45 protein-coding genes and 1 tRNA gene are annotated in these 43,915 nt (G+C 48.1%); 22 read left to right on the top strand and 24 right to left on the bottom strand.

The window, feature by feature from the left end; genetic code table 11:
* The 7 genes from secY to rplQ form a co-directional block, all read left to right on the top strand.
* Positions 1 to 900, top strand: a 900-nt coding sequence (gene secY / locus VK958_RS12115; RefSeq protein WP_325241678.1) for a preprotein translocase subunit SecY, incomplete at its 5' end; no start/stop codon positions are given.
* Positions 901 to 1,008: 108 nt separating this feature from the next.
* Positions 1,009 to 1,122 (top strand): 50S ribosomal protein L36, encoded by a 114-nt coding sequence (gene rpmJ / locus VK958_RS12110; protein WP_325241676.1) that lies wholly within the window; start codon positions 1,009 to 1,011, stop codon positions 1,120 to 1,122.
* A gap of 110 nt (positions 1,123 to 1,232) precedes the next feature.
* Positions 1,233 to 1,595, top strand: coding sequence for a 30S ribosomal protein S13 (rpsM, locus tag VK958_RS12105; protein ID WP_055872193.1), 363 nt, complete (start codon positions 1,233 to 1,235; stop codon positions 1,593 to 1,595).
* Positions 1,596 to 1,634: 39 nt separating this feature from the next.
* Positions 1,635 to 2,024 carry a 30S ribosomal protein S11 gene (gene rpsK, locus VK958_RS12100; protein ID WP_018986256.1) on the top strand — a complete coding sequence of 130 codons (390 nt, stop codon included), beginning with the start codon at positions 1,635 to 1,637 and terminating at the stop codon, positions 2,022 to 2,024.
* A 48-nt stretch (positions 2,025 to 2,072) separates the two neighbouring features.
* A complete protein-coding gene (rpsD, locus tag VK958_RS12095; protein ID WP_325241671.1) occupies positions 2,073 to 2,702 on the top strand; it encodes a 30S ribosomal protein S4 in 630 nt (209 codons plus the stop codon).
* A 56-nt stretch (positions 2,703 to 2,758) separates the two neighbouring features.
* Complete coding sequence (locus tag VK958_RS12090) at positions 2,759 to 3,745, top strand: DNA-directed RNA polymerase subunit alpha (RefSeq protein WP_055827085.1); 987 nt, start codon at positions 2,759 to 2,761, stop codon at positions 3,743 to 3,745.
* A 32-nt stretch (positions 3,746 to 3,777) separates the two neighbouring features.
* Positions 3,778 to 4,167 (top strand): 50S ribosomal protein L17, encoded by a 390-nt coding sequence (gene rplQ / locus VK958_RS12085; RefSeq protein ID WP_325241668.1) that lies wholly within the window; start codon positions 3,778 to 3,780, stop codon positions 4,165 to 4,167.
* 115 nt (positions 4,168 to 4,282) lie between these two features.
* Here the strand turns inward: rplQ and VK958_RS12080 are convergent, their stop codons facing one another.
* On the bottom strand, positions 4,283 to 4,516 hold the full coding sequence (locus tag VK958_RS12080; protein WP_325241666.1) for a glutaredoxin family protein: 234 nt from the start codon (positions 4,514 to 4,516) through the stop codon (positions 4,283 to 4,285).
* Between the two features lie 78 nt (positions 4,517 to 4,594).
* On the opposite strand from VK958_RS12080, the gene mgtE reads away from it, so the two are divergent.
* Together mgtE and VK958_RS12070 are read left to right on the top strand one after the other, a co-directional pair.
* On the top strand, positions 4,595 to 6,052 hold the full coding sequence (gene mgtE / locus VK958_RS12075; RefSeq protein ID WP_325241664.1) for a magnesium transporter: 1,458 nt from the start codon (positions 4,595 to 4,597) through the stop codon (positions 6,050 to 6,052).
* Between the two features lie 8 nt (positions 6,053 to 6,060).
* Positions 6,061 to 7,362: a mechanosensitive ion channel family protein gene (locus tag VK958_RS12070; RefSeq protein ID WP_325241662.1), complete on the top strand. Its 1,302-nt coding sequence runs from the start codon at positions 6,061 to 6,063 to the stop codon at positions 7,360 to 7,362.
* Positions 7,363 to 7,443: 81 nt separating this feature from the next.
* On the opposite strand, the gene rpmG is transcribed toward VK958_RS12070, so the two are convergent.
* From rpmG to coaBC, 5 genes are all read right to left on the bottom strand, one after another.
* Positions 7,444 to 7,599 (bottom strand): 50S ribosomal protein L33, encoded by a 156-nt coding sequence (gene rpmG, locus VK958_RS12065; protein WP_013441158.1) that lies wholly within the window; start codon positions 7,597 to 7,599, stop codon positions 7,444 to 7,446.
* Between the two features lie 32 nt (positions 7,600 to 7,631).
* Positions 7,632 to 7,868: a 50S ribosomal protein L28 gene (gene rpmB / locus VK958_RS12060; protein WP_055827066.1), complete on the bottom strand. Its 237-nt coding sequence runs from the start codon at positions 7,866 to 7,868 to the stop codon at positions 7,632 to 7,634.
* A gap of 94 nt (positions 7,869 to 7,962) precedes the next feature.
* Positions 7,963 to 8,415, bottom strand: a complete 453-nt coding sequence (gene dut / locus VK958_RS12055) for a dUTP diphosphatase (protein WP_325241654.1) — start codon at positions 8,413 to 8,415, stop codon at positions 7,963 to 7,965.
* A gap of 119 nt (positions 8,416 to 8,534) precedes the next feature.
* Entirely contained in the window at positions 8,535 to 10,700 is a 2,166-nt protein-coding gene (locus VK958_RS12050) for a TonB-dependent receptor family protein (RefSeq protein WP_325241652.1), read from the bottom strand.
* Between the two features lie 110 nt (positions 10,701 to 10,810).
* Complete coding sequence (gene coaBC, locus VK958_RS12045) at positions 10,811 to 12,001, bottom strand: bifunctional phosphopantothenoylcysteine decarboxylase/phosphopantothenate--cysteine ligase CoaBC (protein ID WP_325241650.1); 1,191 nt, start codon at positions 11,999 to 12,001, stop codon at positions 10,811 to 10,813.
* A 96-nt stretch (positions 12,002 to 12,097) separates the two neighbouring features.
* Between coaBC and VK958_RS12040 the strand changes: the two genes are divergently transcribed.
* The gene (locus VK958_RS12040) at positions 12,098 to 12,865 is read left to right on the top strand and encodes a hypothetical protein (RefSeq protein WP_325241648.1); all 768 of its coding nucleotides are present in this window, start codon (positions 12,098 to 12,100) and stop codon (positions 12,863 to 12,865) included.
* Between the two features lie 20 nt (positions 12,866 to 12,885).
* On the top strand, positions 12,886 to 13,560 hold the full coding sequence (gene radC / locus VK958_RS12035; RefSeq protein WP_325241646.1) for a RadC family protein: 675 nt from the start codon (positions 12,886 to 12,888) through the stop codon (positions 13,558 to 13,560).
* Positions 13,561 to 13,588: 28 nt separating this feature from the next.
* Here the strand turns inward: radC and VK958_RS12030 are convergent.
* Together VK958_RS12030 and VK958_RS12025 are read right to left on the bottom strand one after the other, a co-directional pair.
* Positions 13,589 to 13,664: transfer RNA gene (locus tag VK958_RS12030), tRNA-Val, on the bottom strand.
* A 163-nt stretch (positions 13,665 to 13,827) separates the two neighbouring features.
* On the bottom strand, positions 13,828 to 14,061 hold the full coding sequence (locus VK958_RS12025; RefSeq protein ID WP_325241644.1) for an ANTAR domain-containing protein: 234 nt from the start codon (positions 14,059 to 14,061) through the stop codon (positions 13,828 to 13,830).
* A gap of 252 nt (positions 14,062 to 14,313) precedes the next feature.
* Between VK958_RS12025 and VK958_RS12020 the strand changes: the two genes are divergently transcribed.
* From VK958_RS12020 to VK958_RS12000, 5 genes are all read left to right on the top strand, one after another.
* Positions 14,314 to 16,377: a carbon starvation CstA family protein gene (locus VK958_RS12020; protein ID WP_325241642.1), complete on the top strand. Its 2,064-nt coding sequence runs from the start codon at positions 14,314 to 14,316 to the stop codon at positions 16,375 to 16,377.
* A gap of 18 nt (positions 16,378 to 16,395) precedes the next feature.
* Positions 16,396 to 16,584, top strand: a complete 189-nt coding sequence (locus VK958_RS12015; RefSeq protein WP_325241640.1) for a YbdD/YjiX family protein — start codon at positions 16,396 to 16,398, stop codon at positions 16,582 to 16,584.
* Positions 16,585 to 16,843: 259 nt separating this feature from the next.
* A complete protein-coding gene (ilvD, locus tag VK958_RS12010) occupies positions 16,844 to 18,703 on the top strand; it encodes a dihydroxy-acid dehydratase (protein ID WP_325241638.1) in 1,860 nt (619 codons plus the stop codon).
* Complete coding sequence (locus VK958_RS12005) at positions 18,700 to 19,635, top strand: D-hexose-6-phosphate mutarotase (protein ID WP_325241636.1); 936 nt, start codon at positions 18,700 to 18,702, stop codon at positions 19,633 to 19,635. The genes ilvD and VK958_RS12005 overlap by 4 nt, the downstream gene beginning before the upstream one ends.
* Before the next feature lie 206 nt (positions 19,636 to 19,841).
* Positions 19,842 to 20,165, top strand: coding sequence for a c-type cytochrome (locus VK958_RS12000; protein ID WP_325241682.1), 324 nt, complete (start codon positions 19,842 to 19,844; stop codon positions 20,163 to 20,165).
* A gap of 138 nt (positions 20,166 to 20,303) precedes the next feature.
* Here VK958_RS12000 and VK958_RS11995 read toward each other — a convergent pair whose 3' ends face one another.
* The 8 genes from VK958_RS11995 to VK958_RS11960 all read right to left on the bottom strand — a co-directional run bounded on the left by VK958_RS11995 (position 20,304) and on the right by VK958_RS11960 (position 29,129).
* Positions 20,304 to 21,704, bottom strand: coding sequence for an amino acid permease (locus tag VK958_RS11995; protein ID WP_325241634.1), 1,401 nt, complete (start codon positions 21,702 to 21,704; stop codon positions 20,304 to 20,306).
* Positions 21,705 to 21,866: 162 nt separating this feature from the next.
* Complete coding sequence (locus VK958_RS11990; RefSeq protein WP_325241633.1) at positions 21,867 to 23,171, bottom strand: M18 family aminopeptidase; 1,305 nt, start codon at positions 23,169 to 23,171, stop codon at positions 21,867 to 21,869.
* A gap of 2 nt (positions 23,172 to 23,173) precedes the next feature.
* Positions 23,174 to 24,088, bottom strand: coding sequence for an oxygen-dependent coproporphyrinogen oxidase (hemF, locus tag VK958_RS11985; protein WP_325241631.1), 915 nt, complete (start codon positions 24,086 to 24,088; stop codon positions 23,174 to 23,176).
* 2 nt (positions 24,089 to 24,090) lie between these two features.
* The gene (gene purD / locus VK958_RS11980; RefSeq protein WP_325241629.1) at positions 24,091 to 25,362 is read right to left on the bottom strand and encodes a phosphoribosylamine--glycine ligase; all 1,272 of its coding nucleotides are present in this window, start codon (positions 25,360 to 25,362) and stop codon (positions 24,091 to 24,093) included.
* A gap of 113 nt (positions 25,363 to 25,475) precedes the next feature.
* Positions 25,476 to 27,080, bottom strand: a complete 1,605-nt coding sequence (purH, locus tag VK958_RS11975) for a bifunctional phosphoribosylaminoimidazolecarboxamide formyltransferase/IMP cyclohydrolase (protein WP_325241627.1) — start codon at positions 27,078 to 27,080, stop codon at positions 25,476 to 25,478.
* Positions 27,081 to 27,151: 71 nt separating this feature from the next.
* Complete coding sequence (locus tag VK958_RS11970; RefSeq protein WP_325241625.1) at positions 27,152 to 27,388, bottom strand: helix-turn-helix domain-containing protein; 237 nt, start codon at positions 27,386 to 27,388, stop codon at positions 27,152 to 27,154.
* Positions 27,388 to 28,419, bottom strand: a complete 1,032-nt coding sequence (gene dusB / locus VK958_RS11965) for a tRNA dihydrouridine synthase DusB (RefSeq protein WP_325241623.1) — start codon at positions 28,417 to 28,419, stop codon at positions 27,388 to 27,390. The genes VK958_RS11970 and dusB overlap by 1 nt, the downstream gene beginning before the upstream one ends.
* An 89-nt stretch (positions 28,420 to 28,508) precedes the next feature.
* Positions 28,509 to 29,129, bottom strand: coding sequence for a TetR family transcriptional regulator (locus tag VK958_RS11960; RefSeq protein ID WP_325241621.1), 621 nt, complete (start codon positions 29,127 to 29,129; stop codon positions 28,509 to 28,511).
* Between the two features lie 168 nt (positions 29,130 to 29,297).
* Here VK958_RS11960 and VK958_RS11955 point away from each other — a divergent pair, with 168 nt between their 5' ends.
* The 3 genes from VK958_RS11955 to VK958_RS11945 all read left to right on the top strand — a co-directional run bounded on the left by VK958_RS11955 (position 29,298) and on the right by VK958_RS11945 (position 35,173).
* Complete coding sequence (locus VK958_RS11955) at positions 29,298 to 30,485, top strand: efflux RND transporter periplasmic adaptor subunit (RefSeq protein WP_325241619.1); 1,188 nt, start codon at positions 29,298 to 29,300, stop codon at positions 30,483 to 30,485.
* 93 nt (positions 30,486 to 30,578) lie between these two features.
* Positions 30,579 to 33,713 (top strand): efflux RND transporter permease subunit, encoded by a 3,135-nt coding sequence (locus VK958_RS11950; RefSeq protein ID WP_325241617.1) that lies wholly within the window; start codon positions 30,579 to 30,581, stop codon positions 33,711 to 33,713.
* Positions 33,710 to 35,173, top strand: a complete 1,464-nt coding sequence (locus VK958_RS11945; protein WP_325241615.1) for an efflux transporter outer membrane subunit — start codon at positions 33,710 to 33,712, stop codon at positions 35,171 to 35,173. The genes VK958_RS11950 and VK958_RS11945 overlap by 4 nt, the downstream gene beginning before the upstream one ends.
* 114 nt (positions 35,174 to 35,287) lie before the next feature.
* Here the strand turns inward: VK958_RS11945 and VK958_RS11940 are convergent, their stop codons facing one another.
* The 3 genes from VK958_RS11940 to VK958_RS11930 are packed head-to-tail and all read right to left on the bottom strand — an operon-like array spanning position 35,288 to position 36,859.
* Positions 35,288 to 35,440, bottom strand: coding sequence for a hypothetical protein (locus VK958_RS11940; protein WP_325241613.1), 153 nt, complete (start codon positions 35,438 to 35,440; stop codon positions 35,288 to 35,290).
* Positions 35,440 to 35,709, bottom strand: a complete 270-nt coding sequence (locus tag VK958_RS11935; protein ID WP_325241611.1) for a hypothetical protein — start codon at positions 35,707 to 35,709, stop codon at positions 35,440 to 35,442. Before VK958_RS11935 ends, VK958_RS11940 begins: the two co-directional genes overlap by 1 nt.
* Complete coding sequence (locus VK958_RS11930; protein WP_325241609.1) at positions 35,696 to 36,859, bottom strand: JmjC domain-containing protein; 1,164 nt, start codon at positions 36,857 to 36,859, stop codon at positions 35,696 to 35,698. Before VK958_RS11930 ends, VK958_RS11935 begins: the two co-directional genes overlap by 14 nt.
* Before the next feature lie 232 nt (positions 36,860 to 37,091).
* Between VK958_RS11930 and VK958_RS11925 the strand changes: the two genes are divergently transcribed.
* Together VK958_RS11925 and lgt are read left to right on the top strand one after the other, a co-directional pair.
* Entirely contained in the window at positions 37,092 to 38,369 is a 1,278-nt protein-coding gene (locus VK958_RS11925) for an MFS transporter (protein ID WP_325241607.1), read from the top strand.
* 52 nt (positions 38,370 to 38,421) lie between these two features.
* Positions 38,422 to 39,213 (top strand): prolipoprotein diacylglyceryl transferase, encoded by a 792-nt coding sequence (gene lgt / locus VK958_RS11920; protein ID WP_325241605.1) that lies wholly within the window; start codon positions 38,422 to 38,424, stop codon positions 39,211 to 39,213.
* A gap of 10 nt (positions 39,214 to 39,223) precedes the next feature.
* Here the strand turns inward: lgt and VK958_RS11915 are convergent, their stop codons facing one another.
* The gene (locus VK958_RS11915; protein ID WP_325241680.1) at positions 39,224 to 39,493 is read right to left on the bottom strand and encodes a YkgJ family cysteine cluster protein; all 270 of its coding nucleotides are present in this window, start codon (positions 39,491 to 39,493) and stop codon (positions 39,224 to 39,226) included.
* Between the two features lie 7 nt (positions 39,494 to 39,500).
* Complete coding sequence (locus tag VK958_RS11910) at positions 39,501 to 40,244, bottom strand: competence/damage-inducible protein A (protein WP_325241603.1); 744 nt, start codon at positions 40,242 to 40,244, stop codon at positions 39,501 to 39,503.
* A gap of 25 nt (positions 40,245 to 40,269) precedes the next feature.
* On the opposite strand from VK958_RS11910, the gene VK958_RS11905 reads away from it, so the two are divergent.
* On the top strand, positions 40,270 to 40,404 hold the full coding sequence (locus tag VK958_RS11905) for a hypothetical protein (RefSeq protein ID WP_325241601.1): 135 nt from the start codon (positions 40,270 to 40,272) through the stop codon (positions 40,402 to 40,404).
* Between the two features lie 17 nt (positions 40,405 to 40,421).
* Here the strand turns inward: VK958_RS11905 and VK958_RS11900 are convergent, their stop codons facing one another.
* The 3 genes from VK958_RS11900 to polA all read right to left on the bottom strand — a co-directional run bounded on the left by VK958_RS11900 (position 40,422) and on the right by polA (position 43,884).
* Positions 40,422 to 40,661 (bottom strand): GlsB/YeaQ/YmgE family stress response membrane protein, encoded by a 240-nt coding sequence (locus tag VK958_RS11900; RefSeq protein WP_055826995.1) that lies wholly within the window; start codon positions 40,659 to 40,661, stop codon positions 40,422 to 40,424.
* A 187-nt stretch (positions 40,662 to 40,848) separates the two neighbouring features.
* Positions 40,849 to 41,067: a hypothetical protein gene (locus VK958_RS11895; RefSeq protein ID WP_325241598.1), complete on the bottom strand. Its 219-nt coding sequence runs from the start codon at positions 41,065 to 41,067 to the stop codon at positions 40,849 to 40,851.
* Positions 41,068 to 41,124: 57 nt separating this feature from the next.
* Positions 41,125 to 43,884 (bottom strand): DNA polymerase I, encoded by a 2,760-nt coding sequence (polA, locus tag VK958_RS11890; protein WP_325241596.1) that lies wholly within the window; start codon positions 43,882 to 43,884, stop codon positions 41,125 to 41,127.
* Positions 43,885 to 43,915 lie beyond the last annotated feature (31 nt).

Raw genomic sequence — 43,915 nt, 5'->3', positions numbered from 1 at the left:
CAGGCTGGTTTGGTGCTTGATCCAGGTTTAGGTTTCCGTATCACTGCGGTGACAACCCTGGTTGCAGGTACTATGTTTTTAATGTGGTTGGGTGAGCAGATCACTGAACGCGGTATTGGTAATGGTATTTCAATTATCATTTTCGCTGGTATCGTAGCTGGTTTGCCGCACGCCATTGGCAGTACCCTGGATTTGGCAAAAACTGGTGCATTCTCTATTCCATTAGTGATGTTCCTGTTCGTTGCAGTGATTTTAGTGACCGCTTTAGTAGTGTTTGTTGAACGTGGACAACGCAAGATTACTGTGAATTATGCCAAGCGTCAGGTAGGTAACCGCATTTATGGTGGTCAATCAACCCACCTGCCTTTGAAGTTGAATATGGCGGGTGTGATCCCACCAATTTTTGCTTCAAGTATTATTTTATTCCCTGCTACCTTGGCTGGTTGGTTCGGAAGTAGTGAGCATATGTATTGGTTGAAAGATGTCAGTGCGAAACTGTCACCAGGTCAGCCACTGTATATTTTATTGTTTGCAGCAGCGATATTATTCTTTGCGTTCTTCTATACCGCTTTAGTGTTCAACCCTAAAGAGACGGCGGATAACCTTAAGAAGAGTGGTGCGTTTGTCCCTGGTATTCGCCCTGGCGATCAAACAGCAAAGTATATTGACAGGATCATGGGGCGTTTAACATTGATCGGCGCGTTGTATATCACGCTGGTTTGTTTGCTGCCAGAGTTTTTGGTCTTGAAGTTTAATACACCGTTCTATTTTGGTGGTACGTCTTTGTTGATTATCGTTGTTGTGACAATGGATTTCATGACACAAGTGCAATCACACCTGATGTCTCAACAATACGAAGGTTTGCTGAAGAAGGCAAATTTCAAAGGATCAGGTCGCTAAATTTGTACTCTGGCAGGTGGATTATCTGCTAAAGAGATGAACTTATGATTTAACCCGTGCGCGAATGACATTCCGCACAAAGTAAGTGAATTAACTAAAGGAAATAAGATGAGAGTTCGCGCATCAGTTAAAGCATTATGCCGTAACTGTAAAGTGGTAAGACGTCGCGGTGTTGTTCGTGTAATTTGTACAGACCCACGTCATAAACAACGTCAAGGTTAATTGGTATAACAATTTCTTGTGAGGGTCTGGATTGGCTGATATAATATGCGGCTTTTCTTTTCTACGCACAAGTTTAATCGTGATGAACGATTGATTATTGGAGTTTAAGTATGGCTCGTATTGCCGGGGTAAATATCCCAAACCACAAACATGCAGAAATCGCTTTGACATCAATTTACGGGATCGGCCGTAACACTGCACAAAAAATCTGTGCAGCAGCAGGTGTACAAACGACATCTAAAGTGAAAGATCTGAGCGATTCAGAAGTGGAAAAGCTGCGTGACGAAGTTGCCAAGTTCACTGTTGAAGGTGACTTGCGTCGTGAAGTGACTATGAACATCAAGCGTTTGATGGATCTGGGTTGTTACCGCGGTATCCGTCATCGTCGTGGCCTGCCTGTGCGTGGACAGCGTACCAAGACCAATGCGCGTACGCGCAAAGGTCCTGTAAAGGCTATCAAACAAGCTAAATAATCTTTTTGAACATTAGTTAGATATTAAGGACAGTACAACATGGCAAAAGCTAATGTACGCGTTAGAAAAAAAGTTAAAAAGAACATTGCCGAGGGTATCGCTCACGTGCACGCTTCTTTTAACAACACGATTATTACGATTACTGATCGTCAAGGTAATGCTTTGTCATGGGCGACTTCAGGTGGTCAAGGCTTTAAAGGCTCACGTAAGAGTACCCCTTTTGCAGCTCAGGTAGCTTCAGAAGTGGCTGGTAAAGCGGCGCAAGAGTCTGGCGTTAAAAATCTGGAAGTGCGCATCAAGGGCCCAGGTCCAGGTCGCGAATCTGCTGTACGTGCATTGAATGCTGCTGGTTTTAAAATTACTAGCATTACTGATGTTACACCAGTGCCGCACAACGGTTGCCGCCCACCAAAGAAACGCAGAATTTAATTCAATTCACTGATTTTAGTATCAGAGAATTAATTAACGGAGAATATTTTGGCTAGAAATCTAGACCCTAAATGCCGCCAATGCCGTCGAGAAGGTGAGAAGTTGTTTCTGAAGGCTGAAAAATGCTTTACAGATAAATGCGCAATTGAAAAGCGTAACTTCGCACCTGGTCAGCATGGCCAGCGTCGCGTAGCCCGTATGTCTGACTATGGCGTGCAGTTGCGTGAGAAACAAAAAGTGCGTCGTATTTACGGAGTATTGGAAGGCCAATTCCGTGCTTATTACGCTAAAGCAGATGGTCAAAAAGGCATTACCGGCGAAAGTTTATTGCAATTGCTGGAATCACGTTTAGACAATGTCGCTTATCGTATGGGGCTGGCAGGTTCGCGTTCTGAAGCTCGCCAGGTTGTACGTCATAACAGCATTCTGGTAAATGGCAAACGTGTGAACATCCCTTCTTACCAGGTTAAAGCAGGTGATTTGATCAGTGTTTCAGAAAAAGCTAAATCGCAATTGCGTATTAAAGCTGCAGTTGAAGCGGCTGGGCAACGCGGCTTTCCTGAGTGGTTGGACGTCAACATCAAGGCATTGAGTGGTATGTACAAGGCTAAGCCTCAGCGTGATGCGTTGCCAGTTACTATCAATGAGTCATTGATCGTTGAGTTGTATTCTAAGTAATCACTTAGTTCAGACTAAGGTTTATTTGTTTATACCCAATTACTCCAAGGAAATATATGCAAAATAGCCCTACAGAATATTTGAAGCCACGTGTTGTTGACGTTGAGGTGATTAATCCTCTGCGCGCCCGTGTGACTTTAGAACCAATGGAGCGCGGTTTCGGCTATACATTGGGTAACGCTTTAAGAAGAGTTTTATTATCTTCTATCCCAGGGTTTGCCATTACAGAAGTAAAAATCGATGGTGTAGTACATGAGTACTCCACAATTGAAGGTGTTCAAGAAGACGTAGTTGATATCTTGTTAAACCTTAAAGGTGTTGCATTAAAACTGCACAACAAAACTGAAACTATCCTTGTGCTAAGCAAGTCTGGTGAAGGAATTGTAACTGCTGGCGACTTCGAAGTTGGTCATGACGCTGAAATTGTGAATCCAAATCACGTGATTGCGCATATCACTAAAGGTGGTAAGTTGAATCTGGAAGTGAAGATTGAAATGGGTCGCGGTTATCAACCTGTGCCAGCTCGTCAGAAAGCCAACGATGAAGATCGCGTATTAGGCTTCATGATGGTGGATGCTTCTTTCAGCCCGATCAACAAGGTGAGCTACCATGTTGAAAGTGCCCGTGTTGAGCAGCGTACTGATCTGGACAAATTGATTATGGACGTTGAAACCAACGGTATCATCGAGCCAGAGCAAGCAATTCGCGACGCAGCACGTATCCTGATTGGCCAGTTGTCAGTATTTGCAAATCTGGAAGGTGCTTCTGCCGATGTCGAAGTGAAAGCTGCCCCACAAGTTGATCCTATCTTGTTACGTCCAGTGGATGATCTGGAATTGACAGTACGTTCTGCAAACTGCCTCAAAGCAGAAAACATTTTTTACATTGGTGATTTGATTCAACGTACAGAAAACGAGCTATTGAAAGCTCCAAACCTGGGCAGAAAATCACTGAATGAAATTAAAGATGTGTTGGCCTCCAAAGGCTTAACACTTGGAATGAAGCTGGAAAACTGGCCACCTGTTGGCTTGGAAAAAGCTTAATTTCTAATAAGATAAATACTTAAGGAATTACTATGCGTCACGGTAATAGCAATCGTAAATTGAACAGAACAAGTAGCCACCGCGCTGCTATGTTCCGCAACATGGTGACCTCTTTGCTGCGTCACGAAGTCATCAAGACTACTTTGCCAAAAGCAAAAGAACTGCGTAAATATGCAGAGCCTTTGATCACTTTAGGGAAAACACCGACTTTGGCAAATCGTCGCCTGGCATTCAGCCGTTTGCGTGACCGTGATATCGTAGGCAAACTGTTCGGCGAACTGGGCCCACGTTACAACGCACGTAATGGCGGTTACCTGCGAATTCTTAAATGTGGTTTCCGTAACGGTGACAATGCGCCTATGGCGTTTGTTGAGTTGGTTGACCGTCCAGAAGTCGCTGAAGCACCAGCAACTGCAGAATAATCCTGTTGTTGTGTGTTTCAAGCAAAAAAGCCAGCATTGCTGGCTTTTTTGCTTTTGTTGTTAGCAAATAATACTGGTTCTCTCAGAAAAACTGTTTGGTTTATCTTTGCTAAAATCATCTCTGCAGTTTAAGCCAAGTGATCACTTGAGTTTTGCTAAATGGCCAATATAAGTATGCTTGCCCGGCGCCTTCTAATACCGGAATACTAGTCGCAAACTTCTCCAGGAGCCTATTGTCCTCAATAATATCGATTGTTTTATACGGAAGCGCCAGCGACTGCAAAACACGTTCTGCGTCTTCACATAAATGGCAGCCTAATGTGCCGTATAAAATCAATTGCTTCTGCATAAATCGCTAGGTAGTGTCATCAACGCTTTGTACAATATTACCTGTAAAAAATAAACCCTGCTCAACATTGGAAGAAGCATGACTGATATTCGCGAACATGATGAGAAGGTGATTGAAAGCAAGGAGAGCCTTGGCGAAACATTGCAGCAGGTGATTAACCTGTTGGGCAAGCACAAGCTGGTAGAGCATGTAGTGCACAAGCAGGATATGCCCAAACATGATCTGGTTGAATCCCTGGTCCACAAGCAAAACCTGAATATTCTGCAACATAAGCTGGATCAGTTACATCCAGCCGATGTGGCCTACATTCTGGAATCATTGCCGCTAGATGACCGTCTCATGGTGTGGGATCTGGTCAAAGCAGAGCGTGATGGTGAAATTCTGCTTGAAGCTTCAGATGCGGTTCGCCAGACGCTGATCGCAGACATGGACAGCGAGGAGCTTCTTGCCGCTGCCGAACAGCTGAATACCGATGAGTTGGCGGATTTGGCGCCTGACCTGCCAAAAGACGTATTGCAGGACTTGATGTACAGCCTGGATACGCAAAACCGCGAACGTTTGCAATCTGCGCTTTCGTATCCTGAAGACACCGTGGGTGCGATTATGGATTTTGATATTGTCACCATTCGCGACGATATCACTTTGGAGGTTGTTCTACGCTACTTGCGCCGCCTGCCAAAATTTCCGGACCATACCGATAAGTTGTTCGTGATTAATCGCGACGACATCCTGCAAGGCGTGCTGCCGTTAAAACGTATTATCCTGAATGATCCAGAAACGGAGGTGGGCGACATCATGTCTACCGATGCGGTGGTGTTTCACCCCGAAGATATGTCTGACCAGGCGGCGATGGCATTTGAGCGTTATGACCTGGTGACGGCACCGGTAGTGGATAATAACCGCAAGCTGGTAGGGCGTATTACGGTCGACACGGTGATGGATATTATCCGGGAAGAAGCGGAAGCTGACATGTTGTCCTGGGCTGGCTTGCGTGAAGAAGAAGACTTTTTTGCCTCGATCTGGAAGTCGGTGCAAAACCGTTGGGCCTGGCTGGCGATTAACCTGGTCACCGCACTGGTCGCATCACGTGTAATTGGTTTGTTTGAGGACAGTATCGAGAAAATCGTTGCACTGGCAGCGCTGATGCCTATTGTGGCTGGCATTGGTGGTAACTCAGGTAATCAAACATCCACCATGATTGTGCGTGGTTTGGCACTCGGGCAAATATCCAGCTATCACATGAAATCCCTGCTACAAAAAGAGCTGGGTGTCGCATTGCTTAACGGTCTGATCTGGGGCGGTGTGTTGGGGCTGGTTGCCGATATGTTATATGGCAGTTATGCCTTAGGCCTGGTGATGATGGCGGCTATGACGCTTAACTTGCTATTAGCTGCAGTTAATGGCGTGATGATCCCGTTAGTCATGAACAAGTTGGGCCGCGATCCGGCTGTGGGTACTAGTGTCCTGATTACTGCGATTACCGATAGCGGTGGTTTTCTTATATTTCTCGGATTGGCAACAATCATCTTGTTGTAGATAAAATAATGGATAACGATATCAATTTTCTCTGGAAAGAAATTGTTCAAGATTTGAACACAGTGGCTGCCCTGTGGCAGTTTCTGGTCATCGGTGCGGTTTTGGCTATCAGCGGTTTGCTTAACCTGCATCTGCGCAAACAAATTGTTGCCGGCAAAGTGAATACTGTTTACAAGTTGTTGCTAGGTGGCATTCAACGCCTGTTCTTCCCGTTTGTCGCTTTCCTGCTATTGGTTATCGCACGTTATTCACTGCAACACTGGATGCATGTCGGTTTGTTGCGCTTGGCCGCCCGCATGTTGCTGGCCATGATCATCATCCGGAGTGTCGTCTATATATTACGCTATGTTTTTTCACCCAGTGCCTGGCTGCATTCTTTTGAGCGCGTGATTTCCTGGAGTGTTTGGGTGCTGGTCGCATTGCATATCGGTGGATTTCTTGATCCGCTATTGCAAATACTGGAAGATGTGCAGTTCAAGGTCGGCAAGCAAAAACTCAACCTCCTCTTGTTAATGCAAGGCGCACTGACCATCGTCGTCACCATGCTGGTGGCATTGTGGCTAAGCCGCATGATAGAGCTGCGCTTGATGGCTTCCAGCAATATCAACAGCAACTGGCGTGTCATTATGGTCAAGCTGGTGCGCATGGTAGCGATTGTGATTGCTTTGCTGATGTCGATGGCGGCCGTTGGTATTGATGTCACCATGTTGTCGGTATTTGGCGGCGCATTAGGGGTCGGCCTAGGTTTTGGTTTGCAGAAAATTGCCAGCAATTATGTTAGCGGCTTTATTATATTGATGGATAAATCACTGCATCTGGGGGATATCATCACCATCAGTAGTCACTACGGTATAGTCAAAGAGTTACGCTCCCGTTACATGGTCTTGCGCAAACAGGATGGCACTGAAATTATTGTGCCTAATGAAATGATGATTACTGATGTAGTCATTAATCATACTACTGCTGCGCATAAGGCAAAGGTGCCTGTCCAAGTCCAGATTTCGTATCAAAGCGATCTCGACCTGGCCATGCAATTATTAAAAGAGGTTGGTAAGACGCATGAGAGGACTATCCTGGATGATAATGCGGTAGATGTGACCATCAAATCATTTGGTCAATACGGCATTGATTTGTTGTTGGCTGTATGGGTGCTGAATCCTGAAGAGGCGACTGCAAGGTTACAAAGCGACATTTACTATGAGATCTGGCAGCGCTTTAAAGCGAATAATATCCACATTCCATACCCTCAGCAGGAGGTGCGCATTATTTCAGACCAGGCTGCGTTAAATACGCCTCAAGCTAATGCGTAAACAAATTATTAAACAGGGTATTTCAGCTAATAAAAAAGCCTGCATATGCAGGCTTTTTTATTTAAAGCGGTAAGAAATAAATTATTTCAATTTAGTTTCTTTGTACATTACATGCTTGCGAGCAACTGGATCAAATTTTTTGATTTCCATTTTCTCTGGCATGGTACGTTTGTTTTTAGTAGTGGTATAGAAATGACCTGTACCAGCACTGGATTCCAATTTGATTTTTTCACGCATGATAATATCCTTTGCAGACTAAATGTCGCGAGTTAGATTTTTTCGCCAGCTGCACGCAAATCAGCCAACACAGCGTCGATACCATTTTTGTCGATAGTACGCAAAGCAGCGTTGGTAATACGCATTTTTACCCAGCGATTTTCGCTCTCAACCCAAAACTTACGGTTTTGCAAGTTAGGCAAGAAGCGGCGTTTTGTTTTGTTTTGTGCGTGAGAAACATTGTTACCCACCATAGGCTTTTTGCCTGTTACCTGACATACACGTGCCATGGTTATCTCCAAATACTTTATCTTTTTCAGAAAGAGCGAGATTATAGAATGAAAAGCAATTCTAAATCAAGCAAATGTTATGATTTTTAACTGATTAATGCTTACCGGTACTGCCAAAGCCGCCTTCACCGCGTTCACTGGTTGTGAATTCATCCACAATATGAAAATCCGCCTGCACCACTGGCACAATCACCATCTGTGCAATGCGTTCCATCGGGTTCAAAATAAATGCCTCTTTACCCCGATTCCAGCATGAGACTAACAGCTGGCCTTGGTAGTCGGAATCAATCAGTCCAACCAGGTTGCCGAGCACGATCCCATGCTTATGGCCTAAGCCGGAGCGAGGAAGAATCAGCGCCGCATAGTAGGTATTATCAATATGAATCGCCATGCCGGTCGGAATCATCATGGTTTCACCAGGCTGTATGGTTTGCGTATGCTCGATACAGGCGCGTAAATCCAGGCCGGCAGAGCCAGGTGTCGCATACGCTGGCATCATGTGGTGCAAGCGTGGATCAAGGATTTTGAGGTCTACAGTAATTGACATGCCGTGCTCCAAAAATATTGCGCTATTAAAGCATGAAACGCGATGCAAAATCACTTAACGTGATAACTAGCCAATAATAAAAAAGCCAGCAAATGCTGGCTATGATTAATTTTGATAATTTAAAATTTGTACTGTGCGCTAACGCCAACCAAGTAGTTACGACCAATTGCGGGTTCAAAAAATAGACTATTACCATCATTGACACGTACTGAACCGATATATTCTTTATCAGTAATATTTTCCAGACGGATAAATTCTTTAAATCTCCAGTTAGTCAGGTTCTGTTCTAGCCCCGTCCGTATATTAAAAACTGTATATGAAGGCGCTTTATCGCTATTGATGTCATTAACGTAAACATCTCCATTATAACGACCTTCTAAAGCGCTAAAAAAGCCTAGAGGTTGATATTGCCAAGCCAGTTCTGCATACAGCTGACTTTTGTATGTGCCGGGAATACGATTACCAGAAGCGATAAGGTTACCATTGGTAGTTGTATAGCTAGAGTCAAACTTTGCATCTAAATAAGTATAGGAAACAAATGTACTCACACCGTTATTGAATTTACTATCAAGTGACATCTCGACACCATAACGTTTAGTGTCATTTGCATTCGTAAAACTTGATCTGCCTGATAAAGTTTGATTTGTGACAATCTCATCTTTAGTCTTGATGTTGAAGAAAGTGAGGTTGAAGCGCGTGTTATCAGTTAAAAATGATTTCAGACCAATTTCGGTGTTATTGCTTTCCGCTGCTTTAAGTCCAAGATTCGGTCTGCTTGCCACGCCACCGGCAACATTATCAAAAGCGGCTTCGATAAATGTAGGAGTCTCAAAACCTTTGCCAAAGTTTGCATAGAAGTTGAGTGCTTCCGTAGCTTTCCACACTGCACCAATCACTGGAGTTGTTTTTTGATATTCCACAGAGCCGCTGTTGTCACCTTGACCTGGTGCACCCGGAGTGATGAAGTTATCTTTGACTTCCAGTTTAACCTTCGTATGTCTGGCGCCTGCATGAACATCTAATGTAGGCGTTAAGCTTAATTTGCCTTGTATATATTGATCAAAATTGGTGGAGATGTTTTTCTCATCCCTGTTCAAGCCGTTTGCAGCTAATCCGTTCAGAAGTGTATTTCTGTCTAATCTGTTATCTGAAGACTTTCCATAGGTGATACCTATACTTATGTTGTAAGGCATCGCCCCTAAATTGCCTTTGTTATCCCAACGCGTATCCGCACCATAAAACTCTCGATTTATTTCACTCAATCTTGCACAGGTGCCAGGAGGAGGATTGCCTGCGAAACAAGATCCAACAAGCCCAGTGGCAAGGGCAGTAGTTGTAAGGATCTGGGCATTGTTACGAGTGCCCACGTATGGGATGAAGCTTATTTTATTGTTTTCATTGAGTGCATGTTCAATATTAAAACCAACTTGGGTATGGTCACGCTTGACACTGGTGTTAGCAAATAATGCGGAAGGGACAACTTTATCCCTGTTTGAACTGGAGAAAGCTCTTCTTCTATCTAATCCAAGAGGATCTTGTGCCTCTTGGTCGAACCAGTTTACCAGCGCAGTGACTTTGGTATCTTCATTCAAATTGAATCTGAATTTTGCAGTCGCCATTTGTTTATTGCTGGCACTGTTAGTACGATACCCATCCGACTCAAAGTTGGAGACATTAAGCATATATTCCATGCCCTCCAATTGCCCGGCAGCCTCCAGTACATTTCGCTTTGTATCATAGCTGCCAAACATGGTTGTAGCACCAATTGTTGGGGTGGCTGGAGCATCTGCGGTGAACATCTGAATCACGCCGCCAGAAGAATTGCCATAGAGTGAGGAGAATGGCCCTCGCATGACTTCAATGCTTTTAATCGATGAGAGGTCAATCACGCCAGGTTGGCCTTGACCGTCGGGCATGGTTAAGGGAATGCCATCTACATATACACGGATACCTCTAACCCCAAAAGCCGAGCGCGAACCAAAGCCACGACTTGAAATTTGCGGGTCTTGCGCTTGCTGTGTGCGACTTTGCGCGGTGATACCGGGTACCCGAATCAGGCTTTCGGATAATTGCATTTGCAATTGACCGTCTTTAATGTCTTTTTCATTCACCACATCAATCGCTACCGGCAGGTCAAAACTGTTTTGTGCCTGGCGGGTTGCAGTGACTACCACAGGCGAAAGAATCAACGTTTTTTCTTCTTCGGCTTCAGCCAATGATATACCGCCAAAAGCGGAGGAGATTGCCATACAAACTGGCGTTAAACGGAATACAAAAGCGCGCATAAATTACTCAATACTTAAGGGAATCAAATGGCGCGATTGTAAGCTGTTTGTAAGGATGCACTCCTCAGTATTTTCATGAATATTCCGAGGGCCGGTATATTTTCAGAGGATTAGTTCAGTTGATGTTTAAGGTGCGTTAGAATTTTTACCGCAATCGTGTTTTTATCGGCTGTATCAAGTGGGTATTCACCATTCGTATCAATGATTGTGACACTGTTATTGTCATTGCCTAAAGCCAGGTTGGCCTGGTTTGCCACAATCAGTGGGATTTTTTTGTCCTGCCGTTTTTGTCTGGCATGCTCAAGCACATGTTCGGTTTCAGCTGCGAAGCCGACACAGTAGGGTGGGTTTGGTAATGAAGCAACATCAGCGAGAATATCCTTATTTCTTTTGAGCTGAATGGTAAGTGTATCCTCACTCTTTTTGATTTTCTGCTCGGCTGAAACCAGTGGACTGTAATCAGCCACAGCGGCTACACCGATAAAGACATCTTGAGTCGCGATATGCTGCATGACGCTTTTGTACATATCATTGGCCGTGCCGGCAAAAGTTGTGTGACTGACCTGGGGTCGCTGCGCAGTCGCATGACCATGGATTAATGTCACTTCTGCGCCCATTTGCATGGCGACTCTGGCTAATGCAAAGCCCATTTTTCCACTGCTGATGTTGGTGATGCCACGCACCGGATCCAGCATTTCCATGGTTGCGCCAGCGGTGATCAGTATTTTTTTGCCCGCCAGCAGCTTGGGTGTAAAGTGCGTTTGCACGCCTTCAAGCAGCATGTCAGGTTCCAGCATCCTGCCCTGGCCAACTTCGCCGCAGGCTTGTTCGCCGCTGCCTGGCCCTAGTATCGTGATGCGGTCTTGTATTAACTGCTCAATATTACGTTGCGTGCTAGAGTTCTCCCACATTTGCCTGTTCATGGCGGGCGCAATCATGAGTGGGCACTCACGTGCAAGGCAAAGTGTAGAGAGCAGGTCGTTCGCAAACCCATGCGCCAGTTTGGCGATAAAGTCGGCGCTGGCGGGTGCAATCAGAATGGCATCTGCTGGTCGACTCAGTTCTATATGTGGCATCCCGTTTGCAATGCGGGCATCCCAGCTATCAACAAATACCGGATTGCCTGAGAGTGCCTGCAAGGTTGTCGGGGTGATGAAATGCGTCGCTGCTTCTGTCATGACCACTTGTACCGTATGGCCTTGCTTGATCAGCAGGCGAATAAGCTCGGCACTTTTATAGGCTGCGATGCCGCCGGTGACACCTAAAAGTAAGTGGTGTGACTGTGAGTGAGTGCTATCCATTCCCTTATTTTAACTGTAAAGCGCGTACATTTGGAGTCGAGCTGATTAGTGAAATCTTTAAACATGTTAAGATATGGCAATCATAAGGTTGAATAGATGCTGAGAACAGTAAGAATTTTTTTCTGGATAGCGGTAGTATTCACCGCGCTAATGCAGGTGTGGGATGAGTATCAGGGTCTGCAATGGCGTAAGCCTTTGCATGTAGCGCTGTATCGGGTGAGTGCAGACGCCTCTATGGACGTTGACGCTTACATGGCGACCTTGAATGAAAAAGATTTCGAAGTCATTGGGCAATATTTTTCCCGCGAGGCACTCAGGTATCACTTGCCACTGCACCGGCCCATTGTTTTTCATCTTGGCCCCACCATCAAAGAGATACCGCCCGCACCGCCTGCTCTCAACGCCAATCGTTTAGATATTATTTTGTGGAGCCTTAAATTCCGCTGGTATGCGTGGCAGCATCAGCCATCCTTAGGTGTGCCTATCGATATCAAACTGTATCTGTTGTATCACGATGTGAAAACCAATACCCGTTTATTACATTCGACAGCACTACAAAAAGGGCGGATTGGCCGTGTGAATCTGTTTGCAGCGCCTGCCCAGCATGCCGGGAATACGGTGGTAATCGCCCATGAATTACTACATACCTTGAGTGCGACCGATAAATATGATTTGAATACCAATGCGCCTTTGCTTCCGCAAGGCTATGCAGAGCCTTATATGCGACCGTTGTATCCGCAAAAGAAAGCAGAAATTATGGCGGGGAAGATTCCGCTCTCCGCCAACCGCGCGCGTATGGCAAGAAATCTAGACGAGACCATCATTGGCCGTCCAACGTCCAGAGAAATCGGTTGGGCCAGATAACCGTATGCGAGGAATAAGTCATGGCAATTACTGACTGGCCGGAGCAGGAACGTCCACGCGAAAAGTTATTGCGCGCAGGAGCCATGACGCTTTCTGACGCAGAGCTATTAGCCATCTTTTTACGGGTAGGGGTGGTTGGTAAATCAGCCGTCGATTTGGCGCGAGACTTACTGCAACACTTTCATAGCCTGAATGGTATTTTCTCAGCCAGCATGGCCCAGATGCAGCAAGTACATGGCATGGGCGAAAGTAAATATTGCCAGTTACAGGCGGTGCTGGAAATGAGTAAGCGTGCGCTTGCTGAAACATTACAGCAGGTGGATAGCTTTAACTCTCCCGCACAGGTGAAGGCATATTTACAATTACAGTTATCACATTTGGTGCGCGAAGTATTCGGCATTCTGTTTCTGGATGCGCAAAACCGTTTGATAGCTTACGAAACTTTGTTTGAAGGCAGCCTCATGCAAACCAGTGTGTATCCGCGAGAGGTAGTCAAACGTGCGTTGGAGCTCAATGCGGCCGCTGTTATCCTTAGTCATAACCACCCGGGTGGTTCCACTATGCCCAGTCGGGCCGATGAACAGCTGACCCATACTTTGAAAGAATCGTTAAGCCTCGTGGACGTGAAAGTGCTGGATCACATTATTGTGGCCGGTCAGGACACATTTTCATTCAGCGAGCGGGGATTGATTTGAGTATTGATGTGGATCGAAGGCCGGGGAGTGGTGGGTGCTAACGGGGTCGAACCGCTGACATTCGCCTTGTAAGGGCGACGCTCTACCAACTGAGCTAAGCACCCGTGCCTTGTAACGAAGGCCGCATTATACCTAACCCTTTTGTTCTTGCAAGAGGGCCTGCGCGTTTTTTAATCTGGCGAATGACGGCAACATGGAGGTAACTTAAAGTTGCGCGTACAGTAGGTAGATGGCAAAAAAGCTTTGACGCTTATAGTCAGGAGAGATTCAAACAGTTAATCGTTTGGTGATGTTAATTAATTGCAATGAAATATCTGCCATCCCTGTTTTGCGCTTGTCCGCCATTTCAGAAAGTAAAGAATAAGCTTCTTCTTCATTTAAGGCGCGCTGACGCATGAGAATATCACGGGCAGAATCCACTACTTTTTGGTCTTCCAGACTCAACAGGGCGTGTTGGGATAAAGCAGCTGATGTTGAAATATTTGGTGTGGTAGGTCTCATTTTTCAAAAGGTAAAATAAATTTAATGCTTACCATGAATTAGCAATCTGTATGCCAGTTAAACCTTTGATTGTAAGTGCATGATTGTTAAGGTATATTGCCGGCATGGCAGCCGTAAGGCATGAAAGTACTGCCGGGTGTTCGCACTGTTGCAGTGCAATTGCACCAGGCTGCTAATCGCGAGCGCTCGTATCGCTGCTGACGTTTTAACACTGCAGGTAAACTATTAAAAATTAGAAAGAAATCAAATACGATGAAGGTTTTATTGGGACGCGTCAGCTGGGCCGGGCTGACATTGCTGGGGGTGTTTGCTGTAGCGCAAGTGGCATTGTCGAGAGGTGAGGCGCTGAATGTTTTATGGCTCATCACCGCAGCTGTGTGCGTCTATGTCATCGCCTATCGTTTTTATGCTGCCTGGATCGCCGCAAGTGTCCTGAGCCTGGATGCGACCCGCGCCACACCTGCCGAGCGCCTGAATAATGGCCGTGATTTTGTGCCGACTAACCGCTGGGTGGTGTTCGGGCATCACTTTGCGGCCATCGCCGGACCTGGGCCACTGGTCGGCCCAACCTTGGCTGCCCAATTCGGCTATTTGCCGGGCACCCTGTGGATCCTGATTGGTGCCGTGTTGGGTGGCGCAGTGCAAGACATGGTAACGCTGTTTCTTTCCACCAGGCGCAATGGCCGCAGCCTAGGACAAATGGCTAGAGACGAAATTGGTGCGGTAGGTGGCATGGCTGCAATGTTCGGCACTTTTATGATCATGATTATCCTCATTGCCGTTTTAGGCCTGGTGGTGGTGAATGCCATGAAACACAGCCCATGGGGAACCTCTACCGTCGCGGCAACCATCCCGATTGCCATGATTGTTGGTGTCTATATGCGCTACCTGAGGCCAGGACGTGTGCTGGAAGCATCGTTACTTGGTGTGGTTTTGTTGCTGGGGTCAGTGGTATTGGGCGGTTGGGTCGATCACCATCCTGTGCTTGCTTCTTTGTTTGATCATGAAGGATTACCGCTGGCGTTTAGTGTTATCGCTTATGGTTTTGCTGCCGCAGTGCTGCCGGTTTGGTTGCTGTTAGCGCCACGGGATTATTTGTCCACCTTTATGAAACTTGGCACGGTATTGATGCTGGCGATTGCCATTTTATGGTTGCGCCCGGATATCCGCATGCCGGCCATCACGCCCTTTATTGATGGCACTGGCCCTATTTTCGGCGGCAAATTATTCCCTTTTGTATTTATCACCATAGCTTGCGGGGCGATCTCAGGTTTCCATGCCTTGATTGCCAGTGGCACCACACCAAAACTGATCACCAGTGAAGGCGATATCCGCATGATAGGTTATGGCGCCATGTTGCTGGAAAGCTTCGTCGCGTTGATGGCGATGATCGCGGCGACCATTCTTGAACCAGGCATATTTTTCGCCATTAACAGCCCGGCCGGGGTGGTTGGCAAAGAAGCTCTCGATGCAGTGAATACCATCAGCAGTTGGGGCTACCAGGTCTCCGTTGAGCAAATGCAACAATTGGCCAGTGCCATGGGCGAAAGCACATTGTTTGCGCGTACTGGCGGTGCGCCTAGCCTGGCTGTAGGCATGGCCAGCATTCTGGGAACGGTGTTTGGCAAGCATTTATTGGCATTGTGGTACCACTTTGCCATTATGTTCGAAGCTATTTTTATCCTGACTACCTTGGATGCCGGCACGCGTGTGGGCCGCTTTATGTTGCAGGATATGCTGGGCAATCTGCATCCTAAACTGGGCGAAACTTCTTACACGCCTTCGGTGATCCTCACCAGTGCGCTGGTGGTGGCCGGTTGGGGGTATTTTCTCTATATAGGCGTCATTGACCCGAATGGCGGGGTGAATATTCTGTGGCCATTGTTTGGTATTGCGAATCAGATGCTGGCCGCGATTGCATTATCAGTAGGCACGGGTATCTTGATTAAGTCTGGTAAAGCCAGCAAAGCCTGGATCACTGGCTTGCCTTTGACATGGTTGTTAATAATTACAACGACAGCGGCATATGAAAAAATATTCAGCAGCGACACTCGGGTAGGTTTTTTTGCCGCCGCAAATGATTTGTCACACAAGTTGGCTAGTGGATTGCTGCCCCCTGAAAAAGCAGCAGTCGCGCCTCAGTTGATCTTTAATCAACAGCTTGATGCCTGGTTGACTTTGTTTTTTGTAACGGTGTTATGGGTGGTATTTGTTGATGTAGTGGTAATGAGCTGGCGTTACTTTGCAGGCAAGCCGGTGTTACCATCGACTGAAACGCCTTATGTGCGAACCACGTATGTATCGGGTAAGTTTTAAGCTGGTGGAGATAATGAATTGAACCTTATAAAGCAGATTTGGCAGTGTATCCGTCAATTATCGGGAGATGACGTTTACGAACGTTATCTTGCACACTATACCGAGCATCATGCTGATGAAGTTGATAGTGCTCCGCCATTATCTCGCGCTGAATTTTTCAGGCAATGGCAGGATCGAAAGTGGCAAGGTATTAAAAGATGTTGTTAAATGCTGCAATTCATGAATCTTCTTAACGATCTTTTAGCAAAAAAACACCGTAATTGTAAGCTGCTCAATGATAGGCCTGCAGTGTAAGTTACATGGATATTTTGTAACTATAATCCCCTGAGATGATTTGTATCACATATCGCCTACTCATTTAAATAACGACAGTCGCTTGTGCGGGAATGTAACAAACCTGTTTCAAGCGCGCATGGCCGTGCGTAATCAGTTAAAATAAGACTTTACCGATTATTCCAGATTTCAAATGCCTAAATACCGCTCACACACGACTACCCAGGGTCGTAACATGGCTGGTGCACGCGCACTTTGGCGTGCCACCGGCATGAAGGACGAAGACTTTTCCAAGCCGATTATTGCAATCTCAAACTCGTTTACCCAGTTTGTGCCGGGGCACGTCCACCTGAAGGACCTTGGGCAGTTGGTCGCACGAGAAATTGAAAAGGCCGGTGGTGTTGCCAAAGAATTCAACACCATTGCGGTGGATGACGGCATTGCCATGGGCCACAGCGGCATGCTGTACAGTTTGCCTAGCCGTGACCTGATTGCAGATAGCGTTGAATATATGGTGAATGCACATTGCGCAGACGCGCTGGTGTGTATCTCAAACTGTGACAAAATCACGCCTGGGATGCTGATGGCCGCTTTGCGCCTCAATATTCCAGTGGTATTTGTCTCCGGTGGCCCGATGGAAGCGGGTAAAGTCAACTGGCAAGGTAACGTACGCAAGCTGGATCTGGTTGATGCCATGGTGGAGGCGGCCGATAGCAGAGTCAGTGATGAAGAAGTGGCTGAAGTCGAGCGTTCTGCCTGCCCGACCTGCGGTTCCTGTTCCGGTATGTTTACCGCGAACTCAATGAATTGCCTGACAGAAGCATTAGGTTTGAGTTTGCCTGGTAATGGTTCAACGCTGGCAACGCATGGCGCGCGTAAACAATTATTCTTGCAGGCGGGTCGCCTGATTGTGGATCTGGCCAAGCGTCATTACGAGCAGGATGACTATTCAGTTTTGCCACGCAACATTGCCAATATGCAGGCATTTGAAAATGCCATGAGCCTGGATGTTGCGATGGGAGGCTCCACTAACACGGTATTGCACCTGTTGGCCGCTGCCCACGAGGCGGGCATTGATTTCACCATGCGCGACATTGACCGCATTTCGCGTCAGGTGCCATGCGTATCCAAAGTTGCGCCGGCAACCAGCAAATATCATATGGAGGATGTCCACAGGGCGGGGGGGGTGATGGGCATTCTGGCGGAACTCAATCGCGCTGGCGTCATCCATACCGATGTACCAACCGTGCATAGTGCAAGCATGGGTGAAGCATTAGCCAAATGGGATATCGTGACCACGCAGGATGAAGAGGTGAAAAAGTTTTACCGCGCAGCACCTGGTGGTATCTCGACAACCATTGCTTTCAGTCAAAGCATGTTGTGGCCTGATCTGGATGATGACCGCGAAAATGGCTGTATCCGCAACAAGGCGCATGCTTACTCACAAGATGGTGGTTTGGCTGTGCTGTACGGCAACATCGCGCTGGATGGTTGTATTGTAAAAACCGCCGGTGTGGATGACAGTATCCTGAAATTTACTGGTCGTGCTCGTGTCTATGAAAGCCAGGATGATGCCGTTGAGAGTATTTTGGCTGACCAGGTAGTCGCCGGTGATGTCGTAGTCATTCGCTACGAAGGTCCACGTGGCGGGCCGGGCATGCAGGAAATGCTGTATCCGACTTCTTACCTGAAGTCAAAGGGCCTGGGTAAAGAATGTGCCTTGCTGACCGATGGGCGTTTCTCAGGAGGCACCTCGGGTTTGAGTATTGGGCATGCTTCGCCAGAAGCCGCTGAAGGTGGCGCAATTGGCTTGGTGGAAGAGGGTGATACGATTGAGATTGATATTCCTAACCGGACTATCCATTTAGCGATCAGTGATGAGGAAATGTCGCACCGCCGTGCCACTATGGAAGCCAAAGGTGACAAAGCCTGGAAGCCGGTCAGCCGCGAGCGAGTGGTTTCGCCAGCATTGCGTGCCTATGCCGCGATGAGTACCAGCGCCGCCAAAGGCGCCGTAAGAGATGTGTCACAAATTGAAAGGGGCAGTAGATGACCGCACATGCAACATTGGAACAGGGTCAACCCGAGATGACTAAGCGTATGAAACTGCATGCGCATGTTAATCAGCTGCAAGACGAAAATGGTTTGCAATATTTGGAGATCGATAACCCGTTAGCGACTGGCAAGATTGCGCTCCAGGGCGCACATGTCATGGAATGGCAGCCTAAGTTTTTATCTGACCCTGTGTTGTGGTTGTCCAGTAATGCACGTTATGTGAAAGGCCGTTCTATTCGTGGCGGCACACCGATCTGCTGGCCATGGTTTGGCGCACACCCGACTGACAGCACTTTATGCCCACATGGCTTTGCCCGCGTGATTCCATGGCGCGTGATGGATATCGATGCGACGCCCACCGGCGCCACACGCATTATCCTTGAAATGCAGCAAACGCCCGAAGCGCAACGTCAATTATCTTATCCATATGAATTAACCCTGACGATTACCATAGGGCGTCGGTTACGTATCGATTTGGCGACCACCAATCTTGCAAAACATCCATTTGTTATCAGCGAAGCTTTCCATACCTATTTCAATGTCAGTGATATATCCAATATCAAAATCACTGGCATGCAAGACTGTGTCTATCTGGACAAATTGCTCGATTACGAGCGTAATGTTGAGCACAATGCGTTAGCTTTTGACGGCAGTGAGTATGACCGTGTATACGTGCATCACAGTTCTGATTGTGCCATCCATGACAGCGGCTTCAATCGTATTGTGCATATCGCCAAATCAGGCAGTGATGCCACTGTAGTATGGAATCCGGGTGCAGAAAAAGCAGGCTCCATGGGTGATATGGGTGTGGGTGAGGAATGGCGCAAAACCATTTGTGTAGAAACCACCAATGCCCTCGATAATATGGTCGTGATCAATCCTGGTCGCAAACATATTTTAAGCGCTGAATACTCCATCGAAACGCTTTAAATCTCCTTGAAAACGCGCGTGTCAACGCATTCATGACACGTGCGTTTTACCTCTGTTGGCAAAATACCAATCCAATTGAAAATATTTGATTAGCCTGAGAAATTGCATAGCTTCATACTTGTGGAATTTTGATGGTGAGGTAAGATGCCACATGCATGAAAATTGCATTGGGGATTTATTATTTTAAAGATATTCAAGGAGTGCGCATGAAAGTTTTATTTTCTGCAATCACAGCCGCCATCTTACTCATGGCTGGTCAGGTTCAAGCTGCGGATGCAGCCGCAGCAAAAGCATTGGCACAAAAAAGCGGCTGTTTAGCTTGCCACAGTGTTGATGCAAAAGTATTGGGTCCAGCATATAAAGATGTTGCGGCAAAATACAAAGGCGACAAAACAGCTGAAGCTAAGCTGATTGAAAAAGTGAAAAAAGGCGGCAGCGGTGTCTGGGGAAATATTCCTATGCCTGCTAACAGTCCGCAAGTGAAAGATGAAGACATCAAGACGATTGTTGGCTGGATTCTGTCACTGTAATCGTTGTTTAGTTCAGACTAAAAAGCCGACTTTAAGTCGGCTTTTTTATTGGTGTTAATGATGAAAATATGGTTGTGACTTTCCTTGTAAGCGACGTTTTTTACGCAATGTATTGTTATTTCGACTTTGATGCCAGATTTACCTAGGTGCCAGCTTGCTATGACGAATCGAATATACGAAATAGAAAATGGCACCCACGACTGCCCAGGTGATAAATCGATGCCAGGTCTCTGCAGGCAAAAATGACATTAATGCGCCACAGGCAATCACACCGGCAATTGGGATCAATGGATTAAATGGATTTTTAAACGGACGCGCAAGTTCAGGGTGCGTCATCCGCAAACGTATTACACCGATACATACCATGATAAAGCTCGCCAAGGTGCCGATATTGACTGTTTCTGCCAGTTCGCCCAATGGAATAAAACCAGCCACGATAGAGACCACAAAGCCGCACATCAGAATGATTTTACTCGGCGTCTGGCGATCTGGATTCACTTCCGAAAAAATCGGGGAAATCAGGCCATCGCGGCTCATGGCAAAGAGAATGCGCGTCAGGCCATATAACAATACCAGTAGAACCGTAATTAAACCGGCGATCACGCCAGTGGCAACCAAGGTTGAGGACCAGTGATATCCCAGCTTGGTTAATGCATAAGCGACAGGTGACGAGGTGTTTAATTCTGCATAAGGCACCACGCCGGTTAATGTACCCGAAACAATGATGTAGATGATGGTGCAAAACAATAGCGAAGCAATCAGGCCGATAGGTAGATCCCGCTGAGGGTTCTTGCATTCTTCGGCGGCCGTAGATACCGCATCAAAACCAAAATAGGCGAAAAAGACCAGGGATGCACCTGCAAACACACCGATATTTTTGCCAGTATCCAGCGTTTCGAACCAGCCGAATGGCATGAAAGGATGCCAATTATCGGTATTGATATGACCGACCGACAGCACGATAAAGGTCACGATGGTGGAAAGCTTGATGATCACCATGATGTTGTTGGCCCGCGCACTCTCTTTGACACCGGTCATTAACAGCAAAGTTAAAATCCAGATAATCGCGAATGCCGGAAGGTTGATAGTGCCGCCGAGCACTGGCGCTTTAGTCAGATGCTCGGGGATATGAAAACCAAGATTGGTGACGGTATTAACGAAATAGCCGGCCCAGCCATTGGCAACGGCTGCTGCGCCGACACCATACTCCAGCAACAGCATCCAGCCCATCATCCAGGCGGCAAATTCTCCAAAGGCGACATAGCTATAACCATAGGCGCTGCCCGAGCCGCCAATTGAGGAAGAAAGTTCAGCATACGCGAGTGCAGCAAAGCCTGCTGCAATTCCGGCAATAATAAATGACAGCACAACCGCGGGCCCGGATTGAGTCGCTGCGGCAATGCCTGTCAGCACGAATATACCAGTGCCTATTGCGCCGCCAATGCCGAGTAATGCCAAGTCAAATGCGGTCAGACATTTTCTGAGGCCCGTATGCGCATGTGGTTGAATTGGTTTTTTACGTAATAGTTGTTTGAACATTGCTGATCCCCTTGAGCTACAAGGGTAAAGCAATCGTTATACCAGCGTCAATGCTGATGAGAAAGGCATGGTGAATTATTCGAAGACAGCAGCCGAAGTGGTTGTTAAAGTCACTTGGCCGCAGCTTGGAAACTGTTTTGCGGATGATGAGTTAACGGATTGTTAGCTGGCGAAATGCTGTTTTAATGTCGCGATCATATAGCCATGATCCAGCACCCCGGCGCTCTCCCGTATGCTGTGCATAGCCCACATCGGATTGCCGACATCAACCGTGGCGATGCCAAGTTGAGCAGCTATGATCGGGCCTATGGTGCTGCCACAACCCAGATCGGTGCGGTGCGCATATTGCTGGTAAGGCACACCAGCCCGTTCGCACAGCTGGATAAAGCGCGCAGCGGTAGCCGCGTTAGTGCTATAACGCTGGTTGGCATTGGTTTTAATCACCGGCCCCTGATTTATCTGTACGTGATGACAAGGTTCATAACTGCCTGCGTGATTCGGGTGAAAGGCATGCGCCATATCAGCACTGATGAAAAAGCTTTGTGAATAACTACGCAGCTTGTCTTCGTGGGTCAGGTCGCGCGAGTGGCAGATTCGCTCCATCACATCCAGTAAAAAGCTGCCACCCGCCCCGGTTGCACTTTCAGAGCCGACCTCTTCATGGTCAAATAATGCACAGATAATGGTCGCCTGCGGTTTTTCGGTGCCAATCATTGCTTCCAGAGCTGCATGGCAGGAGGCCAGGTTATCCAACTGGCTATTGGCGATAAATTCTTGTTCTACACCCCAGAAACTGCCACATTGGGTGTCATAAAACGCCAGATCCCAGCTTAAGATATCAGCGGCGCTTACTTGCAAGCTATTAGCCAACGTGTCAGAAAGTAATTGTTTGGCGGCTTCGCTGTTGGCGGCATGCCCGAAAATCAACGGCAAGCCAGTTTGTTTGTTAAGGGCCAGGCCTTTTTCATTCACCTCGCGGTTCATATGGATCGCAAGATTTGGCAAGCGGGCGATAGGCTGATCCAGTTTAATCAGGTGCGAGGTAAAGCCCCTGACTGTTTTAACAATCACGCGCCCAGCCAGGCTAAGGTCACGGTCAGTAAATGTGGCTAAAATGGGCCCGCCATAGACTTCAACACCGAGCTGCGCGATACCTTCAGCACTATAGGCAGCTTTGGGTTTTAAGCGCAGGCCTGGTGAGTCGGTGTGGGCGCCAACGATGCGGAACCCTTGTTCTGCGATAGGCGCCTGACCCAGCACAAACGCAATAATTGAACCGCCGTCACGCACAACATAATATTTTCCGCCTTGAGTAAACTGCCAGGCATCACTTTCATTCAGCTGGTTAAAACCTTGCGCAATGAGAGCCTGTTCCAACTGGGTGACTGCATGCCAAGGACTCGGGCTGGCATCAATGAAGTCCAGCAGGGCTCGTGCGCGTTGTCTGGCTTCTATTGATACTTGCATACTTAAACCCAGTCTTTCTCAATCAAAAAATCAGTGTAAAGTTTATCTTCCGCACTACCTGTTTCCGGCTTCCAGTCGTAGCGCCATTTGACGATGGGAGGCATTGAAAGCAGGATGGATTCAGTGCGGCCATTGGACTGCAAGCCGAAAATCGTACCGCGGTCAAAAATCAGGTTGAATTCAACATAGCGACCACGACGGTAGGCCTGGAAATCACGTTCCCGCTCGCCATACGTTTGATGTTTACGACGTTGAACGATAGGCAGGTAAGCCTGTAAGAATGCGTCGCCAACCGCACGTTGCAAGGCAAAACTCTTCTCAAAACCCAGCTCACTGAAATCATCAAAGAATACACCACCCACGCCGCGTGGTTCTTTGCGATGCTTGAGGAAAAAGTACTCATCGCAGGCTTGTTTGAACCTGGTGTAATAATCAGCACCAAACGGAGCCAGCGCCTCTTTGTTCACACGATGAAAATGGATGCAGTCTTCTTCGTCGCCATAATAAGGCGTAAGGTCCATGCCGCCGCCAAACCACCAGATATCCTGCTCGCCTTCCTGCTGTGCTTTGGCGACAAAAAAGCGCACATTCATGTGTACGGTCGGGATGTAAGGGTTATGCGGATGGAATACGAGCGAGACACCCATGGCTTCCCAGGGTCTGCCGGCTGCTTCCGGATGTGCAACGCTGGCGGCGGGTGGTAGCTTATTGCCTAACACATGCGAGAAACCAACCCCGGCGCGTTCGAATACATTGCCGTTTTCCAGCAGGCAGGAATTACCGCCGCCACCTTCCGGACGTTGCCAGCTATCCTGCAAAAAGTTTTTGCCATCCACCAACTCAACCGCCTCGACAATGCGTGCCTGCAAACCTTGCAGAAAATCATAAACGGCTTTAGGTTGGATGTGATCTGTCATGTTTAGTCAGCTTTAATGGCGCGGTAGCCAATATCTTTACGATGTTGTGCGCCTTCAAATTGGATGGATTCAAGTATTTTATAGGCTGATTGCTGGGCTGATTTCACTGACTCACCCAATGCTGTGACACACAATACACGGCCACCGCTAGTGAGCACTTTGCCATCTTTTAATGTAGTGCCGGCATGGAACACGTGGCCATCTTTTACATCCACCGGTAAGCCAGTGATTTCATCACCAAGCTTGGGTGTTTCCGGATAGTGGGCACTCGCCATCACCACGCCCAGCGCAAAACGGCTATCCCATTCGGCGCTAGTTTGATCTAACGTGCCATCAGCAGCATGTGCAGCCAGCGCTACCAGGTCAGATTTTAAACGCATCATGATCGGCTGCGTTTCCGGGTCGCCCATGCGGCAATTAAACTCCAGTGTTTTGACTTCACCTTTTGGTGAAATCATCAATCCCGCATACAGGAAACCAGTGTAAGGAATGCCATCTTTCGCCATGCCTTCAACGGTTGGAATAATCACTTCACGCATAGCTCTGGCATGGACTTCAGGTGTCACTACCGGCGCTGGCGAGTAAGCGCCCATGCCACCTGTATTTGGCCCCTGGTCAGCATCCAGCAGACGTTTGTGGTCCTGGCTGGTGGCGAGTGGCAGGATGTTTTTACCATCGACCATCACCATAAAGCTGGCTTCTTCACCTTGCAGGAACTCTTCAATCACGACGCGGGCACCGGCATCGCCCAGTTTGTTGTCGGAGAGCATGGCATCCACTGCTGCGTGTGCTTCTTCCAATGTCATTGCCACCACCACGCCTTTGCCTGCGGCCAGGCCATCGGCTTTAATCACTATAGGAGCGCCGTTAGCATCGATATATTTATGTGCTTCAGTGACATCACTAAAGGTTTGATATTTTGCGGTCGGGATGTTGTGACGGTACATGAACGCTTTGGCAAAGTCTTTTGAGCTTTCCAGTTGCGCCGCGGCTTTGGTCGGTCCAAATATTTTCAGGTTTGCGGCACGGAAGGCATCAACCACGCCTTGTGATAATGGCGCTTCTGGACCTACGATGGTGAGGGCGATTTGTTCATCTTGCGCAAATTTCACCAATTCATCAATCTTGGTAATCGGCACGTTAGTCATCGCTGGATTGGTGGCTGTGCCCGCATTGCCAGGCGCGACAAACACACGGCTGACTTGTTTATTCTGGGAAACTTTCCAGGCCAGGGCGTGTTCACGACCGCCAGAACCAATCACTAAAATTTTCATATTCACTACCCACAAAGTTATAACCACAGGGCACAAGGCACACAGAGAACTTCAAGTTCTAAAGCATCTTTTTGCTTTTCTCTGTGATCCCTGTGTCCTCTGTGGCGAATTGATTAATGTCTAAAATGACGAATGCCAGTGACCACCATCGCCAGGCCACGTTCATCCGCAGCTGCGATCACTTCTTCATCGCGCATGCTGCCACCAGGGTGAATTACGCAGCTGGCGCCAGCATCGGCTAATACATCGACGCCATCACGGAACGGGAAGAAGGCGTCGGAGGCGACGACCGAGTTTTGCAAGCTTAGGCCAGCATTTTGCGCTTTAATCGCTGCAATTTTTGTACTGTCTACGCGGCTCATTTGGCCTGCACCTACGCCCAGGGTCATGCCATTTCCACAAAATACGATGGCATTGGATTTCACGTATTTCGCCACATTCCAGGCAAACAGCAAATCTTGTAATTGCTGTGGTGTAGGCTGCAATTTGGTGACGACTTTGATATCCGGCAGTTGCAGTTCGTGGTTATCTGCTGATTGCAGCAGAATGCCTGAACCAACACGCTTAGAATCCACCGCATTGCGGCCTTGCTCCCAGGCGTTGTTGCCACCTTCAGGTAATGCAATTTTCAACACTCGTACATTGGCTTTGGCGCTAAAAATAGCCAAGGCTTCTGGCGTAAAGTCTGGCGCAATCAACACTTCAACAAACTGTTTAGATACGGCTTCGGCGGCTGCGCCATCCAGAGTGGTATTGAACGCAATAATGCCGCCAAACGCGGAGGTGGGATCAGTTTTTAATGCTTTGCTGTAGGCTTCCAGCGGGTTGATGCCCAATGCCACACCGCACGGGTTAGCGTGCTTCACGATCACACAGGCAGTGGCGCTGAATGATTTCACGGCTTCCCAGGCTGCATCGGCATCAGCGATGTTGTTATAACTTAATTCTTTGCCCTGTAATTGCTGGGCGGTGGCCAAGCTGCCAGGAGCTGGGTAGAGGTCACGGTAGAACGCGGCTTGCTGATGGCTGTTTTCACCATAGCGCAAGTCCTGCACTTTAATGAAATTGCTGTTCATCTGATTCGGGAACTGGCTTAAAACTGGTTTACCGGCAGATTCTGTTTCAACAAAATCAATCGCTGACAGGTAGTTGCTGATTGCAGCATCATATTGTGCGATGCGGTTAAATGCAGCTACCGATAATTTGAAACGTGTGGCTTTAGACACGGCGCCGTTATTGGCTTTCAACTCGGCAGTGACTTCCGCATATTGTGCGGCATCGGTCAGCACCGCCACGTCGTTCCAGTTTTTGGCGGCAGAGCGCACCATGGCCGGGCCACCGATATCGATATTCTCAATTGCATCTTCCAGCGTACAGTCGGCCTTGGCGACCGTTGCTTCAAAGGGATACAGGTTAACTACCAGCAGGTCGATATTCTCGATGCCATATGCTTGCATGGCGGCAACATGTTCCGGCAGGTTGCGACGGCCTAGCAAACCGCCGTGCACTTTCGGATGCAACGTTTTTACGCGGCCATCCAGCATTTCCGGAAAGCCGGTGAAGTCGCTGACCTCTTTGACCGGAATCTGGTGGTCACGGAAAAGTTTGGCGGTTCCGCCCGTTGAAAGTAGTTCTACACCCAGCTGCTGCAGGGATTTTGCCAGTTCGAGCACACCGGTTTTATCGGAGACACTGATAAGCGCGCGTTTAATTGTCATGGTATTTAATGTGAGAAGTTGCTTGATTATAAATTTTGGTTGGCTTAATGGTTAAGCCGGATAAGGAGTTTTCACTCAAGGCCGTAGGTGGCCATTTTTTTTCTTAGGGTATTGCGGTTGATGTCCAGCATATCAGCGGCTTTGCTTTGGTTGCCGCCAACCTTGTTCAATACATATTCCAGCATGGGTTTTTCAACGCAACCCAACACCATGTTATAAATGGCATGTGGCGGTTGGCCATCAAGATGGGTGAAGTATTCATCCAGTGACTCGCGGACGGCGAGACTTAATTTACTATCGGTTTGCATTAGGCTGCCAGCTCCTGGTCGCTTTCTTGTTCGTTATCTTCTGCGTATACCAGTCTGTCGTTTTTGGCTCGTAATTCAGCAAAAAAGTCATTGATGGCATTTAGTTGCAGATCAATGGTTTGCAGGGTGTTCATGTTATGGCGGAAAGCGGCAGAACCGGCCAGGCCCTTGGTATACCAGGAAATATGTTTGCGTGCGACACGCATGCCGGTGAGTTCACCATAAAAGACATACAAATCATGTAAGTGCTCCAGCATGACCTGGTGAATTTCATCCACCGTCGGCGGCAACATATGCTCACCCGTGTTCAGGAAATGCTCGGTCTCACGGAAGATCCATGGGCGGCCTTGTGCGGCACGGCCAATCATCACCGCATCTGCCTTGGTGTAATCGAGGACAAATTTGGCTTTTTCAGGGGTGGTGATATCGCCATTGGCAATCAGGGGGATATTGATGGCCTGCTTGACGGCAGCGATGGTGTCGTATTCCGCATCACCATGGTAAAGGTCGTTACGGGTGCGGCCGTGGATAGTCAGCGCTTGCACTCCAATATCTTCAGCCATTCTGGCGATCATGATGGCGTTTTTATTTTGCCTGTCCCAGCCGGTGCGTATTTTTAAGGTCACTGGCACATCCACGGCATTGACAACGGCTTTAAGGATTTGCGATACCAGCGGTTCGTCTCTGAGCAGGGCAGAACCGGCCATGACGTTACAGATTTTTTTGGCCGGACAGCCCATGTTGATATCGATAATCTGCGCGCCGTTGTCGACATTATGTCTGGCTGCTTCAGCCATCATGGCTGGCTCGGCACCGGCAATCTGTACCGAGATCGGGCTGACTTCGCCTTCATGGTTGGCGCGGCGTTTGGTTTTTTCACTGCCGTATAGCAAAGAATTGGAGGTGACCATTTCAGACACGGCTAGGCCGGCACCCATTTTTTTGCATAACATGCGGAAAGGCCTGTCGGTGACGCCAGCCATGGGCGCGACAACCAGATTATTCTTTAAGTGGTGGGGTCCGATTTGCATGAGAATCAGTAGGTTCTGGTAAGTCAGTGAAAAGACTGACTATTTTAACTGCAAATCGGGAGGTAGGGAATTGTTTACGACAAATTTGCTTATTTTTTACGCAGTTTGATATGTGTGTCTATGAGTTGGAAAGCGTTATCGCGGAATAGTGACCCTTCAGTATCCTTGACCCACATGTGCAGCAGGCCGGAGAAAAACAGGTGGGTATCGAGCGCCAGTTCTGCGGCAGTCAATTGCGTGCCTACCTGGCCTAGTTCTTGTGCTTTAGCGTAGGCTTGTTCTATTTTGTGGATTAATCCACTGCAATTGCTTAAAATGGATTTCAATACGTCAGCGAATTCGTCTACGTATTCACACTTGGTCATCATGACTTCATATGTCTCACGGGCGGTTTGATCCTCATTGAGCATTTGAATGGTGTCTTCCAGGTGTTTGCGGATGCGGCCCAAAGGGTCCTGGTTGCCGTCGCTGCCTAGTAAAGTATCATCCATGCGGTCAATCAGAGGCAAGTAAACCTCTTCACGCATGGCGTGAAATAACTCTGCCTTATTGGCAAAGTGCCAGTAAACGGCACCACGGGTTACGCCAGCGTCAGAAGCAATATGCTCAAGGCTAGTGCGGCTAACTCCTTTTTGCAGGAATACCTCACGCGCCGAATTGATAATGCGCTGCCGGGTTATCGCGGCGTCTTCTTTGGTTTTACGTACCATGCTTAAGCATCACTCCATAATATAAATAATTGCTGTTTGGCTGCAGAATAAGGCATGTGTAAATATGAATTTTTTGCGTCACCCATTTACATACATTCTTGTTTGTATATAATATACATCCAAGAATGTATGTAATCAAGTTTATTTTGAAAATTATTAAGGGATAACATGTTGATTTCACAGAGTATCCAACCTCATCGTGCGTTAGTTTTATTGGCTTTGGGTGTTGTATTAAGTGCTTGCGGAAAGTCTTCTAACGAACAGGGGCCTGCTGCTGGCGCCATGCAGGCTATGCCGGTCACCGTACAGTCAGTGGCGCCTGAAACAGTGCCGATCCAGACGGAAGTGGTGGCGCAGACAGAAGGCGCCAAACAAATTGAAGTGCGTCCGCGCGTTGGCGGTATTGTGCTTAAACGTTTGTATCAGGAAGGTGAGGCAGTGAAGGCTGGCCAGGATATGTTTCTGATCGACCCGATGCCGTTCCAGTTACAAGTGGACCAGGCAAGAGCCATGATTGCGCAGCAAAAAGCCAGGATTGAACAGACATCACGTGAAGCGCAACGGCTGAAAGGCTTGCTGGAAACTAAATCCATCAGCCAGCGTGAATTCGATAACGCGACTTCTGATAATTCAGTCGCCACTGCCACGATGATGCAGTATCAGGCGCAGTTGCGTGAAGCTGAATTGAATCTGTCTTATACCCATGTAAAAGCACCGGAAAGCGGTATTGCCGGTCGCTTTGTACTCTCTGAAGGTGCGCTGGCAAGTGCCAATACCACTTTGCTGAGTACGATTGTGCAAGTGTCCCCGATCTGGGTACGTTTCAGTTTGTCAGAGTCTGACCTGCTAAGCCTCGGTGGTCATTTGCGTCCAGGTAAAGTACAGGATGTACGTTTGATCCTTGGTGACGACACGGAATATCCACTGTCAGGAAAAATTAACTTCTCAGCCAGCCAGATTGACCCGGCACTCGGTACCCAACAGTTGCGTGCAGAATTCCAGAATCCTGACAGCATTTTGTTACCAGGCCAGTTTGTACGTGTGCGTTTGACAACCGGTAAACGGGATGGTGTATTCCTGATCCCGCAGACTGCTGTATTAACCGGTCAGCAAGGCAAGTTTGTGTTTGTGGCTGAAAAGGATAAAGAAGGCAAGACCGCTGCTGCTGCGCGGCCGATTACGGTTGGTGCTTGGTTTGGTGATCGTTGGAGTGTGCTTAGTGGCTTGAAAGCTGGAGATCAGGTGATTCTTGATAATCTGATCAAAGTGCGCCCAGGTGCGCCGGTTGCACCGCATGCACCAGAAGCTGCGCCTGCACCAGGCCAGGAAAAGCCGGCAGTGCCAGAGAAACACTAAGACTTTAGGTATTTACTTACGTTTTTTGTACCAAATACCATGTTATCAACGGCCTGAGTATCAAGTATTCAGGCCGATTTCAGGAAAAACGATATGACCCGATTTTTTATCACACGCCCGATTTTTGCCAGCGTGCTGTCTATCATCATCGTGTTGGCAGGGTTGGCAGCGGCATTTAAATTGCCGATTGCGCAATATCCGCAAATTGCGCCGCCAACCGTGCTGATTACCGCCAGTTATCCTGGCGCAAGTGCCGAGACACTGTCTAAAACAGTAGCGGCACCGATTGAAGAGCAGTTGAGCGGCGTAGAAAACCTGCTTTACTTTAACTCAAGCTCCGATAGCAGCGGTACTTTGACCATCACGGCCACTTTTGATATCGGTACCGATGTCAACCAGGCGACATTTAACGTCAGTAACCGGGTGAATATTGCGTTGCCACGTCTGCCGGAAGATGTGCGGCGTACTGGTGTTGTTGTGCAAAAACGTTCCAACGATATTTTGCTGGTAGTGATGTTGATTTCTAGCAAAAAAGAACATGACCGCTTGTTCTTGAGTAACTACGCCACATTGAACGTATTAGATGAATTCAAGCGCATTAAAGGTGTGGGTGATGTCACTATTTTTGGTGGCCAGGATTACTCCATGCGTATCTGGTTGCGTCCTGACAGGATGGCACAATTGGGTGTTTCTACAAGTGATATTCAAGCCGCGATCAATGCGCAGAATGCGCAGTATGCCGCAGGTAAGATTGGTGCAGAACCAGCGATCCCCAGCCAGCAACTGTCATTTACGGTGACCGCCAAAGGTCGCTTAATCGAGCCGGAAGAGTTCGGTAACATTATTATCCGTGCGCAAGGCCCGAATGGTGTGCTGCGCCTGAAGGATGTGGCACGTATCGAGTTAGGCGCACAAACATACAACGTGGCTTCTGCATTGAATGGGCAACCAGGCGTTGCGCTGCCTATCTTCTTGCAAAGCGGTGCGAATGCGCTGGAAACTGCCGAAGCGATCAAGGCCAAAGTCAATGAGTTGAAAGCCAAGTTCCCTGAGGGCATGGATTACAACATTCCATACGATACCAGCGACTTCGTGAAAGCGACCATTGAAGAAGTATTCCACACCTTTGGTGAGGCGCTGATCCTGGTAGTACTGGTGGTGTTCTTGTTCCTGCAAAGCTGGCGCGCGACGCTGATTCCGATGATTGCAGTGCCTATTTCTATCATCGGTACCTTTGCCGGATTATACCTGTTCGGATTCTCCATCAATCTGTTAACCATGTTTGCCATGATTTTGGCGATCGGTATTGTGGTGGATGATGCGATTGTGGTCCTGGAAAATACCGAGCGGTTGATGAAAGAAGAAAATCTCAATCCGTTGCAGGCAGCAATCAAATCGATCGCACAGGTGCAGGCAGCGGTGGTGGCGATCGTGTTGGTGCTTTGCGCGGTGTTCGTGCCGGTGGCTTTCCAGGGCGGTATCGCTGGCGAGTTATATCGCCAGTTTGCGGTAACGGTAGCGATTTCAGTGGTGATTTCAGGGGTTGTGGCGTTAACGCTGACGCCGGCCCTGTGCGCCATGATCCTGAAAAACAGTCACCATGAAAATGGTTTCTTCAGGGCGTTCAACCGTGGTTTCGGCCGTTTAACTCACTTGTATACCGACACCGTGAACCTGACTCTGCATCACAAGATTATTGGTGCAATTGTGTTTGGCGGTATGGTGATCGTGATGATTTTCCTGTTCCGCGCTGTTCCTGGTGGTTTCGTACCACCAGAAGATCAGGGCTATGTGATCAGTGTTGTGGTGATGCCGGATGGGGCTACCTTGAAGCGTACTTCGCAAACTGTTGAAAACATTCGCGCGGCTGTCGCCAAAGACCCGGCCACTGCGCATGAGTTTGCGGTGAACGGATTTGAAATACTAACCGGCGCGAATAAAACCAATGCCGGTACCATGTTTGTGCGTATGACAGACTGGGACAAACGGACCACCAATGCTGACCAGATGGTTGGCAAGCTGATTGGTATCGGTATGAGCCAGCCTGATGGTATGGGGTTTGCGGTAAACCCGCCTGCGATTCGCGGCCTGGGTTCTGCCGGTGGTTTTGAGGTGTATGTACAAGCGCATGGCGATACTGATGCGATCAAGCTGTCGCAAGTCATGAATAACTTTATGGATGCGATGCGCGCTGATCCGAAATTGACTGGTATCAACAGTTTCTTCCGCCCGACTGTCCCTCAGTTGTTTATTGAGGTGGATGAAGCTAAAGCCCTGTCACAGAATGTGAAGATTGCGGATATTTACGCTACGTTGCAAAGTACCATGGGTTCACTCTACGTTAACGACTTTAACCGTAGTGGCCGTACTTATCGCGTGCAGTTGCAAGCCGAAGCAGAATACCGTATGCAACCTGAAGACTTGGGTAAAGTCTATGTACGCAGCCAGCCGACGGAAGAAAGTCCGAACGGCAATATGGTGCCTATGTCTGCTTTAGCTAAAGTCAGCAATATCGTCGGTGCTGAACAACTTGAGCGTTACAACGGTCTGCTTTCCGCTAAAGTGTTTGGTAGCGGTGCTCCGGGCGTAAGCTCTGGCGATGCCATCAAGCTGGTGGAGAAGATTGCGAGAGAAAACTTGCCGGACGGCTACCAGATCGCCTGGACTGGTCAGGCTTACCAGGAAAACCGTACCGGTTCTGCCGCACTGGTTGCTTTCGGGTTTGCGACCATCATGGTGTTCCTGATTCTGGCTGCGCAGTTTGAAACCTGGGCCTTGCCATTAGCAGTGATTATGGCGATTCCGTTTGCGATGACAGGGGCGTTGATTGCTGTGTTGACACGTGGCATGAATAACGACATTTACTTCCAGATCGGCCTGATTACGCTGATCGGGCTGGCGGCGAAAAACGCGATCCTGATCGTGGAGTTCGCCTCGCAGAAAATGGAAGAAGGTATGCCATTGGCTGAAGCTGCACTGGAAGCTGCACGTTTACGTTTCCGGCCGATCGTGATGACTTCAATGGCGTTTATGTTAGGTATCCTGCCATTGGTGTTTGCGACCGGTGCGGGTGCGGCTGCGCGTCAATCCATGGGTACCGGTGTATTTGGCGGTATGCTGATTGCGACCTTTATTGCTACCATCTTTATCCCGTTGTTCTTTACCTGGTTGACCAATGAGAAAAAAGTGCGTCACCACGGTCATGTTGAAGAAGAGGAATCGGTATGAAACCGACAATGAAATTGACTTTAAAACCGTTGCAGCAGTCGTTGCTGTTAGGATTGGTGACCATGTCATTGGCAGGTTGCCAGGTGATTGGACCATTTTATTCACGGCCAGAGCCGGTAGTGCCTGCGCAATATACCAGTGGTGAAGCTGGCCAATTAACTCAAGAGCAGCAACTGGCCTTGCAACAATGGTGGACATTGTTTAATGACAGCAAGCTGAATCAGTTGGTGGATACTGCGCTGGCAAAAAACAACAACCTGCAATCCGCTGTCGCACGTATCGAAGAAGCAGATGCATTTGCGCGTGAAAGTGGTGCCAGCTTGTTGCCTACCGTGACTGCGACAGGTTCAGGAATCCGTAACCGGGTGACCGAATCCGGGATTTTCCCGGTGTTTGGCGATAACCCTCGTAAAACCTATAAGGTTGGTTTGAACGGTAGTTATGAGCTGGATTTCTGGGGCAAGCTACGCCGGGCGAATGAAGCTGCACGCGCGCAGCTTCTAGCTACGCGCTATGCGAAAGAGGCGGTGACCTGGTCTCTTTCCAGCCTCGTTACCAATAATTACCTCATGATACGCAGTCTGGATGCGCAGTTACGCGTAAACGAACAAAACCTGAAAACGGCACAAGATAGTTTTGATCTGGCAAACCGCCGTGTTGAAGGTGGCGTGGCTACTATCCTGGATGCCCACCAGGCAGAGTTGGTCGTAACTACACTGCGAACGCAAGCACTGGAACTGAAAAGGCAACGTGCTTTAAGCGAGCATCAATTGGGGTTATTAACCACTGATCTTGGCTTGAAGATTCCAGCAGGAGACCTGATGGCCATGCCAAGCCCTGTCACGCCGCCAACCGGTCTGCCTTCGGCATTGATGGAAGCCCGGCCGGATGTGCGCCAGGCAGAGCAAGCCATGATTGCGGCAAATGCGAATATCGGCGTGGCACGTGCAGCGTTCTACCCAAGCATTTCACTGACGGGTACGTACGGTGCTGAAAGTATTGCCCTGAATAATTTGCTGAAATCTCCGGCCCGTGTCTGGTCACTGGGCTTGGATATCAATCTGCCTATCTTCAATGGCGGACGTCTGAAAGCCCGTGAAGAGCAGGCAACGGCACAGCAAAAACAAACGTTGGCAAGTTACCAAAATACCTTGCAGACTGCATTTACTGAAGTAAGCGATGCGCTATCGAATACCAGCCAGTATCGTGAGCAGGAGACGCTCGCTCAGTCTAAAGAAAAAACCACGGCTAACATTCTCACAGTCGCGCAAAATCGTTATCAAGCTGGGTACACCAGCTATCTGGAAGTGCTGGATGCGCAACGTAACCATAACGAAGCCACACAGGCGATGGTACAAAGCCGCCAGAATACACTGATAGCCACAGTAGACTTGTTCAAAGCACTGGGTGGCGGCTGGAAACCTGAGGGTGTGAAACAGGAAGAGTATTACAAAAAGTAATTGTTTATTTCTTGTCTAATAAAAAAGGGAGTGCGTGACATCGCACTCCCTTTTTTATGTTTTAAACGCGATTACATCTTTCAGGACTATGCCTGGTTGAGTAGATTTTTCTTGCTAGTGCAATAAGCCGGATATTGCCATCTGCAAACCTATGCCTATGCCTATTCCAATCGCTATTCCAGTTAAGTATGCTTTCTTAACTTTATCATCGGAAATATCCACCAGCCCTGAGGATTCTGGTGATTCATTTGTTTTTTTAAAAAACATTATTCGTCTCCATCAAGTACATCTTGAATGTAGCTACCTGTAACAGCCGCACTTACTCCAATTAATGCAATAGGAAGTGCTGCTGTCACCGCTACAGTTGTCGTCAGGCCTACTGCTACTCCAATTCCGATTATTGCCATATTTGTTCCAATGGCTGTATCTTGACTAACTGCGCCAGCGGTAATGTTTGTCTCAGTAATAGTTAACTCTCGCATTTTGAATTCCTTATGATTAAAAATACAATAAAAAAGTAAATTACGTGCTAACAAATTCAACTACATCAAACTCACTTAGCTGCTTTAATAACTCCTGCTGCTTGGGAGAGTAAATTTCTTTTTCAGCATTTTTATTAAGATAAAGCCTCTCGTTAAGCTTAGAAATAAAATTAAAGTGAGGTTCATCAAGGTTGAGTTTGAATCCGTTGACGACTAAATGCTGCTGTAAATGCTTTATTGGCAAGAAATTATTCAGGCGTGGAGATTTATTTTGCCTAGTTTCTTGTGCATCAACAGAGTATTTTTTTGCAAGATCAGCGATCGCAAAGCGTGAATGGATTCGTTGCTGTTCTGCATGCGCTTGATAAAAGGCCTGCAGATTATTTCTATCAGCAGCTAATTGATTTACTGTCTTGATTACAGCATCAAGGGATGACTGCACATCACTATAGGCATTGAGTGATTGTCGTCCTTCAATATAATCTGGCAATTGTTTGGCGCAAAGCCAAATCAGGTAATCGATAACTCTGGGTGGATATGTACTGACAGCTATATGAAAGGTTTGTACAGCATCGATTGGTAAAGCTTCATGCCACCAGCCACGCGGAATATAAAGTAAATCACCAGCTTCTAATACATTATCGAGTACCGGGATTTCTGGGCATTCTGCTTTGTGATTAGTACTCTTCTGATGAGCCAATGGCTGCTCAAAAGTTGGTTGGTAGACTTTCCAGTGTTTACGGCCAGACAACTGTAAAATAAATACATCATGAGTGTCCCAATGCTTTCCAAATGAACCATTGCCTCCGAATGCGGCGTAAGCATTTACATTGGCTTTCTCACCGATAAATTGGGCAACGCTCATGCTGTAATCGTGTATGAGCGGACTATGTAGTTGCAACTTGTTCAAGACCAATGTTGCACCATCTTTCAAATATTGATACAACACATCTTTAACTATACGGGTTCGTTTTTCACTAATATCGAAATAAGACTCGGTAAATACATCGAAAGCAACAGGCCCATCTTTGAATAATCGAATTTCAGATTCTTGTGGTTGCCAGCTATAGAGAGCGTCATCCAAATCGGACCAGGTGAAGCTATTAGCTTCGAAAGCGTTTTTTTGTAAAAACCAGTTTTTGTCATAGCATTGCTCGAAGAACTGCTGACGAGTCATTCCGAAATCGATCTGTGAATGCAACATTTGATTTAACTCCAAATTACTTTTCTCCAATTAAATGCACATTAACACATAATTGTTATTTTTAACAAAAAATAACAATTATGTGTTGTACCTAAAAATTTGTAATAAAGCGCTTGTGCGAAACCAATAATGCAAGCTTTGAATGCAAGCTTTGCGGAATGCTTTTACCTAATGTAGTAATGAATTAATTTAAGTTTATTCAATACAATTTGCTTTGCATTATCATGCTGACATGTCTAAACATACTGTCACTCCCTCGCTGACCCGTATCGCCCTCGCCAGCTTTGTAGGCACTGCCATTGAGTTTTACGATTTTTATATTTATGCCATGGCAACCGCGCTTGTGATCGGACAGGTGTTTTTTCCGGCCAGTGATCCTGCAACACAGTCATTGAATGCCTTGCTCACATTTGGATTAGCCTTTATTGCGCGTCCTTTAGGTGCCTTACTATTCGGTCATTTTGGTGACAGGCTGGGCCGCAAGTCGACGCTGGCGGCTTCATTGCTGGTGATGGGCAGTTCCACATTTTTAATAGGGCTGTTGCCTGGGTATGACACTTTAGGCGTTTGGGCGCCAGTGTTGCTTTGCCTGCTGCGATTTGGGCAGGGATTGGGGTTAGGCGGGGAGTGGGCCGGTGCAGCCTTGCTGGCAACCGAATATGCGCCGGAAGGAAAGCGGGGCTGGTATGGTATGTTTCCTCAACTCGGCCCTTCGATTGGTTTTTTACTGGCAACGCTGACTTTCCTTGCCTTGAGTCTGGGGTTATCGGAAACCCAGTTTACCCGCTGGGGCTGGCGGGTGCCTTTTATCATCAGCGCTGTGCTGGTGCTGGTAGGTTTGTATGTACGGTTCAAACTGGCAGAAACACCCGCGTTTACCCAGGCCCGGTCCGAACATCACTTGCACCGCTGGCCATTGAAGACACTGCTGTTGCAACACGCCAGGGCCATTGTGCTTGGGGCCCTGGCCATGGGCGTCTGTTACCACTTGTTTTATACCGCAACAGTGTTCTGCCTGAGCTATGGCACACACGCATTACACATTTCACGCCCTGTCTTTCTTGGCATGTTATGCGTGGCAGTCATCGGCATGGCAATAGCGACTCCATTATCAGCCTGGTGGGCTGATCGTGTCGGCAGGCGCCCGATATTGATCATTGGTCAATTACTGGCACTTTTGCTAGGGTTCGCTTTGGCGCCAATGATAGGCAGCGGGCAATTGCTGTGGATTGCGCTGTTTCTGTTTGTCGCCTTGTTCTTGATGGGGGTGACTTTTGCGCCTATGGGGGCCTTTTTGCCCGAGCAATTTCCTGTAGCCGTTCGGTACAGTGGCGCAGGATTAGCTTATCAACTGGGCGGTATTCTTGGCGCTTCGTTTGCCCCGGCTATTGCGCAGTTTTTAGTGCAACAAGGCGGTTTGTCATGGGTGGGATTGTATATGTCCGCTATGGCAGCGATCAGCGCGCTGGCCGTCTGGCAAATCGGGCCACAGAATACGCCACATGACTGAAGGTTTGTTTCAGCGGGTATAATGCAGCTTTTTTACAGCAAAGCCATTGAGTATGTTCATCCATCCGGGATTTAACCCTATCGCGTTGCAAATCGGCAGTTTTGGCATCCACTGGTATGGCCTCATGTATCTGGTCGGATTCTTCGGTGGGTTATGGCTCGGCCAATACCAGGTGAAGCGTCTGCGCAAAATTGACCCAAACTCCCCCTGGCAGCACAAAGACCCTGACGATATGCTGTTTTATATTGCACTTGGTGTGGTGCTTGGTGGCCGATTAGGCTATGTGTTGTTTTATCAGCCCTTGTATTTCCTGCAGCATCCGCTGGAAATTTTTGCATTATGGCAAGGCGGGATGTCTTTCCATGGTGGTTTTATCGGCGTGATGGTGGCGATGGCACTCTTCGCGCGTAAACGTGGTGTGATCTGGTTACAACTCATGGACTTTGTCGCACCGTTGGTGCCTGTTGGCTTAGGCGCCGGCCGCCTGGGTAACTTTATCAATGGTGAATTGTGGGGAAGGCCCACTGAGTCGAATTGGGGAATGGTGTTCCCGCAAGTGGATATGGTAGCTCGTCACCCTTCGCAATTGTATGAATTTGCGCTTGAAGGCATCGCCCTGTTCTTGATTCTATGGCTATTTGCAGGAAAAAAACGCCCGATAGGCGCGGTATCCGCGGTGTTTTTGCTGGCATATGGCAGTTTCCGTTTCCTGGTCGAATTCACGCGTGAGCCGGATAGCTTCCTGGGGCTGTTATCTTTAGGTCTCAGCATGGGCCAGTGGTTATGTATACCAATGATACTGGTCGGGTTGGCTATGTTGCGCTGGGCTTATCGCAAACCTTAGGATGTAGAGATCAAGCCCCTGGTTGTGTTGCGATTTCCAGCGCATTCAGCCAGGCGATGGCATAAGTGCGGCTTTGTGACGGTTCGCCGCACATTTCCAGGCTGGGTTGCAGCCCTCCGCAAAATGCCGGGCGCTCTGGTTTGCCAAATAATCTGCATTGGTGATCTGCATCCAGCTGAATACATGGCGTGCCTGCCGGTTTGCCATGTGGCATACCAGGAATTGGGCTGGTGATGGAAGGGGCGATGCAACAGGCACCGCATTGCGGACGGCAATTCATGGCTGCTTTATGGCACATCCACCCACGGATATCCCAAGGCGCTGACGCCAACTTTTAGCTCCAGCATGGCCTTTTTGACCATACTGGTTTCGCCTTTCATCCCCACCTCGGTAGTTCGGCGCTGATTGGTGCGTGGCAGGCTGAATAATTTCAGCATAGGGTATTGCGCAAGCATGCTGTTCATCAAATCGATCAGGTCACTTTCACCGGCTTCGGTCACGACAATCGCCTGTTCGACGTAATCCAGAGTATGAAACAGGTGGCTGTAATAGGTATCCAGCACCCATTCAATCATAGGATGCGCCATCTCCGGAAAGCCTGGTACAAAATAATGCTGGTTGATACTGAAACCTGCCACACGATTCACCGGGTTAGGAATCAAATCACAGCCTTTGGGGAAATCCGCCATCAATACCCGTTTTGGGTAAGCCCCATCACCATATTGTGCTTCAATATTCGCCACAGCGCCGGCATGTCGCTCTATGGTTACACCTGCTGCCTCTGCTGCACATTGGCGTGTATGGTCGTCCGGGGTGGCACCTATGCCGCCAAAACTGAACACTACATCGCCACGCGCCATGCTTGCCTTGAAATGGGTGGTTATTTGATCAGGAATATCGGCAATAAAATAAGCCCAGCTCAATTGCAGGCCGCGTGCCGAAAGTAGGGCGATCACTTTGCTGAGGTGCGCGTCCTGGCGTTTACCGGACAAAATTTCGTCGCCAATAATATAAATTCCAAAGGACTGCATGAGAGAAAATTGGTGAATTCTAAAAATGAAGATTATACAGGCGACGGTGCTGGATCATGCATATTGGATACAGGCCAATGTTATCAGGATAGAAAACATAGCCGAAGCCACAAAAGCAAATGGCGATGACTTTTCAGCCATCGCCATTGTTTCTCACTAGTTGCTAACGGATAAACGTTAGGCTTTTCGCAATGCGCGCGATAGGAAAATCAAGAACACCGCACCAATAGTTGCAACGATAATACTGCCGATCAGGCCGCCGCTAGCGCTTAAACCCAATAAACCAAACAGCCAGCTACCCACAACCGCACCCGCAATACCCAGGATCAGATCCCAGATCAGGCCATAGCCGTCGCCCTTCATGATCAGGCCAGCCAACCAGCCTGCAATAATACCTACCACAATAGTCCAAATCATAACCGCTCCCTCATTGTTGTTATCAAACGTTGTCAAGAACTGCCATACTAATATGTGCAGACTTAGGAATCTGTCAGAATTTGTAGGAAAAACCTGTCAGAAAAGACTGATAGCGTTTGGCCTTCTTTCAGATGTTTAAAGCAATTACTGAAATACGTTATTCTAAAAACTGCCGATGTGAACGGGATTATTTTTTTAAACCGACCACGACAATCGCCGCACCGGCAACAATCAGAATGATGCTCAACACTTGTGGAATCTCCACGTCTTTAGTCACATCCGCGCTGGCTTCCAGTGAACCTATCTTGGCTACAGTCTCTTTACTCTCATAGCTAAAGCCTTTATAGAATAAGCCGGCTGTACCCAGCGCAATCAGGATAATGCCGATAACAAGAGATGATTTCATGTGATACGCCCCTATTTTTTAGTTGAATGAAGCATTACCTTAACATATGCATAAAGCCTAATGTGCACTTTCCCAGTTACAACCGACGCCAACCTCTGCCAGCAGTGGTACATCCAGCGTGGCGACACTCTGCATGAGTAACGGTAATTGCTGTTTGACCAGCTCAAGTTCGGCATCCGGCACTTCCAGCACCAGTTCATCGTGTACCTGCATAATCAGCTTGGTTTGCAGTTTTTCTTCCGTAAGCCATTTGTCGACCGCAATCATAGCCAGCTTGATCAAGTCAGCGGCAGTGCCTTGCATAGGCGCATTGATCGCGGCACGTTCAGCACCGGCACGGCGATTGCCATTCGCGCTGTTGATTTCAGGTACCCACAACCTTCTCCCAAAAATGGTTTCGACATACCCTTGCTGTTTCGCCAGTTCACGTGTCTCACTCATGTAATGGCGCACACCGGGGTAGCGGGCAAAGTAGCGTTCGATATAGCTTTGTGCTGCACTGCGTTCGATATTCAGGTTTTGCGCCAGGCCGAATGCACTCATGCCATAAATCAGGCCAAAGTTGATCACTTTGGCATAACGGCGCTGTTCATTATCCACAGCTGTTTTTTCCACCCCGAATATTTCCGCTGCTGTCGCGCGGTGGATATCCTCATTATTGGCAAACGCGGAGAGCATGCCTGCATCCTGTGAGAGATGGGCCATGATGCGTAACTCAATCTGTGAATAGTCAGCCGATACAATATGGCTACCTGGTGGCGCGATAAACGCTTCACGGATGCGACGGCCTTCGGCAGTCCGTACTGGAATATTTTGCAGATTTGGATCGCTACTTGCCAGGCGGCCGGTGATCGCCACTGCCTGGTTGTAATTGGTATGTACGCGCCCGGTCTGAGGATTAATCATTTTGGGCAACTTGTCGGTATATGTGGATTTGAGTTTTGCGAGTCCGCGATATTCCAGAAGCACTTTAGGTAAAGGGTAGTCCAGTGCGAGTTCTTGCAGCACATCTTCATCAGTGGAAGGTACGCCGGAAGGCGTTTTTTTCAATGGCTTGATGCCCAGTTTTCCGAACAGGATTTCCTGTAATTGTTTGGGACTACCCAGGTTAAACGGCTGTCCTGCCAGTTCGTAAGCCTGTTTCTCTACTTCCATCAGGCGCAAACCAATTTCATTACTTTGGCGGTTCAGCATATGGCTATCTATGAGTACTCCGTGACGCTCCATGCGCTGTAATGCCAGCATGCTGGGCATTTCAACTTGCTGATAGATAAAGTCCAGCTTCGATGATTCAGCGACTTGCGGATAAAGTGCACGATGCAGTTGCAATGTAATATCGGCATCTTCCGCTGAGTATTCTGTCGCCTGTTCGACAGTGACCTGGTTAAAGCTTACCTGTTTGGCGCCTTTGCCTGCCACCGCTTCGAAAGGGATAGGCGTGATACCAAGATGACGCTCGCTCAATTCGTCCATGCCGTGGCCTTTGTGGCTCTCGAACACATACGATTGCAGTAGCGTATCGTGAGCGACCCCTTGCAACTGTATGCCGTGATTGGCTAAGACATGCATATCGTACTTCAGGTTTTGGCCGACTTTTTTAATGTTAGGGTTTTCCAGGATAGGCTTCAGTTTCTCAAGGGTGGTATCCAATGATAATTGGGCGGGTGCATCAAAGTAATCATGCGTTAAAGGCACATAAGCCGCCTCGCCGGGCGTGACACTGAATGACACGCCGACAATTTTCGCTTGTAGCGGGTCCAGCGAAGTGGTCTCGGTATCAAAACACACTAACTCAGCCTGTTGTAAGCGGGCTAACCAGTTATCCAGCTCCGCCTCCGTAAAAACGGCCTGGTACTGGCGACGGGTGTCAGGTACATAATCATTTTTGACTGCCACTGGTGCTGATGGCGGTGGCGCTGAAGCAGGAGTTGCGCTTGAAGTTGAGCCATCAGACAATTTATCCAGTTCTCGCTTCCAGGTACGGAACTCGAAATGGTCAAACAGGCGGTGGAGTTTCTCTATATCCGGCGCCTGTTGAATCAGGTCATCAAAATGTTCGCATACGCCTACATCACAGCGGATAGTGATTAATTCACGTGCAGTCGGCAACCAGGGCAACGCTTTACGCAGGTTATCGCCAACTACGCCTTTAATGTTGTCAGCATTGGCGACGATGTTGTCGAGTGAGCCATATTCTGTCAGCCATTTCACAGCGGTTTTGGGGCCGACTTTTTCAACGCCGGGCACATTGTCCGAGGTATCACCCACCAGGATCAGGTAATCAATGATCTTGTCTGGCGGGATACCGAACTTGTTTTGCACGCCTGCAATATCCAGCACATCGTCGGTTTTACGGAAGGCATCGCGCATGGTGTTGACGACGGTAATATGTGCATTCACCAGCTGGGTGATGTCTTTGTCACCGGTGGAAATGATGGTTTTAATGCCTTCTTTTTCCGCCTGCTTGGCCAGGGCGCCGATCACATCGTCCGCTTCAACGCCATCTTCAATGATTAATGGCCAGCCCATGGCGCGTATGGTTTCGTACAGAGGCTCAATCTGCACGCGCAGATCATCCGGCATGCTGACGCGATTGGCTTTGTATTCAGGGTATAAGTCATCGCGGAAGGTTTTGCCTTTGGCATCGAACACACAGGCGCTGTATTCAGAAGGATAATCTTTGTGCAGGCGGCGCAACATATTCAGTACGCCCTGAATCGCGCCCACCGGTTCATTGGCCGAGTTGCGCAAATCCGGCATGGCGTGAAAGGCGCGATAAAGGTAACTGGAGCCATCTACCAAAAGCAGGGTTTTCATTGTTGTATTCTCATGTCTTGATTCAATCGGC

Source organism: Methylophilus sp. (genome assembly GCF_035460085.1).
In the GTDB taxonomy this organism is placed as follows: Bacteria; Pseudomonadota; Gammaproteobacteria; order Burkholderiales; family Methylophilaceae; genus Methylophilus.
This window is presented reverse-complemented; position numbering and strand designations above follow the sequence as displayed.

Coding starts and splice junctions, on each gene's coding strand:
- rpmJ (WP_325241676.1), top strand. CDS start 1,009: ATGAGAGTTCGCGCATCAGTTAAAGCATTATGCCGTAACTGTAAAGTG.
- rpsM (WP_055872193.1), top strand. CDS start 1,233: ATGGCTCGTATTGCCGGGGTAAATATCCCAAACCACAAACATGCAGAA.
- rpsK (WP_018986256.1), top strand. CDS start 1,635: ATGGCAAAAGCTAATGTACGCGTTAGAAAAAAAGTTAAAAAGAACATT.
- VK958_RS12090 (WP_055827085.1), top strand. CDS start 2,759: ATGCAAAATAGCCCTACAGAATATTTGAAGCCACGTGTTGTTGACGTT.
- rplQ (WP_325241668.1), top strand. CDS start 3,778: ATGCGTCACGGTAATAGCAATCGTAAATTGAACAGAACAAGTAGCCAC.
- VK958_RS12080 (WP_325241666.1), bottom strand. CDS start 4,516: ATGCAGAAGCAATTGATTTTATACGGCACATTAGGCTGCCATTTATGT.
- mgtE (WP_325241664.1), top strand. CDS start 4,595: ATGACTGATATTCGCGAACATGATGAGAAGGTGATTGAAAGCAAGGAG.
- VK958_RS12070 (WP_325241662.1), top strand. CDS start 6,061: ATGGATAACGATATCAATTTTCTCTGGAAAGAAATTGTTCAAGATTTG.
- rpmG (WP_013441158.1), bottom strand. CDS start 7,599: ATGCGTGAAAAAATCAAATTGGAATCCAGTGCTGGTACAGGTCATTTC.
- rpmB (WP_055827066.1), bottom strand. CDS start 7,868: ATGGCACGTGTATGTCAGGTAACAGGCAAAAAGCCTATGGTGGGTAAC.
- dut (WP_325241654.1), bottom strand. CDS start 8,415: ATGTCAATTACTGTAGACCTCAAAATCCTTGATCCACGCTTGCACCAC.
- VK958_RS12050 (WP_325241652.1), bottom strand. CDS start 10,700: ATGCGCGCTTTTGTATTCCGTTTAACGCCAGTTTGTATGGCAATCTCC.
- coaBC (WP_325241650.1), bottom strand. CDS start 12,001: ATGGATAGCACTCACTCACAGTCACACCACTTACTTTTAGGTGTCACC.
- VK958_RS12040 (WP_325241648.1), top strand. CDS start 12,098: ATGCTGAGAACAGTAAGAATTTTTTTCTGGATAGCGGTAGTATTCACC.
- radC (WP_325241646.1), top strand. CDS start 12,886: ATGGCAATTACTGACTGGCCGGAGCAGGAACGTCCACGCGAAAAGTTA.
- VK958_RS12025 (WP_325241644.1), bottom strand. CDS start 14,061: ATGAGACCTACCACACCAAATATTTCAACATCAGCTGCTTTATCCCAA.
- VK958_RS12020 (WP_325241642.1), top strand. CDS start 14,314: ATGAAGGTTTTATTGGGACGCGTCAGCTGGGCCGGGCTGACATTGCTG.
- ilvD (WP_325241638.1), top strand. CDS start 16,844: ATGCCTAAATACCGCTCACACACGACTACCCAGGGTCGTAACATGGCT.
- VK958_RS12005 (WP_325241636.1), top strand. CDS start 18,700: ATGACCGCACATGCAACATTGGAACAGGGTCAACCCGAGATGACTAAG.
- VK958_RS12000 (WP_325241682.1), top strand. CDS start 19,842: ATGAAAGTTTTATTTTCTGCAATCACAGCCGCCATCTTACTCATGGCT.
- VK958_RS11995 (WP_325241634.1), bottom strand. CDS start 21,704: ATGTTCAAACAACTATTACGTAAAAAACCAATTCAACCACATGCGCAT.
- VK958_RS11990 (WP_325241633.1), bottom strand. CDS start 23,171: ATGCAAGTATCAATAGAAGCCAGACAACGCGCACGAGCCCTGCTGGAC.
- hemF (WP_325241631.1), bottom strand. CDS start 24,088: ATGACAGATCACATCCAACCTAAAGCCGTTTATGATTTTCTGCAAGGT.
- purD (WP_325241629.1), bottom strand. CDS start 25,362: ATGAAAATTTTAGTGATTGGTTCTGGCGGTCGTGAACACGCCCTGGCC.
- purH (WP_325241627.1), bottom strand. CDS start 27,080: ATGACAATTAAACGCGCGCTTATCAGTGTCTCCGATAAAACCGGTGTG.
- VK958_RS11970 (WP_325241625.1), bottom strand. CDS start 27,388: ATGCAAACCGATAGTAAATTAAGTCTCGCCGTCCGCGAGTCACTGGAT.
- dusB (WP_325241623.1), bottom strand. CDS start 28,419: ATGCAAATCGGACCCCACCACTTAAAGAATAATCTGGTTGTCGCGCCC.
- VK958_RS11960 (WP_325241621.1), bottom strand. CDS start 29,129: ATGGTACGTAAAACCAAAGAAGACGCCGCGATAACCCGGCAGCGCATT.
- VK958_RS11955 (WP_325241619.1), top strand. CDS start 29,298: ATGTTGATTTCACAGAGTATCCAACCTCATCGTGCGTTAGTTTTATTG.
- VK958_RS11950 (WP_325241617.1), top strand. CDS start 30,579: ATGACCCGATTTTTTATCACACGCCCGATTTTTGCCAGCGTGCTGTCT.
- VK958_RS11945 (WP_325241615.1), top strand. CDS start 33,710: ATGAAACCGACAATGAAATTGACTTTAAAACCGTTGCAGCAGTCGTTG.
- VK958_RS11940 (WP_325241613.1), bottom strand. CDS start 35,440: ATGTTTTTTAAAAAAACAAATGAATCACCAGAATCCTCAGGGCTGGTG.
- VK958_RS11930 (WP_325241609.1), bottom strand. CDS start 36,859: ATGTTGCATTCACAGATCGATTTCGGAATGACTCGTCAGCAGTTCTTC.
- VK958_RS11925 (WP_325241607.1), top strand. CDS start 37,092: ATGTCTAAACATACTGTCACTCCCTCGCTGACCCGTATCGCCCTCGCC.
- lgt (WP_325241605.1), top strand. CDS start 38,422: ATGTTCATCCATCCGGGATTTAACCCTATCGCGTTGCAAATCGGCAGT.
- VK958_RS11915 (WP_325241680.1), bottom strand. CDS start 39,493: ATGAATTGCCGTCCGCAATGCGGTGCCTGTTGCATCGCCCCTTCCATC.
- VK958_RS11910 (WP_325241603.1), bottom strand. CDS start 40,244: ATGCAGTCCTTTGGAATTTATATTATTGGCGACGAAATTTTGTCCGGT.
- VK958_RS11905 (WP_325241601.1), top strand. CDS start 40,270: ATGAAGATTATACAGGCGACGGTGCTGGATCATGCATATTGGATACAG.
- VK958_RS11900 (WP_055826995.1), bottom strand. CDS start 40,661: ATGATTTGGACTATTGTGGTAGGTATTATTGCAGGCTGGTTGGCTGGC.
- VK958_RS11895 (WP_325241598.1), bottom strand. CDS start 41,067: ATGAAATCATCTCTTGTTATCGGCATTATCCTGATTGCGCTGGGTACA.
- polA (WP_325241596.1), bottom strand. CDS start 43,884: ATGAAAACCCTGCTTTTGGTAGATGGCTCCAGTTACCTTTATCGCGCC.